We start from the raw sequence: 57,671 nt of genomic DNA, 5'->3' as shown, positions 1-57,671 counted from the left end.
TGTGTTAGAGATTGCCAACACAGAGTTATTAGACAAGGTTGAGCACAAATACTAATTCTTAAGCCTAAACTGCTGACTAACCCAACTAGGGTTAGTCAGATAGGTTTACTACTAAGTTGTTCATTAAGCTCAGGATCTATTAGTTAAAATCCCGCCTCTTGACTTTTTTTTCCAGCCCTTTAAGGTCAATCCAGTTAATCAATTTCATATTAAATTTTAAAGGCCGTTTGATGTCAGATAATAACAATAATTCTCCCAAAACCATTTATTTTATTGCCGGTTTACCTCGCAGTGGTTCGACTTTATTAACTAATATTTTGGCGCAAAATCCACACATTTATACCACTCCCACTTCGGGCATAATTGACATGTTAGTCAACGTTAGAAACCACTGGGATCAAAACCAAGCCTTTAAAGCCATGGATCGGGCCCTCAGTGAAAAAATCAAAAAACAAGTTCTGAGTGATATGCTGCAAAGCTACTTCACTCATGCACCACAACCTATTTGTATTGATAAAAATCGCTTTTGGTGTGAGTTTTTAGAAATGGCAGGGGAGTTAGTTGGAGGCCGTGAAAATGTTAAGGTGATAGTCACAGTACGTGATTTACGCGATGTATTGGCCTCTTTTGAACAACTTTACCGAAGCACCTCTGGGTTAGGTCAGCTGCCACAAGAAAACGCTATGGCGATGAAATTTAAAACCGCTCGAGGACGAGTAGAAGTTTTTGCAGACGACACTCAACCTGTAGGCCGGGCCTTCAATGCCATACGCGATGCCATCACCAGAGGGTGGCGTAATAATATGCATTTTGTAGAATACGATGATCTAACTGCCAAGCCTGCTCAAACCTTGTCTGGCATTTATCAATTTTTAGGCCAAAAAGACTACCAACATAACTTCAATCATGTTGAGCAAGTCACCCATGAAGATGACTCAGTTTACGGCTTTAAAGATTTGCATATTATTCGCAATAAAGTTGCCCCTCAGGCCCCTAAGTGGAAAACCATATACGATGCTCATGTATTTAACTCTCCTGCCTGGCAAAGCATTGAAAGCATGGCGCAATTTTGGAAGGCCTATCAATAGGCTATACAAATTTATCTTAAATTAACCAGTACAAAGCTCTACCAGTCTAACGCCGTTCTAATGAATGGCTTTATTTTTACCAGCTTAGCTTCCCACATTCTCACACTTAAATGATTCCTGTTTTAAATAGCTAGATTTTGACTTTGCAACTACCTAAAAAGCTAAAGATGCTTTAGAGGTAACCAAACAATCAGTTTGCTCTGCACATTCAAAATTATTTTAAGGCTTTTGCTAGCAAGGAAAGTAGCTAGGTAGCAATAGCGAGTGTCGAAATATTTTACAAATCAATAGCTACGAAAATAAAAACCATGCTAAAAAACAAACAACCCCCCAAAGATAAAAATATAAACCATTGATAAATAACAACAAAGAACAAATCACTTAATTTAAGGAATGATTTTTGCTAAAAATTGGCGAGAAAAATGACTATCAAAAGTTTGGGTAAATATATTATGAGATTTGCTCTTCATAGCCAGGCTAAAAAATAGTCACTAATAGATCTTATTTAAAGGATAAAGATGATGTTAGATCAAAGTTCAATTTCAACAAAAAGCAAAAAAACAGATTTTAAAAAACGACCTACAGCCCAAATGATAGCGTTGGCATTATCACTTTCTGGCTATGGAATGGTATCGAACCGAGCACAGGCAATTGCCGTTGCGCCAACTAACCCAAGCCTTAGTTGCGATATTACCAACTTTGTGGCCGTGACAGACAATGTAGATAACAACATGGGCTGCACGGTAACCTCAGGTGGCTACCTTTTTATAGAACAAAACGGACATTTGACTAACACAGTCTACAATTGGTTAACTAATGATAATTATCTTTCGGTATATGCAAATGCACGTTTGGGTAATGCAAACCTAACTAACAATGGTACCTTAACTAATAATGGCAGCTTAGATCTAAGCTCCTATGGCAACACAACCGCTAGCGTAATAAACAACGGTACCTTTGATAATTTTGGCGAACTTGATATCTATACTGCAAATCAAGGAACAACCCAATTTACTAACAATGGCACACTCACCAACAATGGCAGCTTTACTAGTGAAACCTATGATTTAGGTGATACTAATACAATTACTAATAATGGCTCCTTAATCAATGAATCTAATGCCAGACTTTATAATACAGCATCATATAACGGAGAAAGTACGCTAATAAACAACAGCACTTTAACTAACAACGGTTCCTTAGTGAACGAAAGTGAATTTGGCGGTACTTCAACCCTTAATAACTCTGGCACCTTAACCAACAATGGAAGCTTGAGTAATCAAAGTAACCTATACGCGTCTAGCGCATTAATTAATTCTGGTACCTTTACTAATAATGGTGATTTGTATAATAGGGCCCATAATAATGCTTCGAGTACCATAGAGAACCAAACCTTTGGCACCTTTAATAACAATGGGGCTTTAATTAACGATCAAGGTTCGATTAACAATTATGGGACCTTTACCAATGGCCTAACTGGCAGTACATATAATCCCTATTCACCCACTGGTGGCTCATTACTTGAAGAGCCAGGCTTGATGATAAATACCGGAGATGTGCAAAACAAAGGCTCCTTTACTAATAACGGCATTTTGTTTAACGGCTTTGGCTATGGGGTTGGCAGTTCGCCTTATAGTGCAACTGGCTATACAGGCACTTTCACAAATACCAGCAATCTTACAAACTATGGTGTTTTGGGTAACTTTACCACCCTAACTAATACTGGAACCATCAATAATAATGGAATGTTTGGTAATCTTGGCAATATATTTAACGACTCTGGTACGTTTAACAATACCAGTGGCGTCTACCTTTTAGCCGAAAGTACTTTTAACAACACAAACGGCGGCGTTTTTCGACAAACAGCTGGCGATACTGTGGTGAATGGTCAAATAACAGGCTCTGGTGTTATAGATATTCAAGGAGGAACGCTAAGTGGCTCAGGCAGTATTGAAGGCTCGCAAATCATTATAGGGGCAGACGCGCAAGTCAATCCTGGGAATTCTCCAGGCACCTTACTTATGATAGGCGATACGACTTTGTCGGGTAGCTTAAATACTGAAATTGTGAGCTCTGTAAGCTACGACATATTGGATATTCAAGGTGAACTTATCTTAACCGAAAGCACGCAGTTTAACTTCGATTTTGATTCTAATTACATGGCGACTGATGGTGATGCCTTTACCTTCATAAATGCCTTTAATTTTGTATTTGATGGCTTTGATTTGAATGATATGAGCCACTTTATGGTAACAGGCTTAGATGCTGGCTTTAATTGGTCGATTTCCTTTTTTGATGACGTAGTTCAAGGTGATTATTTCTCGCTATTGATCAGTGAAGTTAATTCAAACTCACCATCTAACCCAACTAATGTGTCGGCACCGGCTACCTTAGGCATGTTTTTATTGAGTCTGCCTATGCTTGCTTGGTTAAAACGCCGCAGCAAAAAAGTGGTAAAACACTAGCCTAAAAAGGGTTCAAACCACTGGTTAAGGGGTTTGAACCATCATCAAGGTTAAAAAAAGGGCTAACAATTGACTTTGTTAGCCCTTTTTTACTGACCAAATTTAAGCCTAAATTTAGCCTTTATTTTTATTTGCTTGTCTAACACGGTGTTTTTTCACCGAGCGGCGCATACGACTAATTTTCACATGGTCTAACTTGCCAGGATCAACTTTAATTAAGGTTTGGGTTTCGGGAGGCAATTGCACACTTTTTCTTAGGGCATTTAAGTCAGGTAAACCTAATTCTACCCAGCCGCCTTGTGGCAAACGTTTTTGCAACTCTAGCTCACCATAACGCACACGGATCAGGCGGCTCACTTGCAAGCCTTGAGATTCCCATAAACGGCGCACTTCACGATTTCGCCCTTCAGACAAACTCACGTTATACCAACTATTTAGGCTTTCACCATCCCCTGGTTTTTTCACAATTTCAGTAAATTTAGCTTCGCCATCTTCTAGCTTTACGCCATCGGTAAGGCGTTTAAGCATCATGTCTTCAACTTCACCAAATACTCGCACTGAGTATTCACGCTCTACTTCATGTTTAGGGTGCATTAAGCGGTTAGCTAGCTCACCATCGTTAGTAAATAACAATAAACCACTGGTATTAATATCTAATCGGCCTACTGCTATCCAGCGGCCATTTTTAATTGCGGGTAAGCGATCAAATACTGTGGGGCGGCCTTCTGGATCTTTGCGGCTGCATAATTCACCTTCTGGTTTGTTGTACATCAACACCCGACATACAGCTTTGTCATTGTTAGTACTTAAGGGATTGCCATCTACTCTAATTTTATCACTGGGCTCTACTCTGTCACCTAAAGTGGCGAGCTTGCCATTTACCGATATACGTCCGGCTTCAATCCACTTTTCCATTTCGCGGCGTGAGCCTACTCCGGCGTTAGCCAGTACTTTTTGTAATTTGTCACTCATTAATGTAATTGCTCTGGTTCATCTGCTGTTTGGCTATCAATACTAGTCAATTCAGCAGTTTTTGCTTCAAGGTTTTCCTCATTTGGCTCTTGAGCCTGCTCTGTGAGGATACTAAGTTGATCGTTATGTTCTTGGTTAGTGATAAAGTCTTCACTAATAGGTAGGTCACTTAAACTAGTTAACGAAAAGTAATCTAAAAAGGTTTTAGTGGTGGCATACAGGGCAGGCCTGCCTGGCACTTCTTTGTGCCCTATGACCTTAATCCACCCCCGCTCAGATAAGGTTTTCATTATATGGCTACTAACAGAAACGCCACGTACATCTTCTATCTCACCACGAGTAATGGGTTGTCGATAAGCAATAAGCGACAAGGTTTCAAGCAGTGCGCGAGAATACCTTGGGGCTTGCTCTTGCCATAACTTACTTAACCAGGGGCTTAAGCTGTCCATAGATTGAAACCTGAAACCACTCGCCACTTCTACTAACTGAATCCCCCTTGGTTGATAATCTAATTGAATATCATTTAGGGTTTCTTTGAGCATAGCTTTACTGACTGTTAAGCCTTCTAACACAGTTTGCATAAGTTGCTCTTGGCTAAGGGGTTGGTCGGCCACAAAAATTGCAGCCTCGACCAATTGTTTCAATTGTTGGCGAGATATTTTTGCCATTAGTTCGCTCCTTGCGATAAGCGCACATGCATGTTGGCGTAAGGCTGACCTTGCACCAATTCAATCAAATTTTCTTTAGCCAGTTCTAAAATGGCTAAAAAGGTTACAACTACTCCAGCTTTACCTTCACTGGCATGAAATAACTGGTCAAAGCCAGTAAAATCATCGGCTTGTAACTGTTGCAAAATAAGGCTCATGCGTTCGCGGGTCGACAGGGTTTCTTTTTCAATGTGGTGATGTTCAAAGGTTTTGGCGCGCTGTAATACGTGCTGAAAGCTTAAGACTAAGTCTTGCAGGCTCACCTTGGGCAAAGTTCGAATGGGCGCCACAGTGTCAGGTGTTTGGGCCTGAGCTAAAAACACATCTCTTTCGCACCTAGGAATATTGTCTAGTTCTTGGGCTGCATGTTTTATTAGTTCGTATTCTTTTAAACGACGAATAAGTTCGGCTCTTGGATCGTCTTCTTCATCTTCTGTATCTTGGCGTTTAGGCAATAATAGTCGCGACTTAACTTCAGCTAAAATAGCGGCCATTAACAAATATTCGGCAGCCAATTCTAATTTGAGATCTTTCATCAACTCTACATATTCCATGTATTGTTGGGTCACTTGATAAACAGGCAAATTCACTATGTCGAATTTTTGCTTGCGAATAAGGTATAAAAGTAAATCTAGCGGCCCTTCAAACGCTTCTAAAATCAGTTCTAGTGCATCTGGTGGAATATATAAATCTTCAGGTTTTTCTATTAACGCTTCACCATTAACAAAAGCTAAAGGTAAGGGTTGCTGCACTGGCTCTGAGCCAGAGTTTGCGTGAGAAAAAGAAGATTTAACCGACATAGCTAACGCTTAAAACTTTAAACAAAAGGGCTAGTGTCGCCACTGCCTTCACGAATGATAGTATTTTCACCTTCAGACATATCTATCACAGTGGTTGGTTGTTCGCCTAAAAATCCACCATGAATAATCAACCCCACTTGTTTTTCTAACTCATCGCGAATGTCATCAGGATTAGATTCAGCCACCAGCGCATTTGGCAAAATAAGGGTGGTAGACATTAACGGCTCACCTAATTCCTCTAACAAAGCTAGTGCAATTTTATTATCGGGAACTCGTATTCCTATGGTTCGACGCTTAGGATTTTGTAGGCGTTTGGGCACTTCTTTAGTGGCCTTTAAAATAAAGGTATAGGGCCCTGGTGTGTTGTTTTTAATCATACGAAAAGCAGTGTTGTCGACTCTGGCATACTCAGACAATTCCGACATATCGCGGCACATAAGCGTAAAGTTATGATCTTTACCGATTTGACGAATTCGACAAATTTGCTCAAGTGCGTTTTTGTCGTTCATATGACAACCAATAGAGTAGCCAGAATCTGTGGGGTAAACCACTACTTCGCCTTTATGAATTAATTCACAAGCCTGTTTAATTAATCGCGCTTGTGGATTATCTGGATGTATATAAAAAAACTGACTCATGTTGCACTCCTATTCTACTATCGCAGCAGTATTGCTTAGTTGCTTAAGTGTAAATTAACTGGCTAAATTCCAATCATGCCATATTGGCACAAGCTCGCTCGGAAGCGAAAGGTTTTTACCTAATTCAGTCCAGCGATTAGGAAAATGAAAATCTGAACCGCTCGACCCTTGCAAATTATGTTCTAAGGCTAAGGTAGACAATAATGTTTTACGTTCTGGGCTTAGGTGGGAATGAATCACTTCCATGCCATCACCTTTAGCCGCGGCAAACTCAGCCACCAAGCGCTTTAACCACTTAGTTGTCATATCATAATGACCAGGATGAGCTAATACAGCTTTCCCTCCTGCGTCATGGATCCATTTAACCGCTTCTTCTATGCTAATCCATTGAGGCTTAACATGGGCTTTTTTGCCTTTGCCTAAATACTTTTTAAATACCGCATTAAAGTCTTTTGCCACTTGGCGCTGCACTAATACCCTAGCAAAATGCGCGCGAGTAACCTGCCCAACTCCGGCTAGCGCTTTTGCTTCGGCAAATACGTTTTCTATTCCAACTTTGGCTAATTTGTCTGACATAGCTTGGGCGCGTCTGTCACGCTCTTGGCTTTGTTGGGTCAATCGCGCTAAAAATTCTGGATTAGTGTGTTCTACATTTAAGCCTAAAATATGAATATCAAAATTATGCCAAGAGGTTGAGATTTCGACACCCGCCACAATTTGCATTTGGCGTTTTTGGGCGCTTTGATAATCTAGTGCTTGTTGAATGCCATCTACAGTATCGTGATCGGTTATAGCCAACACATCAACTTGCATATTGTGCGCGCGGTCAATTAACTCCTTTGGAGAAAGGTGACCATCTGAGAAGTGCGTGTGACTGTGTAAATCGATTTTCATTCAACAACTAATATTTCTAAAGTATATGTAATTCTTTTCTAGCGTTAATTGTATATTGACAAAACAATCGAATTGTTTTCTTCTATATAGCATTAATTGCTCGTATTTAGGCCATTATACCTGAATGCAGTTAAATAACAGAATTAAACCAAACACACTGGAATAAAAGATGACAAACCTACACTTACACAACATTTGGTGGTGGCACAACCTGAAATAACGGGCTGTGAGTGTTTGTGTTGTTGCACATAAATTTCCAAAAAAGCCCGTATTCATGCGGGCTTTTTTACGCCTGCTCAAAAACTAACTGTGATTAGAGACATAAAAAAATGAGTTTAGCCCAATTAACCGAGCAGTTTGGCAAAGTCGAAACCTTAATAGTAGAAGCCGATTATGTGCCCGACCCTTTGCACGCTTACCAATATTTGTGCCACGGCAAAGCCAACAATTTATTGTTAGAGTCGGCCGAAATAGACAGTAAAGACAACTTAAAAAGTCTGCTATTAGTGGATGCGGCCATTAAGTTAGAATGCCATGGACAAACTGTTACTTGCCAAGCACTAACCGAAAACGGCCACGCAGTTTTACCTATGTTTGATGCCTTTTGTCCCGAAGGAGTAGACCATCAATATGATGCGCAAAGTGGTACAGTCAGTTTAACTTTTCCAGCAAGCGACCCCAACTTAGATGAAGATAGCCGTTTAAAAGCCCCGGCAGTGTTTGATGCGTTAAGGTTAATTACCCAAAAAATTACCGCCATTCGACAGCATCCACATGCAGTGTTTTTAGGGGGGGCTTTTGCTTACGACTTATTAGCCAGCTTTGAATCTTTGCCTGATGTAAGCGACAGCGAAAACACCTGCCCTGACTTTGTGTTTTATTTAGCCGAAACCTTAGTCGTCATCGACCATCAAACCCAAACTAGTCAGGTTATAGGTAGTGTGTTTAGTGGTAAAAATGTTGGCAATAATTATTTTGCTTTAAGCCAAAGACTAGAACAAATAAAACATAAATTAAGCACAATTAAACCTATAGCACAATCGGCTAAAACCCCACTTAGTGCTAAAGATGTGCAAGTCAACAAATCAGATCAAGCCTACAAACAAGATGTACAACAGTTAAAAGAGCACATATTAAGCGGTGACATTTTCCAAGTTGTCCCCTCACGTACTTTTAGTTTGCCTTGCCAGCATCCCCACGATGCTTACCGAGCGTTAAAACAGCAAAACCCTAGCCCTTATATGTTTTTCTTACAAGATCAGGACTTTTGCATGTTTGGGGCTTCACCCGAATCGGCGCTTAAATACACCAAACACAGTAACCAAGTAGAAATTTACCCCATAGCCGGCACTCGCCCCCGAGGCAAACGCCCAGATGGCAGCATAGATTTAGACTTAGACTGTCGCTTAGAGCTTAATTTGCAAGAAGATCAAAAGGAGCGTGCTGAGCACATCATGCTAGTTGATTTGGCGCGCAATGATGTCGCCAAAGTTTGCCAACCTGGTAGTCGTTATGTCACCGATTTATTAAAAGTAGATAGATATTCACATGTCATGCACTTAGTCTCGCGAGTGGTTGGGCAATTAAGGGATGATCTTGATGCCTTACATGCTTATCAAGCCTGTATGAACATGGGCACTTTAGTAGGCGCACCCAAAGTGAGTGCAGCCACTCTGATCCGTCAGGTTGAACAACAAAGACGTGGTAGTTATGGGGGAGCTGTAGGGTATTTAAATAGCCAAGGTGATATGGATAGCTGCATTGTTATACGTTCGGCTTTTGTTAAAAACTACCGGGCTTATGTGCAAGCTGGCGCCGGAGTGGTATTTGACTCAGATCCTCAAGCCGAAGCCGATGAAACCCGAGGCAAAGCCCAAGCGGTCATCAATGCCATTATTAGTAGCTCTGTAGCGCAAGGAGACCAATCATGAGGCTTGCTACTGGCCACAGCCAGCCATCTGTCTGTGTATTTTTACTGGATAATTTTGACTCTTTTACCTACAACCTAGTGGATGAATTACGTACTTTAGGCTTAGAGTTAGTGGTGTATCGCAATAGTGTGGCAGCCGAGACCATCCTAGAAAAGATGCAACTTAAAGCACAAAAAACCGATAAAAACGGCCAAGCAGTACAAGTATTATTGATGCTTTCGCCAGGCCCAGGGAATCCTTCACAGGCAGGGTCAATGCTCACTCTATTAGAGCTAGTCAAAGGCCAATTTCCAGTTTTAGGTATTTGTTTAGGCCATCAGGCAATAGTGGAATCTTATGGAGGACAAATCATTCGTGCTAATCAGGTCATGCATGGCAAGTCTTCGTTAATTAATCATTGTAAAGACAAAATGTTTGCTAACTTGCCCCACCCTTTGCCTGTTGCTCGTTATCATTCGTTGATGGCCAGTGCTATGCCAGAACAACTGGAAGTGCTAGCTGAGGTTGATCAGATCCCTATGGCGGTTGCGCATCTAGAACACAAGATGCTGGGGTTTCAATTTCACCCAGAATCTATTTTAACTGCAAATGGCAGCCAACTATTAATGCAGAGCATTGAATTTTTAACTCAAGATAAGGCCTAACATTATGACCCATTCCATTCTAGAACAGCTTTATCACGGCACAGACTTAACTCAAGATCAGGCCAAGGAAGTATTTTCAAAAATTGTGACTGGCCAAGTTGAAGACATTGAGCTTGCCGCTTTATTAACCGCATTAAAAATTAAAGGTGAACAACCAGCCGAAATCGCTGGCGCAGCTGCGGCCTTAATTGCCAATGCTGAGGCTTTCCCTCGCCCCGATTATGAATTTGCCGATATAGTGGGTACAGGGGGCGACGGTCATAACACCATCAACATTTCTTCTGCATCGGCAATAGTTGCAGCCAGTTGTGGGCTAAAAGTAGCCAAACATGGCAACCGCAGTGTCTCCAGTCAATCTGGCTCAGCAGATTTATTTAAGGCCTTTGGGTTAGACCTAAATATGGCCCCCAAAACCGCAAAACAATGTTTAGACCAAGCCAATTTGTGCTTTTTGTTTGCCCCCATTTATCATGCGGGTATTCGACATGCCATGCAGGTTCGTACCCAATTAAAAACCCGCACTATCTTTAACTTGCTAGGGCCTTTAGTGAACCCTGCCCGCCCTTCGCATATAGTGATTGGCGTCTATGCTCCATCTCTGCTGCTGCCTTTTGCCCAAACTTTGCAACGCCTTGGCTATCAAAAAGCCTTAGTGGTGCATGGCAGTGGTTTAGATGAGTTTGCTTTACACGGCGAAACCCAAGTGGTGACAGTAGATGGCGACCAGCTAACTCAAGAAACCCTATCACCTGCAGACTTTGGCCTTGAAAATTATCCTTTAGATGCCATTAAAGGGGGGCTGCCCGAAGAAAACAAAGGTTTAATCGAGGCCGTGTTAACAAGGCAAGGTCAAGCAGCACATCAAGCAGCCGTTGCCATGAATACTGGCGCGTTACTTAAATTATGTGGCAAAGTGAATAGTTACCAAGCGGGGGCTGAAATGGCATTAAATGCCATGTCCGAGCAAAAACCCTTGGCCACTATTTTACAAGCTGCTGCCATTAGTCAAAATTCATAAAGGACGCCTATACCCTTATGCCAAATGTTTTAGAAAAAATCGTCCTAGATAAACAGCAAGAAATTGCGCAACGTAAAAAAAGTTTTCCCTTAGCTGATTTTAAACACCAATTAAGCCTATCTGAGCGCAGTTTTTATGAGGCGCTAGCTCAGCCTCAAGCGGGCTTTATTTTAGAGTGTAAAAAAGCGTCTCCATCAAAAGGCTTAATTCGAGAAAACTTTGACCTCGACTACATTATTCAAGCTTACCAACCCTATGCTGCCTGTATTTCAGTGTTAACCGACGAAAAATACTTTCAGGGAAAATTCGAATATTTAGAGTATGTACGTAGCCGGGTTACTCAGCCGGTTATTAATAAAGACTTTTTTATCGACCCCTATCAAATTTATTTGGCCCGTTATTACCAAGCCGACGCCGTACTGTTAATGTTGTCGGTATTAGATGATGAAAGCTATCGCGAATTAGCTGCGCTTGCCGAACAATTTCAACTTGATGTGTTAACCGAAGTCAGTAACGAAGAAGAAGTGATTAGAGCTTGCCAGCTTAAAGCCAAAATTATAGGCATAAATAATCGTAATTTACGTGACTTAAGTACCGACTTAGCAACCACAGAGCGTTTAGTCCCATTAATCAAACAACAGGCTAAACACCCCCATGTGATCATTTCTGAATCGGGTATTTATACCCATCAAGATGTACGCAGACTGGCGCCTTTAGTCCAAGGATTTTTAGTGGGTAGCTCGTTAATGGCCGAAGATGATATTACCCTAGCGGCCAAACAATTAGTCTACGGTAAAGTTAAAATATGTGGCACCACTACCCTAACAGGTGCGCAGCAGGTGAAAGACAGCCCTGCTAGTTTTGCCGGCTTAATTTTTGCGCAAAAATCTAAACGCTTTGTCACTTTAGAACAAGCCAAACAAATCATGACTGCGGTACCTTTTAATTATGTTGGCATATTTGTAGATGCGCCTATTGAGCAGGTCATTGACTATGCTTACCAGCTAGGATTAGCGTCAGTGCAATTGCACTCAAAGGTCGACCAAGCTTATATCGATGCACTTAGAGAAAAACTACCTAACACTTGCCAAATTTGGTTGGCTAAAGGGGTGCAACAAGCCTTACCTAGTTTAAACGAAGCGAATGTGGATTATTTTTTATTAGACTGCCAAGTTGGAAAAGAGTCTGGAGGCACAGGACAAAGTTTTAACTGGCAATTATTGGATGAGATTAAAGATAAATCTAACTTAATTTTAGCCGGCGGCATAGATCCAGATAACGTTAAGCAGGCCGCCGCTCAAAATATGGCAATGTTAGATTTAAATTCTGGGCTTGAAAGTGCGCCGGGTATAAAACAACAAGCAAAGATCAATCAGGCGTTTGCCAAGCTTAGAGAGTATTAAAGCCACTCGCAGCCTACAATTTTTTGGAGTAACAGATGAACAATCTAGACAGTAAATTTGGTGACTTTGGTGGTATGTATGTACCCGAGCTACTGATCCCAGCCCTCGACCAGCTAGAGCAGGCCTTTATCGACGCGCAACAAGATCCTGAGTTTCAAGCTGAGTTTATGAGCCTATTGCACGACTATGCAGGGCGTCCAACTGCAATGACCTTGACCCGTAATTTAGTCAGTAATCCTAAAGTAAAACTCTACCTAAAACGTGAAGATTTGCTACATGGTGGCGCGCATAAAACCAATCAGGTATTAGGCCAAGCTTTGTTAACTAAGCGCATGGGTAAAACCGAAGTGATAGCCGAAACCGGGGCGGGTCAACATGGTGTTGCCACCGCACTTGCCTGTGCATTATTAGGTTTAAAGGCCCGTATTTACATGGGCGCTAAAGATGTAGAGCGCCAAGCCCCTAACGTATTTAGAATGCGTTTAATGGGAGCAGAAGTGATCCCTGTTAATGCTGGCTCTGGCACCTTAAAAGATGCGGTTAACGAAGCCATGCGTGATTGGTCTGCGAGTTACGACAAAGCCCATTATTTATTAGGAACGGCGGCAGGGCCTCACCCTTTCCCTACTATAGTACGCGAGTTTCATCGCATGATAGGTGAAGAAACCCGCGCACAGATATTAGAAAAAGAAGGGCGCTTACCAGATGCAGTGGTAGCCTGTGTCGGCGGTGGCTCAAACGCCATTGGCATGTTTGCTGACTTTATTGACGAGCCAAGTGTCAAGCTAGTTGGGGTTGAGCCCGCTGGCAAAGGCGTACACACAGCTGAGCATGGTGCCGCTATAGGTAAAGGCACCAAAGGCATATTGCATGGCGCTTACAGTTACATTATGCAAGATGAAGACGGCCAAATTGAAGAGTCCTACTCTGTGTCTGCCGGTTTAGATTACCCTGCTGTGGGTCCACAACACGCTTATTTACATGAATTAGGTCGTGCTGAATATGTCTCTATTACCGACGAAGAAGCCCTCAATGCCTTTCAAATATTGTCGCGTAAAGAAGGCATTATTCCAGCCTTAGAGTCCTCTCACGCTTTAGCCCATGGACTAAATATGGCTGATGAGGCAGAAGACGACACAATAATAGTGGTGAATTTATCGGGTCGTGGAGATAAAGATTTAGCTCACGTACATAGCATTCTAGGAGACAAATAATGACAACAACTCATGCCGATCGCTATAGCGCTATGTTTGAACAACTCGCGGCCAAAAAACAAGGGGCCTTTGTACCTTTTGTGATGGTGGGCGATCCAGATATCAACACCTCAGTAGACATTATTAAGGCCTTAGTGGCCGGTGGTGCCGATGCGCTGGAATTAGGTTTTCCTTATTCAGATCCTATTGCCGATGGCCCAACCATTCAAAAAGCCAGTATTCGCGCGTTAAGCAATAAAATAAAAACCGATCATTGTTTTGAGATCATACGCCAAGTACGCGAAGCCCACCCTAGTGTGCCAATTGGCTTGCTGTTATACAGCAACCTAGTGCTAAAACGTGGTTTACAAAGCTTTTATCAAGATGCCGCACAAGCCGGAGTCGATTCTATTCTTATAGCTGATGTGCCATTACGTGAAGCCGATCGTTTTATTGCCATAGCAGAGCAAACAGGCATCAAACAAATCTTAATTGCCCCACCTAATGCCAGTGATGAAACCTTGGCACAAATTGGCAAAAAGTCGCAAGGTTATACTTATTTACTGGGTCGTGCAGGAGTAACAGGTGCCGAAACTGCAGTGACTATCCCAGCCAGTGCATTAATTGATAAACTGACCCAATACAAAGTAGCGCCGCCTTTACTTGGCTTTGGCATTTCTACACCAGAGCAGGTTAAAGAAGCCATTCAAGCTGGTGCAGCAGGAGCGATTTCAGGCTCGGCCACGGTTAACATCATAGCCGAAAACCTAGATCAACCTAAGGTGATGTTAGACAAGCTACAAGCCTTTGTTGGTAAAATGAAAGCGGCTACCCAAAAGTAAGCAATAAGCATTTAAGGATCCCATATGTGGTATAGCATTTACTGCGAAGACATAGAAAACAGTTTGCCTCTACGCAAACAAACTCGCGCGGCTCACCTAGAGCGGATACAAACTTTGGTTGATCAAGGTCGAATATTAGTAGCCGGCCCTAACCCGGCTATCGATAGTCCAGAGCCAAGCGAAGCTGGCTTTACAGGCTCGCTCATTATCGCCGAGTTTGACAGCTTAGCGGCCGCTCAACAGTGGGCCGAGCAAGACCCCTACACTTTGGCAGGGGTATTTAAACAAGTTACAGTTAAACCCTATATTAAAGTTCTGCCTTAAATGAGTTATACCCCTGATCTCGACAGTTTAATGCCAGCCATAGAAATGAGCGCCATGCGCGCTCAAGGCGCGGGCGGTCAAAACGTCAATAAGGTTTCGAGTGCCATTCATTTGCGTTTTGATGTGCAATCTGCCGCTATCCCAGAGTACGTAAAACAAAAATTACTCTCGGGTAAAGACAAAAGAGTGACCCAAGAAGGCATTTTGATTATTAAAGCGCAAAGCCATCGAACTCAAGAAAAAAATAAACAAGATGCCTTAGAAAGATTAAGCGACATTCTTATAGAAACAGGCAAGTTACAAAAAGCACGCCGTGCGACCAAACCCACCAGAAGCTCTCAAATTAAACGCCTAGACAGTAAAGTAAAATCAGGCCGCACTAAAGCACTACGTAAAAAAGTAGATTTTTAACCCCATTAAGGCTTAGCTAACTTTTTATTTTTACTCTACCCCAGCTGCAACTGTACAGATTTTGCACAAGCTGCCGATAACCTCCCTGAGGTGAATTAAGTGAGCTTGAGGTGATAAATGCAATGGTTTAAAAGTTTTGCCCAAATTAAACCCATAACGTTAGTTTGGACTGTTTTTTTTGTCTACGGTTTTAGCGCCTGTATACAAAGCAATGCAGTGAGCTCAACCGAAGAGCCAAGTGCCCTATTAAGCATAACTGACGATGTGTCCGACAACACTTTAAAAGTAGTGAATGCGGCTTTTTATGAAAAGTTTGTTTTAGGAGACTGGCACTACAAAGGGGCCAAAAGCCAAGGCGGAGAGGTTAATGCTTATATTAAGATCCCCGCACCACTTGAAATGGCAACAGAAGTGCAAAAAGCCTATTTAGAGCAAATTATGTGTCCATCTTCTTTGCATAAAAACATGTGGAAACAGCTTAGTCACACGCCATTAAGCATTCACATTTATACCAACAAACCCAAAGATAGCTTTTATGTGTATTGTGAAAATCCTTACACTAATAGTTAAAATTAAAAAAGGCGCTAAGTTAGCGCCTGTTCTTAAACTTTACCCCTTAACAGATCCATCTTTTAATTGATTATTTTTATAACTAACCGCAAAAAATAAACTGTACATGACTGGCACCGCGATAAGGGTCAAAATAGTGGCAAATGCTAACCCGCCCATAATAGTGACAGACATATCGGCAAAAAATGGGTCGGTTAATAAAGGTGCCATACCTAATATTGTCGTGATGGCAGCTAAAGCCACTGGTCGTAAACGACTGGTACTAGCTGAGACTATGGCTAGGCTTTTGGCTTGCCCTTCCTGTATTTGTAAATCTATCTCTTCAATTAACACTATGGCGTTTTTGATCAGCATGCCAAATAGGCTTAAAAATCCTAACAAAGACATAAAGCCAAATGGCATATCGGTCAAAAGTAAGCCTGTTACTACTCCTACTACCGCCATAGGTACAGTTAACCAAATAATTAAAGGTTGTCGAACTTTACCAAATAATAAAACTGACACTAAAAACATCACTAAAAAGCCCAAGGGTAAACCGCTGCCTAAGGCTTTTTGAGCATCTTCTGAGGCTTCGAACTCCCCTCCCCACTCTAACTTGTAGCCATCTGGCAGTTGAATTGCTTCAAGCTTTGGACGTAACCTAGTAAAAGCAGTACCTGCTGTTTCTTCAGGTCCTGGCTCAGCATAAACCGTTATAGTGCGCATTCTATTGCGACGATGGATCTGGGTTTCTTCATTAACCAACTCCACACCTTTGGAAATTTGATTAAAAGGAACATATTTACGTTCAGAAGAACTCCACACCTGACTATTTTCTAGGGCTTTTATTTCGGAATCGGGTGATATGGCCATTTTGGCTTTGATGGCATAACTATAATCGCCATCAACTAAACTGCCTAAGGTAAGTCCATTGCTAGCATATTGAATCGTCTGACTAAAATCTGTTCTAGAAACGCCCGCTATACCTGCACTAAAGTCATCATAATGGGTATTTAAAACTAGCCCTTTACCACGCCAGTTATGTCGAATATCGGTAATTTTGCCATCGTTTAACATGACCTCTTGGGCTTGATCCGCTAATTTTCTGAGGGTATCAATATTGCTACCAGAAAATCGTGCTGCCAATTTTGCGCCGCCACCTGGGCCAAACTGCATACGCTCGAAGTAAAAATTAGCATTTAAATCAAGTGCGCCAATTTGACCTTTTAACTTCTCAATCAGAACTGGAATTTGCTCTCTGCTGTGGGTTTTAATTAAAAATAATCCATAGCTTTCATTTGGTTGTTGCGGGGCATAGGTTAGAGTAAACCTGTCTGCACCTTGACCAATATAACTGGTCACAGCAGCCACTTCTTGCTGTTGTAAAATCAGTTGCTCGGCACGACTTGCGACTTTTGCTGTGGCTCTTATGTCTTGTCCTTGTACACCCCAATAGTGCAGCATAAACATAGGGGCATTAGAAGGTGGAAAAAAGCCTTGTTTAACTAAGCCAAAACTAGCATAAGCTAAAATAGTGATAGCAAACAGCCCAGCTAATGTTAACCATCTAAACCTTAAGGCAAATTGTAAACTGGCTAAATAGCCTCGATAAAAACGATTATGCGAAGACTGCTCGGTGTCTTGTTCGCCCACTTTATAAAAATATTTACCAAATAATGGCACCACAGTGACAGCTAATAGCCAACTTAACAGCAACGACACTAACACCACGGCAAATAGCGAAAACAAAAACTCGCCTGTTGCATCATCAGACAGACCTATGCCAGAAAATGCGGCAATACCAATCACTGTGGCGCCTAATAATGGCCACTGCGTGCGTTTAACTATAAAACTGGCGGCCTGAGTGGCAGACTTGCCCTGCTTCATACGCAGCATCATGCCTTCGGCAACGACTATGGCATTATCTACTAACATGCCCATGGCAATTACCATTGCCCCTAATGAAATGCGTTCTAGTTGTAGGCCAATTAACCACATGATCAGCACTGTACCTAAGACGGTTATCAATAATACCGACCCCACTACTATGCCACTGCGCCACCCCATAAATATGCAAAGGGTTAATGTGACTACAAACACCGACAAAATAAGGTTATCTATAAAACCTTGTACAGATTGATCTACTAAATTAGCTTGATCATAAATGGGGGTTAACGTAATACCTGCAGGTAACTCAGTTAAGAGCTCTGCTACTTTGGCATTCACTAATTTACCCACGTTAACTATATTCACATCGTTGATGGCAGACACCGCTAAGGTAATGGCATCTTTACCTTGGTATCTAACTAATACTTGCTGGATATCTACAGGTTCGAATTTTAGCTCAGCGATATCTCTAATTTTAATTGCCCGGGTAGTGCCAGGAACCACTAAGGTGAGATTATATAATTCTTCAATTCGGTCACTGGCATTATCTATATTGAGCCGAACTTTGCGTCCATCTATTTGCACTCGTCCACCATTAAAAGGCTGCAAGTTTTCGGCTAATAAATTAGTTAGATCTGGAAATGAAATGCCCAAGCCTGACAGCTGATAAGGATTAATATAAGCCACCAGCTGTTCTTGCAACACCCCTGTTACTTGTACTTTGGCCACCCCTTCAGTAACTAATAGTTCACGCCTTATGATGCGTGCAAATTCGCGCAGTTCTTGAGGACTAAAATCTTCTGCCGTTAAGGCATAATACATGCCATACACATCTCCAAAGTCGTCATAAACTGTGGGTTGTTGCGCGCCTATAGGCAAACTTTTAGCGGCATCAGCTAGACGCTTTCTTAGCTCATCCCATACCTGAGGAAGTTTATCTGAATCAATCTGTGGTTTTACTTCAACAGTTATTTCAGATACCCCAGGTTTTGAGATAGATTCGAGTCGATAGAGTTGTGGCATTTGCTGTAGGGCAATTTCTAGCGGTTCAGTTATCTCACGTTCAACTTTTTGTGCCGCCGCTCCTGGATATTGAGTGACAACCTGAACCTGTTTAATGGTAAAAGCAGGGTCTTCTAATCGACCAATATTTTGTAGCCCTAACAATCCACCAATTAATAACACTATGACCAGCAACCAAACATTAACCGGCTTACTGATTGAGTAGCGCGCGATATCCATTTTAGCGCTCCACCTGATAAGCTTGAACTAGCATGCCTGCACGCATTTTGTTTGCCCCAGCAGCAACCACTTGATCCCCTAGCACTAAGTTTCCTAAAACTAAGGCATAATTGTCTTGAATATGCTCAACCTTGACATCTACAGCTTCAACTTGGCTATTGCGCGGATTAAATCGCCAAACATGAAACCCTTGTTGATTATTGCCAACCAAAGCAGTAAAAGGCACTAAAAGCCCAGCTTTTTTAGTGTCAGAACCTACAGCCACTTTAACTATCGCTCTAGCGCCTGGGGTTAAATTGCCAGAAGTTGACTCGGCCGCAAACACCACTTTATAGGTTTGGGTAATAGGATCGGGTTGAGTGTCATGCTCTATATATTTGAGCTCAAATTGTTTATTAGGCGCACTAATGATTACCGCACTGGCAGAAATAGGTGAGCCGGTTTTATGGCCACTTACAATACGTTCAGACACATTGATAATAAAATAATAACGTGAAATATCTTGCACTCGAGCGATAATTTGCCCTGCGGTAACATAACTATTATTGTCGACCAGTCGTTCAGAAATTTGCGCATCAAATGGCGAATGCAAAATGGTGTAACTTAAATCTTGTTCAGCTCTTTGTAAGGCAATTTCAGCCAACTCGTAAGCGGTTTTAGCGCTGTCCATTTCACTTTGTGATACCAAGTTTTTTTCATAGGTGGCTAAAATTCTGTCTAAATTTCGTTTTGCCTGTAAAAGCCTGGCTTTGGCTTCTTGAACTGATTGATTAAAAGGCGTGGGATCTAACTTAGCTAAAACATCACCCTGCTTAACTAAAGTGCCAGTTTGCAAATTATTACTAAGCAATCTGCCTTTTACTTCAAAGCTCACATCCACGGTTTTTACCGCCGATACCTGAGCAGGAAAAGTATAAATAGTGGAATTTGGAGAATCTGTCACTTCCACTAATTTCACTGCTTGTACCTTAGACGGCATAACTTGCTGCTCTGACTCTTGTGTACAAGCGCTCAAACTGATCAGCCCAGCCAATAAAAACAAAGTTAGGACAGTATTGTCAGGTATTTTTGCTAGCTTGTTTAACATTGTATTATTCATGTTTTTTAGATTGCGCCTTAGGTGTTGACTGTAAATTGGTTAACTTTAATTGAATTCAGATTGCTGACTACCAGCCTTGGGCAGCACAGACTCTCAGCATTTGTTACTTAGTAAAGGTGGCACCATCCTTTTATTTTCGCCAAATGATGAAGTAAGCACACTTACCTTTTCATTTGCGATTAAGAGCAATTCAAAATTCCGGCTTGTGTAAAGACAAAATTTGATTGCATAACACCACCAAAAGTAAACTACACGGTATAGTTTATTTGATTTAATTGAAAAGTAAACTGATCAGTGTAAAATAATTTTACTGATTGACAGAGACTCAGCATGACAAAACCAAAACAAACTCGAAGTGATATAAAGCGAGCGGCAATTTTACAAGGCGCGCAACTCGCCTTTAAACAATTTGGGGTGGGCGACACCAGCATGGATAAAATTGCTGAGATTGCCAAAGTTTCAAAACGTACTGTTTATAATCACTTTGAAAGCAAAGAAATTTTGGTTACCCATATCATTAAGGATATTTGGTCTAAAACCGTGGTGGGTTACGAAGTTGTTTTTACTGACACTAAACCGCTAAAACAACAATTGATTGAACTAGTCTTAAACGAAATTAGAGTCAGCCAAAATCAAGATTTTTTTGAGTTAGTGCGAGTAGCAATCAATTACACCTTTTTTAGTCCAGATGAATTTAGAACACACATGCACGAATTTTTTGAGCAAGATACCGCCCTTATTCGCTGGTTAAAAGACGCCAATGCAGCAGGTAAATTTAACGATTTAGATCCGTTAAAAGCTAACGAACAAATTGTATCTTTAATTAAAGGCCAAGCTTTTTGGCCACAAATATTACGTTTTGAACCACCACTATCCGATCAACAGTGCACTGAATTAGCCACAGAAACCGCAGACTTAGTGCTTTCTCGTTATCAAGCTTAACTTTTTAGTTGCTAGATTTTAGATTCAGCTAGAATTCAGCCGCAAATTGATAATCTTAGTCTGTGGTTTTTAAAGACTTAAAAATCACCAACAATCGCCCGATAGCAGCATCATCATTTGCTTTTAAGTCAATTGATGAATGAGGTAGACTAGGACTTTATATCGCACCTTATATGAGCAACACCTTGAAATCTAAAGCTTTGATGACATTTTGTATATTGAGTGTTTGCGCGCTTTTATGCTGCGCCAAGCCAAGCTTTGCGCAAAATGCACCTCAAGCTCCAAAATCAAAGTCTGAGGCAGCCAAAAAAGCCCAACAAAAGGTTAATGGCCGAGTGTTAAAAGTGGATCAAAACCGCAGTAAATATAGGGTGAAAGTGCTGCAAAAGTCTGGCCGTGTAATTTCGGTTGATGTGGATAAAAAATCAGGAAAAGTCAGTCAAAAAAAGAAAAAGGACTAGGACATTAATCATGCGCATTTTAATTGTTGAAGACGATAGCCGCTTACTTACTCAGCTAGATATACTGTTACAAAACAACGGCTATAGTGTGGATTTAGCCGATGATGGGCAAAAAGCGTTGTTTTTATTAAAAGAGCACAATTATGATTTAGCCATAATAGATATTGGTTTACCCAAAATGGATGGCTTTGAAGTGATCCAAAAAGCCCGTAAACATGAAGTAACCTGCCCGATTATTATTTTAACCGCCCGCGATAGATGGCAAGAAAAAGTCGAAGGGTTAGATGCGGGAGCCGACGACTACCTAAGCAAACCTTTTCACAATGAAGAATTATTGGCTCGCATCAATGCACTGATCCGCCGTGCCGCCGGTAAAGCTCACCCAACCATAGAAAAAGGCCCTATTCGCCTAGACACGCTAAGTGAAGAGGTCACTGTTGATGGCCAATATATCGACCTCACTGCTTACGAATATAAAGTATTAGAATACTTGTTACTCAATCCGCAGAAAATTGTTTCAAAAACCGAACTAACCGAGCACATTTACGACCAAGACTTTGATTTAGACAGTAATGTGATTGAAGTATTTGTAGGTAGACTACGCAAAAAAATCGACCCTGAAGGCAAGCTAAACCCTATAGAAACCTTAAGAGGCCGTGGTTATAGAATTAATCGTGCTCTTTAACCCAAACCACTTAGGCCAAAACTAGTGGGTAAATTATCCCTAAGAATTCGCGCTTTTGCCGCGGCCTTGCTTACCCTTATTATTTTTATTCCTCTTACTGCTGTCACCCTAGAGCAAGCCTTTAATAGCAGTTTAAGTCAGTCTATGTTGCAACAACTTAGGGTGCAAAGTTTAAGTTTAATTTCTGAATTCGAATTATCTGAAGATGGCTTAGAGGCCGAGATGCCAGAACTCCTCTACAATGATCAATTTAATATGCCTGATTCTGGCCTTTATGCTTTTATTCAAAACAAACAAGCTATTTTATGGCAATCCTTATCGGCATTAAATTGGCAAGCAAACCTGCACTTTTCAACCCCAGACATTGGCCAAGAGGCCTTTATTGAAGACTTTCCCTTAGAGCAGTCATATTTTTTATATGCCTATACTGCAGAATTTGAAGCCCCTCAAGGTTTTCAAGCTGTCAGCTTTGTTATTCTGCAAGACAAACAAGTATTTAACCAAGAAAAACAAAAATTTGCCGCTACTCTTTGGAAGTGGCTAGGGCTGATTGCAGTACTGTTATTAGTATTGTTATTAGTGAGTTTAAACGCCGCATTATGGCCATTGAGTCGCTTAAATCAACAAATTCGCTTAGCCGAAAGCGGTCAAATAGAACGAATTGAGCAGAGTTTTCCACCTGAATTAGAAAAACTTAAAGGCAGTATTAATCACCTTCTGGATACCGAACAGCAGCAACGTAGCCGCTATAAAAATAGTCTAAGTGATTTAGCACATAGTTTAAAAACTCCGCTGTCGGTATTAGCTGGAACAGCTGGATTACCCGAACAAGCTAAAGCCCCTATTAGCCAAATAGATCAACAAATTCAACGTCAACTCAAACGTGCTGTAGCGGGAGCCAATAGTGGCTTTGAGCAAAAGGTTTTAATACAACCCTTAGTGGAACAGCTGGTCAATGCCATGCAAAAAGTCCATGCAGATAAACACTTAAGCATTGAGGCTTATTTTGACAAACAGCAGCAGACTTTTAACGGCGATAAAACCGATCTTATGGAAATCTTAGGCAATCTGTTAGATAACGCCTGCAAAGCGGCCAGAACTGAAGTTAGCTTAAAGGTAAAGTCTGACTCCCTTAACTTAAAGTTAATAGTCGAAGATGATGGGCCGGGGATCCCCAAAGACAAACGTCAGCAGTTATTAGCTCGAGGCGTGCGCTTAGATAGCTACCAAGAAGGTCAAGGTATTGGCATGGCGGTGGTAGCCGATCTGGTATCGGCCTACTTAGGCCAGTTAGATATTTCGCAAAGTGAATTAGGTGGGGCAAAAGTGCTGTTGAGCTTTCCCTTGGCTAAATTAACTACAAGTTAACTTTGTGTATTTACTCAATTAATTGCTAAATCCACTAACAAATCACCTTATTGCAATTTAGCTTTCCACATTAAAAACCTAACTCCATGAAATATATATACTTTTTATTCTGGCACAGCACCTGCTTATCTTTGCATCATTAGTTAAAAGTACATTACACTAACCCTAAATTATTATAAAAACTGAGGTTCGCCATGCCAGTTACCCTAGAAGATAGACCGATACAACAAGTTCGCGAAGAAGTTATAGACACCTTAATTTACAACTACAGTCATGGGGTAATTAGTAGCGAGGCATTTGAACGACGTTTAGATGCGGCAATGGCCAGCCAAAATCATAAAGAGATCCAGCAATTAGTTGCGGATCTTGAACCCAACCAAGAACCTCAAATAAATTCTGCAAAAGAGCGTCAGTTTAATGTTAATTATGGGTCTTCTAATAGTGCGCAAGCCCCGCAAGAAACCGACACTATAATTAATGTGTTAGGCGGTTCAAATCGTAGTGGACAATGGGTAGTACCAAAAGAAATACGCGTGCTAACAGTGTTAGGTGGGGCCGACATTGATTTTACCGACGCCATATTTACCACCCCTAATGTCACCATTAAAGTATTATGCCTATTAGGTGGCAACGACATTTATGTGCCAGAAAACGTAAATGTCGTTTCAAAAGCTTTTTGTGTATTAGGTGGGCTAGATAACTCAACACCTTCTATCGCTTCACGCCAAGCCCCTACTATTACCATTGAAGGATTAGTGCTGTTTGGTGGCATAGACATAAAAATTAAGCGCACTATTAAGGAAAAATTTGTCGCTTTTGCCAATCAAATGAAAGCCATGTTTAATGATAAGAGTTAAAATTCGATTAGCTAATTAATCTTTACCACTAACAGTGCTAAAGATATCAGCACTAGCATTTTCTGATCTGTGGTAAAGCAGGCCTTGGTCAAACAAATCAAAGTGTGTGTATTGGCTGCTGGCAACTTGTTTGATTGGCTGGTTAGCACTGGTTTGTATGTATAATTGATATTTTCCATCGCTAAACACTTGCCACGCCCAAGTTTCAGCAAGCTTTTTAATCGCAAAATGGCGCCCTAGCATAAGCCCCTTTGCAGCCTCGGCATTATTTGTTACTGGGCCGAGTGGGGTCACTGCGGGTTGAGCCCCATAAAACAATTCTGCTCGTTGATTTTGCCAAAGGCTATCTTCTGGGTTTTCAGCATATTGTATAAATGCCCAGTTAGTATTTTCGTAACTCACGCTATGCTGGTCAATATCATAATAATTAACTTGCCATTGATTATTTTGTTTAGTGCTGTAGCTGATCTGCTTGGCATTTTTCCAAGACATTGCGCGAATTTCTACTTGTGGGATCTTTAATAACTCAGCTTTACCGCTTGTACTGTTGACTAAATAAATTTGATTTAACCCCATCACCGCAAGGTATTCGCCAGTGGGAGACCAGGCCATCGCTAGTATATGTCGACTATCCTGAAAGCTGGTGAGTTTGCTTGGTTGGCCATTTGTTAAATCAGTTATCCATATTTCTTCTTTGCCTGTACTTAACCCTACATAAGCCACTTTGCGAGCTTTGGCTGAATACACCGCCAATCTATCGTCCACTGAGGTATTGACTAAGGTGTTTTCTGTTTGTTTGGCAAAGTCGTAATACAACACATTTTGATTGCTATAACGAGAAACAAATAAGTAGTCTTGGCCATTAACATGCCTAAGTGGTGAGCGTAATTGCTGGCTACCAGAGTATATCAACTGTTGGTCTTTGCCGTTTAAATCATAACTTACCAATTGATAAGCAGGATGTTCGCCCATTAACACCACTCGAGTGCCAGTATGATCCCAAATACCGCAGCAAATATAGGCATCTTGCTTAAACAGCAAGGTTAGTTCATCGGTGTCTAAATCTAAGGCGTAATAACCTTCCCACTGTTGCTTGTCTGGTGACGAAATCAATAACTTATTATCAGTTGGGTGCAGGTCAAATTGACTGTTGCCACCTAAAACTAATTCAGGCTGATTGAGCCGGCGTTTTGCCCCAGTAGTTAAATCCATCGCAAATAAGGAATAAGGGGAATTATCGCGCTCGGCGTAAACGACCATTTTGTCATCATGGGTAAAACTAATGCGGCCATAACTACCAGCTGGGCAATTATGAATAAGCTTAGGCTCACCAAGGGTTAGACCATTGATATCACGAATATAGTATTGGCAAATATTTTGACTGGCGGCCAAATACACTATCTGGCTACCATCACTATTATAGGCAGCTGGCCCATACCCTAAATTTGGGCTATTTTTGTGCTGTATTTGTACTCGTTTTTCGTCTGTTAACGATTTAACCCACAATTGAATGCTTTGTTGATTAAATACCATATAAGTCATGTATTTTTTATCGAGCGAAATTTGCGGCCAGGCATCATTGCCAGCAGAGCGGGTTAATGCTTTAACTTGTGTGAGTAATAGACTTGAGGGTGCATGCTGCCAAACCGCTAGGCCGATCGTAATTAAGGCGATAAAAACGCCCCAGCCTAACCATTTGTTTTGAGGTGGATTTCTAACTTTTGGTGCATGACTTTGTGGATTGGGTTTAGTGCTTTCTGAAGGTTTTACTATTATCTCTTGCTCAATGTCATCTAGTGGTTCATGCCATTCACTCACATCAGCAATAAATTTATAGCCTTTTTTGGGATAAGTAGCGATAAAACGCGGTTGCCTCGCATCATCAGCAAAATGTTTGCGTAATTTGGTCACCACCTTAGTGACAGCATTGTCGGTAATAAAACGCCCCTGCCAGACGTCGTTAATTAACTGATCGCGACTGACGATTTGATTGGGGTTTTGGCAAAAATACGCAAGCAACTCCACAACCAAAGGCTCTAACTGAATATCTTGCTCTTTATTACTTAATCTTTGTTGTTTTTCACAAAATACAAAGGTGGCTATTTTCCAACGCATCTTAAACTCTGACACCTGCTAAGTAGCGGAAAATTATCACATTTATCTAACTTGGTCAGCAAAAGTCACAACTCTTCACAGTTTAATCACTGGTTTTATTAGGTTTTCTTTTAACTTTGCTAACTGTAATCAAAACGCTACCAAAGGACAGATAAAATGAAATTTATAACTTTTATAGGCAGCATCTTGTTGCTCTACAGCCACGCTTTACAAGCCAGTGAGTCTAAACTGTTTGATACTCCAACAGAGCTGTTAGTAGAAAAAAACATTGATAAAACCAATATTATTCACTTATTAACAACGCCAATATTGCATAATCAAATAAAAACCCTGGCTGCTCAAGTAGCCATGCAAAACACCAAAAAGCTAACCACCCAGCAAGCTGTTTCGTTTTATTCCATATTGCAGCAAGATAAAAAGCTACAAAGCCGAATAGACTCTTTGACTTACCCTAGCAATTATTATCACTATGTTTTATTCACTCATGCTCAGCAATTGGCTAAACATCAGCCCCCGTCCAAAGAGCTTGTTGAAAGATTATTTGCTAAAGAGCTTGTCACCTTATCAGATGAAGATTTGTATAAAGTTAGCGCCACAATGGGTTGGTCGTTGCCTATGGGTCAGGACTACATGCAACAGCTGTTTAAAGGTTACCAACAGCATACCAAATTGAATCTAGATCAAGCCATTCAGTTGGTGTCAAATTATCAACTGTACAGAGTGTATGCTGCGGTATTGCCGGCTGTGGTACCGCTGATAAAACAACAAGAAGATAAACGTTACATAGTAGAAACCGATATCTTAATTAACACCCCAGATGGCGCACAGATCTCGGCACTAGTAGTAAGAAAACGCGGTGATTCAAAACCTCGACCCAGTGCCTTGCAATTTACTATTTATGCTGATCAAAAATGGGAAATAAAACAGGCCATGCATGCCGCTGCGCATGGCTATATAGGCATTTCTGCAAACACGCGAGGCAAAGCCAAAAGTCCAGATAAAATTGTACCATGGGAGCATGACGGCAAAGACGCTAACGCCGTCATCGATTGGGTAGCTAAACAGCCCTTTAGTGACGAACGAGTGGTGATGTATGGTGGCAGCTACAATGGTTTTACCCAGTGGGCCGCAGCTAAATATGCCCATCCTGCGCTAAAAACCATAGTGCCCTACGAAGCGGCCCATCCCTTTGTTGGCTTGCCGGTGGAAAACAATATCTTTATCACTCCTAATTACCAGTGGGCGTTTCATGTGACAAACAACAAAACCATGGATCACTCGGTATACAGCGACTGGCGACATTGGCATAGCACTTATGAAGAACTTTTTAGCAGTGGTCGCGCATTTAACCAGATAGATAAAATTGAAGGCACACCTAATCCTTGGTTTCAAAAGTGGCTCAGCCACCCTAGTTACGACAGCTATTATCAAGCTATGCTGCCCTATAAGCACGAATACGCATCTATCACTATTCCGGTGCTGTCAATTACAGGCTATTTTGACGCTTCTATCTCGGCGGCCTATTTTTTTCAGCAGCACACTTTATTTAACAAAAACGCCGATCACACTTTTTTAATCGGCCCCTACAATCACCGCACCGCACAAGGGATTCCTGATAGCTACCATAGCAACTACAAGTTAGACCCTGTGGCATTACAAAAAGATACGCAAGAGCTGACCTTTGAGTGGTTTGATCACCTGTTATTTGGCAAAGCTAAACCGGCCTTGTTAAAAGATAAAATCAATTATCAGCTGATGGACAGTAATAGCTGGCAACATGCAAAGTCGTTAAGCGAGCTAAACAACTCTTCAACAACCTTTAGTTTAGGCAGTAAAGTAGGAGACGATGGGTATTATCGCCTTACTCCTAAAACGCAAAATGCCCATGAGTTTATTCTACAAACTATTGATTTAGTCGACAGAACAACCCAGCACAACGTCCGAGATTGGCAAGTTATTCAAGATAAACTAAACGAGTCCAATGGGCTGGTATTTATCAGTCAACCTTTTGTTCAAGATCAGCAACTAGCTGGATTTATTACTGGGTACTTTAATTTGGCGATTAATAAAAAAGATGTGGATATTGGTTTTAAGCTTTTTGAAGTAAAATCAGATGGCAGCACCTTTGCACTTAACCGCTATATTAGCCGTGCCAGCTACGCCAACGACATGAGTCAACGCCAGTTACTTACCCCTAATCAAAAAACCTCAGTGCCTATTATCAATAGTACTTTGATGGCCAAGTTAATTAACAAAGGTAGCCGTCTGGCCTTAGTATTGAATGTTAATAAAAACACTGGCGCACAGGTGAATATGGGCACAGGAAAAGATGTCAGTACTGAAACCATCGCCGACGCAGGCGAGCCACTTAAAATAAAATGGTTTAGTGACAGCAAAATAAAAATACCACTAAAAAATTGGTCCCAAACCAATTAACATTTTTAAATTATTATTAAATAAGCATTCGTTTATTAAATAGGCCTAGTTAATTAACAATATAACTAGGCCAAGTACTCAAAACATTTCAAATAAAAACTCATTGATTTTGCGTATTGTCTGCCTGGGCATTTTCAGCTTGCTCTATAGCTAACTGAGGCTCATCATCTTCACTGGCTAGTAATAATGCCATCCAATGGGTGTCTGGGCTTGACTCTAAGGCTATTTTTACAATCATGGTTAATGGCACTGACAATAACATGCCAACAGTGCCTAACAACCAACCCCAAAAGATTAAAGATAAAAATACCACTAGGGTAGACAAGCCTAATCCTTTGCCCATATACCTAGGCTCCACCACATTGCCCATCACTGTATTAGAGATCACAAAGCCCAGTGCAGTTAATCCAGCCGTTGTTGGGCCTAATTGGACAAAAGCCAATAACACCGCAGGGATAGCCGCAATAATCGAGCCTATGTTAGGAATATAATTAAGTAAAAACGACAACACTGCCCATAACAAAAAGTGATCTACGCCTAGTACATATAGCCACACCCCTATTATCAAGCCAGTACCCAAGCTAACTAAGGTTTTGATCACCAGATAGTTTTTAACTGACAACAAAAACTTATCAATTTGTTTCATTTTCATACTGGGATCATCTAACGCAATATGAATTTTTTTAGGAACTGATTCGGCCTCAAACAACATAAACACCACTATTAATATAATCAGCAGAAAGTTGGTTAACACCCCACCTAAACTGCTCAACAAATTTGTGGCCATATTCATGGCGGCGCCAGGATCGAGATAAGACAGCAGCTGTTGTTTATCCACACTAATATTAAAAGTATCCAATTGACCTATCACCCATGCAAACTCTTGCACTAACTGGGCACGATATTTAGGCATATTTTGGCTAAACTCGTTCATGGATTGGCCAACTAAGCCCGCCATAATCAAGCCAAATATAACCATCATTAAAATCACCAGTACCACTGCTAAAGCCCGCGGCAATTTATATTTATTGGCCCAATTAATAATGGGGCTGCAAGCCATGGCAATAAATACCGAAAGTAAAAAAGGCACTAAAATGGCGCTGGCAGCTTTTACTCCTGCCAAGATCACCACTATGCTTGCCATAATAAGCAAAAGTTTGACTGAACCTTGAAGTTGAATTTGCATATTGGAATTCTTATTAGTTTGCTAATTGAAAATCTTGAGAGCAAACTAGCAGATATATATAGTATTTTGTAGCTGTGATTAAAAAGAATAACAACAGGAAGAGTATGAAGTTAAATCCCGCCACTATTAGAATTAAAAATTTACGCTTACGTACCTATATAGGTATTAATGATGACGAGATTGCTAACATGCAAGACGTAGTGATAAACGTAAAGATTCACTATCCAGCCGATCAAGCCACAGACACAGACGCCATGGATGATGCTCTTAATTACAAAACCATTACCAAACGCATCATTAAGTTAGTAGAAAATAATCGATTTTCACTGTTAGAAAAACTGACCGCCGATGTATTGGCCATTGCTGCTGAACATCCTTGGGTCACTTATGCTGAGGCCGAAGTAGACAAACCCCATGCTCTACGTTTTGCAGATTCAGTGTCTTTGTGTTTGTCTTGTAATAAAGATAACGCGCTCACAGGTTAAATGAGATTATTATGAAAATATTGCTCACTGGTGGTTCTGGGTTAATTGGTTCAAATTTGATCCCAATTTTACGTCCATGTGACATCGCTGTTTTTACCCGTAACGTGGCCATGGCCGAGCAAATTCTTGGGCATAAAATTCATTTTTTATCCACCTTAGAGCATTTAGAAAACCTAGATGAATACGATGTAGTTATAAACTTGGCTGGAGAGCCCATTGCCGATAAAAAATGGACTCCAGAACAAAAACAAAAAATTCAACAAAGCCGCTGGTCTATTACCGAAAAAGTGGTGTCGTTAATTAATGCTGGAGATGCCCCACCTAAAGTATTAATTAGCGGTTCGGCTGTGGGGTATTATGGTCGTCAGTCTGATCAAATTATTGATGAAAGTTTTACCGAGGTTAACGAGGAATTTAGTCACAGATTATGCAAACAATGGGAATACATTGCCTTAGGTGCGCAATCTAAACAAACTCGAGTATGTATCATACGAACCGGCATAGTGATTTCTAAACGAGGAGGCGCTCTGCATAAAATGCTGCCTCCATTTAAAATGGGGTTAGGCGGCCCACTAGGTGATGGACAACAATATATGTCCTGGATCCATTTAGAAGATATGTTACGTGGCATTACCCATTTAATTGCAAATAAAGAATGCTCAGGTATATATAATTTCACCGCCCCAAACCCAGTGACAAACCTAGAGTTTAGCCGTGAGTTGGCGGGCGCATTAAATCGCCCCTGCTTTATGCGTATGCCAGAGTTTTTGTTGCGTGCCCTGTATGGTGAAATGGCAGATTTATTTTTGTACGGACAAAGAGTCATACCCAAACGCTTAGAAGAAAGCGGGTATCAGTTTATTTTCCCTGATCTTGGCCGGGTTTTTGATTGCTTACGTAAAAAATAACCGCAACAACGAATTGACTAATATGTAGTAGATAAGGGCATAGTTTAACTATGCCCTTAATCGTTTTCTACACCATCTGGCGCAACAAGAAACTGGTATTTAGCGATAGTAAACGCCAACATCCTAATGCTCCTAACAACCCTACTACCAAAGCGCCGGCTAAAGGTGCGATTAACCAATATTGCCAATGAATACTGGCAGGCATTTCAAATATTTGACTCTGCAGTAAATACAAACTGAGCTCATTTGCCACTGCCGCCATGGCGCCTGCCACTATACCTATAATCACAAACTCAAAGATAACACTTAAGCGGATCATGCGGCCTTTAGCGCCTAAGGTACGCAATATAGCGAGTTCTTGTTGACGTTCATCCATACTCGCTTGCACTTGTGCTATCAATACCAAAGCCCCTGCAGCTAACACTAAGACTAAAATAAACTCAATGGCCATAGACACTTGCGAAATAATGCTACGAATTTGCTCGATACGCGCGTCAACATCTATTAGGGTGACATTAGCAAAAGGCTGCATTAATTGAGTAATCTCGCTTTTGCGACCTTTGGCTAAGTTAAAACTAGAAATATAAGTAGGCACATAACTCTGCATAGCCCTTGGTTCTATAACAAAGAAAAAGTTAGGCTGCATGGATTGCCAGTTCACATCCCGAATACTGGTCACTGTGACATTTACGATTTCACTGCCAATATTAAAAGTTAATTGGTCACCCATAGCCAACTTTAAGCGCTCGGCTATGCCCTTTTCAATCGACACTTGGTAAGGCTTTTGGCTTTCACTAGCTGTACTTTCAAGATCAAACCACTGCCCTTCTAGGATTGAATTACCAGGCTGTAAACTGGTACTCCAAGTTAGGTTGGCCTCTCTGCCTAAACCACTTCTTCCCTGATTTTGCTCTTCAGGATCTTCTTTACTCACAGCGGTACGCACTTTTTCGTCATTTATCGCAACAAAACGCCCTCTTACCACAGGATAAAAACGATCTATAGCAACCTTATTCTCCTGAAAATGTTGCTGTAGCTTAGGTTGTTGCTCTTGACTGATATTTACTAAAAAGTAGTTAGGTGTACCTTGGGGTAACTGCGCTTGCCACTGCGCCACCATATCGTTGCGCATCACTAACACCACCAGCAATAACATAATAGTGATGGCAAAACTGATTAGCTGTACGCTGTTGTCCATGGCACGACGATGAATTCTGGCCCAGGCTAGCTGCCAAGGCCCCATTTTACCTTGTCCTAACTTACGCCCTAACCAAATTAGGCCAAAAGTCACCACCAATAAGCCCAGCACCAACACTATGCCTGAGAAAAATAAAATCGCGCTTACTTTAAGATTTTGACTGTAGGCCCACATCAGTAAAAAAATTGCGCCTCCCGAGGCCACAAATTGAATTACTCTAGAGCTTAAATTTGCGCCTAAATCACGACGTAACACCCGTAAAGGCGAGACTGAAAACAATTTTAATAATGGATATAGAGAAAATAATACGGCACAAATAGTACCGGTAAAGATGGCAATAAGTAGTGGCCGCCAATGCCAAACATTGAGTGAGACTTCAACTTTTTCGGCAATGGCAGTAGCTACCAAATGCTGAATAACAAAACCTAATACACTTCCAACCAAGATTCCTAACGCGGTAATAAAAAGTATTTGTAATAAATATACCTGTTGCACCATAGCTTTAGGTGCCCCTAAGGTTTTCATAATAGCGACAGGATCATAGTGCCTTTGACTATACCTTTGCGCTGCTACCGCAATAGACACAGCCGCTAACACTATGGCCAGTAGACTAGCGAGTAAAAAGTATTTTCCGGCCCTGCCTACCGCGCGACCAATGCCAGACTCTTCATCTTCAATAGAGTCCCAGTCATGAATTTCTCTGTCTAACTGCGGTTTAAGCCAAGCATAGTACTCTTCTAGTGCACTGTGCTCACCAGTAAAAAAGTAACTATAAGAAATTCGACTACCTGGACCTTCAACCTTAGTTGCGGCCAAATCGGCTTTTGAAATTAATACCTTTGGATCGCCACCAAATACATTAAAGCCAGCGTCTGGGACTTCACTTAGCACTTTGCTAACCACAAAACTGGCATCACCTAATTCAATTTTATCGCCTATTTCAATGGCTAAGGTTTGAAATAATTGCGACTCAATCCAAGCTTCTCCTGAACTAGGTAAGAGTTCGGTTGGCTGGCCTTGAGCAAAGGGTTGCTCAGCCACTTTCACCTTGCCCTTAAGCGGGTAACCTTGGCCAGCAGCACGTAGATCAACTAAGTCCATTTGCTGATTAGCAAAAGCCATAGAGCGCGCATAGGTTTGATGCGCAGTATTTAAGCCTAACTCTTGGGCTTTGAGGATCCATGCTTGATCAACCGGGCGATTAGCATCTAACACTCTATCAGCAGCGATAAACTCTGCGCTTTTCTCGGTCAGAGCGGTTTTTAACCTTTCGCTAAATAAAGACAAAGACAATACAGAAGCCACAGACAATATTATGGCCAGTAAAATAATAGTTAACTCACCGCGCTTAGTTTCGTGTTTAAACAAACGCCAAGCTAAATTGATAGTTTGTTTGGTCATTTTACTTCACCACGTGCAAAGCAGCTGCATCAGCCTGTTTTTCGGCAAAAATTTCACTTAGCTCACCAGCTTGCATGTGCAATTGCCTGTCACATTTATTGGCTAGTTCTGAATCATGGGTCACTAATACTAAGGTTGTGTGCGAATGCTGATTTAATTCAAACAATAATTTTTCAATTTTTTCGCTATTTGCCGCATCTAAATTGCCTGTGGGCTCATCGGCAAACAGTATTTTGGGCTCTGAAATAAAAGCTCTAGCAATGGCAACTCTTTGTTGTTCACCACCCGATAACTGATTGGGATAATGGCTGGCTCTGTGCTCTAAGCCCACTTTTTGCAAAATTTCTAAGGCTCGTTTTTTAGCATCTTGATGCCCTGCTATTTCTGCAGGCAGCATAATGTTTTCTAAGGCAGTTAAACTTTGAACCAACATAAAACTCTGAAAGATAAAGCCCACTTTTGCTCCACGTAGCTGAGCCCTTTGCTCTTCATCCATGTTTTGCATGGCTTCGCCATCAAGCCAAATTTCACCCTCGCTAACTTCATCTAAGCCAGCCAATAGACTTAACAAGGTGGATTTACCTGAACCCGACGCCCCAACTATGGCGACAGATTCACCGGCCTTGACTTCGAAACTAATAGGCCTGAGGATCTGTAATTGACCTTGCGACGTAGTAACTGTTTTACTTATAGCTGCTGTTTTAATCATAGTTTTTGGAGTCATAGTGCCTTTTCTTAAACCTAAATCGTTTATTAATCAATTATCTATCTTAGTGTTTATTATACCCATTTTGCTGATTTCAGATCACGCTTGGGGCAAAGATACAAAATTACTCATACTAGGCGATAGCCTAAGCGCGGCTTATGGGCTAAAGCAAGAGCAAGGTTGGGTTAGTTTGTTACAAGATGCGTGGAAAACCAAACCTATCACTATAGTTAACGCTGCCATAAGTGGTGAAACCACTGACGGAGCCTTAGCTAGACTACCACGCTTACTTGAACAACATCAGCCAACCCACATTTTTATTGAGCTAGGTGGCAACGATGGGCTTCAAGGCCATCCTGTTAGTAAAATGCGAAATAATTTAGAAAAAATGATTCAAATGGCCAAGGAACAGGGAGTAAGTGTGTTATTGCAGCAAATGCAAATCCCGACTAATTATGGCAAACGCTACACCCAAATGTTTAGCCAAACTTACCTCAGTTTAGCCGAACAATATCAACTCGTTTTATTACCTTTTTTCTTAGAAAACATTGCCTTAGATAAAGAGTTAATGCAAAGAGATGGCATTCACCCCAATGCACAAGCACAAATTATTATTGCAAAAGATATGCAAAAAAGACTGTCTCCTTGGCTATTCCCGCTAGCAGAATAATAATTTACAACTAGTATTGTAGGTTAGGGTTTCATCATTAGTGAGGAGGTAAAGATGGAAATAGGCTCAGCTGGCGCCGGTACATTAACTCAATCAGCTCCATCGCAAGCTCAGGTTAATCCACCAGAAAATGTTGTGTCTCAACGTGCAACATTATCATCACCAGAAGTTCAGGAAAGGCCACAAGTGTCTCCACCTGCTAATCAGAGAGTAGGTTCGATAATAGACATTAGGGTTTAAAAGGGTTAAAAAAACCGAGTCATTGACTCGGTTTTTTCTGTTAAGGTCTTAAGTACTGCATTGGTTTGCTATTTTGCAACTGCAGGTACCTGTCTCGTAATTTGGTTTGTCTAGATACTCTATCTATCAACTCCCCTTTAATTATCACCTGTTCAGCCGTTTCTGTGACTTCTAATGGGTCTCCTGACCAAACCACAAGATCGGCTTGTTTGCCTGGCTCTATACTGCCTAAGGTGTTATCTACCGCATAAATTTTGGCAACATTTATGGTCAACGCAGCTAATCCTTGCTCCCAACTCATACCATTTGCCACAGCATTACCCGCATGTTGGCGAGCCAATCGAATATTATGTGACTCCATGCCTATACTAACTTGTACCCCTGCCTTAGCTAAACGACTGGCATTTACTAAAGTGGCACCAAGTTGATCAAAGCTAGCGGGTAAGTTGGCTTCAGGATCTAATATGACTGCAATATTATGCTCTGCCAAGGCTTTGGCGACTCGCCAGCCTTCGGTGGCATGAGTGATCACTATATTTAGTTTGGGATGCCTTTGCTTAAGCCCAATAACTTGACGAATATCAGCAGTTCTGCGGGCATCAACTAACAAAGGGATCTCGCCATTAACAAGCGGTATTAAAGCCTTAATATCGGCACGGCTAAGCTCCCCATGCCAGGCTTGGGTGGGCGCTAACGATTTGCCAATGGCAAAGGTCGCTTCTGCTAATGCTGACTCTAAACTTACCCACAAAATACTACGCGAGCCACCATTGTGATCTGCCCCGCTATTATTTACTTGAGTACTAATAAAACCCCGTGCTTTGTGCACAACTTGCGGCGAATCGGCCAGTGAAATAATGGCTCCTTGGCCATTAAAGAGCTGACCGGTTCGGCTCATAGAAGTGGCAGCAGAAGTTACCCCTTCAATACGAGCAATGGCCATCAAGCTTGAATCTGCATTAATGGCATAAGACACATCAAAGGCAGCGCCAACTTTAGACATGCTAGTTAAACTGCTGTTGCTGTCGTTAGTGCCTGCTGAAAAGCCCACATCAACTAAGCCTAATGAAGTGCTTGCTCCTATTAAGCCTGGGGTTAGCAACTTACCTTTGGCGTCTATTACCTCATAACCTTGTAGGTCTGATTGGCCTTGTTTTACTACCGTAATTTTTCCATCTTCTATCAGCACAGTGCCATTTTCTATTGTGCCCTGCGCACTCATGGTATGCACTTTAGCGCCAACTATGGCCAGTTTTTTTGCAGTACTTTGGGCAGAAAAACACAAAGCGCTAATTAAGCTAATGATGACTAAAGTTTTCATTTGCTGTCTCCTTCACCTGGTTGGCCTAATTCAAAGTCACTCACCGGCCAGGTTTGCGGTTGTGTTCTGTCATAAACTAATGCCCCATCTAGGTATACATGTTCGGCTTGTGCATAAGTTGAAAACGGGTCGCTACTCCAAATAACCAAGTCAGCGTTTTTACCTGCTTCTAACGAGCCAGTCTGCTCAAAAATACCTAGTGATTTAGCCGGATTAGCCGACAACCATTGCCATGCCTCGGCTTGACTAATATCAATACCAGCTCGTTTACCATTAGCCCAGGCTTTTGCTGCTTCTTGATTTAAGCGCTGTATGCCCAAATCACTATCCGAATGCACTATGGCACAGGCCTTAGCTTGGTGAACCATTGGCACATTTTCTTGAATACCATCATAGGCCTCAAGTTTAAAACCCCACCAATCGGCCCACATAGCCGAACAAACGCCTTCTTGGGCTAGCTGATCGGCAATTTTATAAGACTCCACTGCATGGTGAAATGCGGTGATTTTGTAATTAAACTCTTTCATTACATCTAACATAGTGCCCATGTCATCGGCTCGGTAACAATGCATATGCACTAAAATTTCACCTTTAAGGGCCAGTGCCAAGGTTTCTAGTTTGAGATCTCGTTTAGGAACAGCAGGATCTTTCCCCGCTTCATGATCAGCATAATATTTATCCCACTTAGCTTGGTAATTTTGCGCATCGGCCCAGGCTTGACGATAACCAGCTACGTTACCCATACGAGTAGACGGCCCACCTTTGCTGCCATACACACGTTTAGGGTTTTCACCACACGCCATTTTCATACCATAAGGGGCATCTGGAAATTTCATATCTTGTACTGTATTGCCTGGCATATTCTTAACTGTTACACCACGACCACCCACTAAGTTTGCTGAGCCAGGTAAAATCTGCATAACAGTAACTCCACCTGCTAATGCTCTTTGAAACCCTGGGTCTTGTGGCCAAATAGAATGTTCGGCCCACACTTGTGCAGTAACCGGCTTAGTGGCTTCGTTACCGTCAGAATGCGCTTTGCCTCCAGGTGCCGGATACACTCCCAAGTGACTATGTACATCAATAATGCCTGGTGTTACCCATTTTCCCTTTGCATCAATAACTTGTACTTCACCTTCTGGGCTAATGTCTGACCCTATTGCCACCACTTTTCCGTCTTTTAGCAACACACTGCTATCTGTAAATTGTCCACCTATACCGTCTAAAATAGTGGCGTTAGTAATTAAAGTGGGCACACTCTCTAAAGGTTTGTAGGTACTTGGAAAAGGGTTTTGGTTGACCTCAAAAGCCGGCTCATTGTTGGCTTTTTTATCTGTGTCAGAGCACCCCACCATAGCCAATAAGCCTGCCATAGCAGCAAGTTTTATTGACTGAGACGAATCGATGATTCTTTTCATATTTGTCCTTAATTTAACTAAAGATTTTTATGGGTAACTAAATTTAAGTAGGCCTAATCCTAGTCACTAATTCTAGTGATTACTAGGATTGGATTTGCTGTAAAATTTGGTCTGCACATTTTAATCGGCGTATCTGGCTAAAAAGCTGCTCTGCTTCAGCATATTGACGACTAAGGTAACCTAACCATTGTTTTACCCTGTTTGGGTAATACTTACCTTTTTCACCAAATAATTCGTATCCCGAATATTGCACAAGCAAGTCTTTTACTTGTGACCAAGGCATCACATGGTCTTGACGTTTTATAACTTGCGCTAAATTAGGCATGGCTAAGGCACCTCGACCTAGCATAATATTTTCGCAAGCAGATTGTTGTTGGCAATTTAGCGCATCTTCACGGCTCCAAATCTCGCCATTGGCAACAATAGGTATATCTACTTGTTGTTTTATTCTTGCTATCCAATCCCAATAAGCTGGCGGTTTATATCCGTCAACTTTAGTTCTTGCGTGTATGACTAATGAGTCGGCCCCAGCGTCTGCAATAGCTTGTGCGTTTTCTATGGCTAAAGACGCATCATCAAAACCTAAGCGCATTTTGGCACTCACCAACTGCTCTTTTGGCACGGCTTGGCGCACTTCTTTCACAATCTTATGAATAGTTTCAGGCTCTTTTAATAACACTGCCCCACCTTTACTTTTATTGACGGTTTTAGCAGGGCAACCAAAATTTAAATCGACTCCATGCGAGCCTAGCTCGACGGCTCTGTTAGCATTCTCTGCTAACCAGCTTGCATGTTGTCCTAACAACTGAACTTTAACTGGGGTGCCGCTTGGAGTCAGTCCCCCTTGCTTTAATTCTGGGCAAATTCGGTAAAACACCCGCTTGGGCATAAGTTGATCAACAATTCGTACGAACTCGGTCACACATAAATCAAAGCCACCTACTTGGGTTAACATATCGCGCATAAGGTGATCGACTACGCCTTCCATAGGCGCTAAGGTAATCTGCATAAATAAGGAAAGATTCTTTGATTATAAAAGTCGTGAACTCTAACAAAAAGCCGGTTTAAGTGGCAGCTATTATTCAGGTTTTAATCGCTTACCTTGCTTTTTCCTGTTGGCGCATAAAGTTAAGATTTGTTGCTTTTGGCTATCACTGGCCTGCCCCCAAATTAAAATTTCATCAAGGGTTCTAAAGCACCCCGCACAGAGGTCTTGGTTATCTAAACAACAATGACGAATACAGGGAGAAGCTATCAAGGGTTTTGCTACTTGAGTCATAGAGTTACCAAAATAAGGGAAAATCCCCTGTTAGACCAACACTCATGCTAGTATAAGGCAAGACAGACTCTTAAATAAGCCCTGCCTTAACTATCTAGTCACCTGAATGCGAAGAATGGTATGAACAACTACAGTATACAATCATATGGAAATTTGATTGTAGTTGATCTAAAAGGACAGTGGTCGGTACAAGACGATCTGGTTTATATTTCTTCCTTGGGCGAAGAAATTGCAAAACAAAAAAATCACCCTTGGGCGATCTTAGTTGATATGCGTGGTTGGCAGGGTCAACCTCCTGCCGCTCAAGCAAGTTTCAAAATTAGCTTAGATAGACGTAACCAAAAAGCTGAATATTGGATAGTTGACCACCCCGCTCAAGCAGACTATTTATTGCCTTACTTTAACCACACCTCAGTTCGCCCACAAAAATTTATAGAATTAAACCAAGCAAAAATTGTGATTGCACAAGCAGGCCATAACCTAACCCAAGTGCCGCTTTTTGTAACACCTGATAATTAATTTAAGGCAATAAAAAAGCCGCTTAATTGCTTAAGCGGCTTTGATATATGGCGTCCCCAAGGGGATTCGAACCCCTGTTACCGCCGTGAAAGGGCGGTGTCCTAGGCCTCTAGACGATGGGGACAAAAAATCTTACTTGCAAAGCACGCTTTGCAGATTTTTTGTAAGGCGAGTCGAGCCTGCGAGAGGAGCGACATAACTAAGTGCAAAATCTAAAGAGATAAACATCTTAGTCACTCTTACAAAAACAATCTTTCATCAAACTATATATCAACTGGCCTAGGTGGTAGTTAATAATCCTTGTTTTAACACTTAAGTTAAATCATTTAACTTAATTTATATGGCGTCCCCAAGGGGATTCGAACCCCTGTTACCGCCGTGAAAGGGCGGTGTCCTAGGCCTCTAGACGATGGGGACAACAATTTTGCTCATCAAAGCTACGCTTTGATAAATTGTTGTAAGGAGAAGTGAGCCAGCGAACTGAGCGACATTATCTTCTTCCATACAACAGAATAAGTTGTCTTATCTTTTTATCTACTGGCCTAGGTGGTAGTAGACAATCCTTGATATTGGTGGAGCCAGGCGGGATCGAACCGCCGACCTCTTGCATGCCATGCAAGCGCTCTCCCAGCTGAGCTATGGCCCCATACTTATTTTAAGCCTTAGGCTTTTCTTTAATAAGTAGGCGTCGTTCCGTGACAGCGGGGCGCATTCTAGGCATCTGCTCTTTTCATGTCAACGCTTTTTTTACGAATTTTCTCTAATTGCTATATATTTCAGCGCTTTGGTTATACGTTGTTCAATTTGCTCAGGTTTTAACAAGGCTAAAGTCACATCTAAAGAAGGGGAATTACCTGCACCAGTCACTGCAACACGTAACGGCATGCCCACTTTACCCATGCCTACTTCTAATTCTTCTGCCGTGGCATTAATAGCTTGATGAATAGACTCAGGATCCCATTGTGATAACTCGGCCAATTTTGATTGCACAAGTTGTAGAGCCTCTTTGGCAACAGGACGTAAATGCTTTTTCGCCGCTTTCTCATCAAAGCTTTCGTACTCTTGATAAAAATAAGCTGAAATTTCAGCTAACTCTTTTAGCGTTTTGACTCTGTCGGCTTGTACACTAATCACCTCTTCTAGGGCTGGGCCTTGGCTTAGATCTATTCCTTGCTGCTCAAAATGCCATTTAGCATGCTTGGCAACTTCAGCTGCTGGAAGAGTTTTAATATAATGCTGGTTTAGCCAGATTAGCTTATCGGTATTAAATGCCGAAGCAGATTGCCCAATAGCGTCTAAAGAAAACAGCTCTATCATTTCGTCCACAGAAAATACTTCTTGATCGCCATGCGACCAACCTAAGCGCACTAAATAGTTTAATAATGCCTGAGGAAGATATCCGTCGTCTCTAAACTCCATTACCCCTACAGCGTTAGTACGTTTAGATAATTTTTTACCATCATCACCTAAAATCATAGATACATGCGCATATTCAGGAATAGGCGCACCTAACGCTTTTAGTATATTAATTTGGCGAGGCGTATTATTGATATGGTCTTCACCACGAACCACATGGCTAATGCCCATATCCCAATCGTCTACTACAACGCAAAAATTATAAGTAGGGGTGCCATCTGAACGACGAATGATTAAATCGTCTAATTCACTGTTAGCTATTTCAATATCACCACGTATATGATCTTTTATCACCACACTGCCTTCGAGCGGGTTTTTAAAACGAATAGCATAAGGCTGATCTGTAGGGTGATCGGTACGTTCACGCCAAGTACCTGGATAACGTGGTTTCTCACCATTAGCTTTTTGGGTTTCTCGTATGGCGTCTAACTCGGCGGCCGGCATAAAACATTTGTACGCTTTGCCTTCTGCTAAAAGCTGATCAATTAATTGATTATAGCGATCAAATCTTTGGGTTTGATAAAATGGACCTTCATCCCAATCTAAACCTAACCATTGCATGCCTTCTAAAATGGCATCTATTGCAGCTTGAGTTGAACGCTCAATATCTGTGTCTTCTATTCTTAAAACAAACTTACCACCTTGGTTTTTAGCATATAACCAAGAATAAAGTGCTGTTCGAGCACCACCTACATGTAAATAGCCTGTTGGGCTGGGGGCGAATCGTGTTACTACCGTCATGAAATTCAAAACCTATAATAAAATTGGCGCCATTTTATCAGGCTCTGGGGAAGATGAAAAAGACAATTAGAACTTTGAGCCTAATTAACGCTAGTGTTGGATAAAATTCCAACGCATTTAGCCTATTTATATTAATTTAATGTTAACAACTCAATTAATTGCTGGGTTTTTAGTCATTCAGACAATAATTTTAAATTTAATGTTGACAGTCAAAAGCCCTTACCTATAATAGCGCTCCACTTACCGGCACCAACCAGTAAGTTAAAAAATTTGGTCGCTTAGCTCAGTTGGGAGAGCATCGCCCTTACAAGGCGAGGGTCACTGGTTCAAGCCCAGTAGCGACCACCACATTTAGTTTTTAAGATAGCTATTTTAAAAACACCCAAGATACGGTCGCTTAGCTCAGTTGGGAGAGCATCGCCCTTACAAGGCGAGGGTCACTGGTTCAAGCCCAGTAGCGACCACCACATTAAAGCCCAGAGTATTAATTTACTTGGGGCTTTTTTATTGGTTTTTGAAAACTTAAGGTAGTCATAAACACGTCCGTGATGAACCGCACCTGGTTACCACGTAACAAATCCGCCTTCCCTGGCGGATTGTTCAAGCTAGCGGAGCCGTGCTCCTAAAGAATCAGCTTGAACCCACCAAATTAAAGCTCGGAGTATTGGTTTACTTCGGGCTTTTTTATTGGTTTTTGAAAACTTAAGGTAGTCATTAACACGTCCGTGATGAACCGCACCTGGTTACCACGTAACAAACCCGCCTTCCCTGACGGATTGTTCAAGCTGGCGGAGCCGTGCTCCTAAAGAATCAGCTTGAACCCACCACATTAAAGCTCGGAGTATTGGTTTACTTCGGGCTTTTTTATTGGTTTTTGAAAACTTAAGGTAGTCATAAATACGTCCGTGATGATCCGCTCCCAAATCCGCCTTCCCTGGCGGATTGTTCAAGCTGGCGGAGCCGTGCTCCTAAAGAATCAGCTTGAACCCACCACATTAAAGCCAGGAGTATTAATTTACTTTGGGCTTTTTTATTGGTTTTTGAAAACTTAAGGTAGTCATAAACACGTCCGTGATGATCCGCTCCCAAATCCGCCTTCCCTGGCGGATTGTTCAAGCTGGCGGAGCCGTGCTCCTAAAGAATCAGCTTGAACCCACCCCATTAAAACCCGGAGTATTGATTTACTTCGGGCTTTTTTATTGGTTTTTGAAAACTTAAGGTAGAAATAAACACGTCCGTGGTGATCCGCTCCCAAATCCGCCTTCCCTGGCGGATTGTTCAAGCTGGCGGAGCCGTGCTCCTAAAGAATCAGTTTGAACCCACCACATATCAAACCCGCATCGGTAACGCTGCGGGTTTTTTATTGGGTTTAAAGCACACCTGCGGCTTTGTATAACTGCAGGTGAACATTGACTAATGCGTCGATATCTCTTTGATAACCACCACCTATTACAGCCGCTACAGGTAGCCCTTTTTGTTGGCAAAGGTCGAATACCAAGCGATCTCGCTGATAAATGCCCTTGGTACTCACGAGTAAATGCCCTAAATCATCATCCACATGAATATCCACACCTGCATCATAAATTACCGCGTCTGGCCTGAAGGTATTGATGGCTAAATGAAGGCTTGCATCTACTGTGTCTAAATATTCCGCATCTTTTGTGCCTTTGGATAGGTTGAAGTCCAAGTCTGAATGCTGTTTGTAATAAGGGAAGTTCTTTTCGCCATGGATAGAGACGGTATACACATTAGGGTTGTTTTCGGCCAACTTGGCTGTGCCATCACCTTGATGCACATCACAATCAAAAATCAGGACTTTATCAATAGTTGGGTCTTGTAGCATCGCAAGTGCTGCCAGATACAAATCGTTAAACAAACAAAAACCCGAGCCGTAATTAGCAAAAGCATGATGATAACCACCAGTTAGGTTTAACGCTTTACCCTGCTCTAGCGCCAATTGCGCAGTTAATACTGTGCCACCCACAGCAGTTAATGAACGTTGAATAAGTTGGGGCGACCAAGGAAAACCAATTCGTCGCATGGCCTTAGGATCTAAAGTACCTTCAACAAGTTGTTGCACATAAACCGGGCTAAACACCTCTTTAAGTTCAGACACCATTACTGGCTTAGGTTGATAAAAGCAGTCCTCGGATACTCCTTTGGCTTCTAACTTGTTGCGTATTCCTTGATATTTTTGAATAGGAAAACGGTGATGACCAGGCAAATCGAGTTGGCTATAAATGGGGTGAAAAACCAAAGGGATCATGTAATTTTACAACTCAGTTATCAGAAAAAATTGCAGAAAAAAAACCATTCTACTTGATAAAACGTTAAAGTATCGGCTGAAATATTCGCTATTGTTCATCAAATTTAGGAAACACTAAATGAAATCCCTACTTAAAATATCCTCTCTAGTTTGCACTTCGGCGCTGCTAATTTATAGCCAGAATAGCCATGCTCAACAACTGGCTTACACAGATCAAGCCCAATTGCATGACATCCAAAAACAGATTTCTGCCCAACGTATCGAGCAAGATATTCGCACTTTAGTAGGCTTTGGCACTCGCCACACCTTATCTGATACTAAATCGAATACCCGTGGCATAGGCGCGGCCAGACGTTGGATAAAAGCCGAGTTTGACAAAATTTCTGCTGAGTGTGGTGGTTGCTTAACGGTTTACTTTCAATCAAAAGTGATAGAGGGAGAAAAACGCATACCTAACGCAACCGAAGTGGTGAGTGTCATTGCCGTACAAACAGGCTCAAGCGATCCAGATAGATATGTGATGATGTCGGGAGATATAGATTCTCGCATCTCAGATGTAATGAACTTTACCGACGATTCACCAGGAGCCAACGACAATGCTTCGGGCGTAGCTGGCACCTTAGAAGCAGCCAGAGTCTTATCTAAATATAAATTTAATGGCAGCATAGTTTACGCCGCATTAGCCGGCGAAGAGCAAGGTTTATTTGGTGGCAAGATTTTAGCTGAACAAGCACAAAAACAAGGTTGGCGTTTAAAAGCCGTACTAAACAACGACATGATAGGCAATATTGCTGGCATTAATGGCGTAATCAATAACACCACAGCACGCATTTTTGCAGAAGGCACCCGTCAAACCGAAACCGATGCTGAAGCACGTACTCGCCGCTTTACCGGTGGTGAAGTAGACTCACCTAGTCGTAACCTAGCACGTTACATAGATCTAATGGCCGACCGCTACATTCCTAACCTCGACACTATGGTGATTTATCGCCTAGACAGATTTGGCCGTGGTGGTCATCATCGCCCATTTAATGACCTAGGCTATCCTGGCGTACGTATTATGGAAACTAACGAACACTACGAACGCCAGCATCAAGACTTACGTACCGAAAACGGCATTACCTATGGCGATACTATAGAAGGTGTAAACTTTGAATATGCCGCCAAACTTACAGCTTTAAATGCCGTATCTTTGGCCGGCATGGCTTGGGCGCCCTCGCCTCCTGCTGGTGTGACTATTAAAGGTGCAGTACGCCCTAGTACTACCTTAAGTTGGAAGGCGCTAGATAAACAACAAAACAGTCAATTAGCCGGGTATAAAATCTATTGGCGTTATACCGACGCCCCACAATGGCAATTTAGCAAGTTTGTGGGTGATGTAAATGAATACACTTTGGAGAATGTGGTGATTGATAACTATTTCTTTGGGGTAGCCAGTGTAAGTAAAGACGGCTTTGAAAGCCCTGTGGTATTCCCTGGTGCCGCTGGTGCTTTTGGAGAATAACCTATTGGCATAGTAACAATAATGGTCGTTCCGGCAGGTTATTAGCTGGAACGGCATTTAATTAAGGTTAGCTTATGTGCCGCAAGCAACCATTAACAGCCCTAACTTAGCGGTATTAAAATTGCAGCTAACTTGCTAAGTACCAGATAAGTAATATTCTAATTGCTACATCATTTATAAATGGACTCAGCAATGAATGTAACACTACAAGAATCTGCTTTATTAGCCGATATCATTTCAGCTTTAGCCATTGTCATTTCTTTAATTTTTGTTGGCCTTCAAATTAAAGACAACACCAAGGCGACACAAGCATCGACATTTCATGAAATAGCTTCTTTAGATATCCAGTTATTATTGAATTTTGCTAGCTCTCAAGAATCAGCAAGAGTCAGTACTTTATTTAGAGAAAACCCTAATGAATTATCTGATGAGGATAAAAATTACGGCTTTATATGTTTGCTGCAGAAGTGCGACATATTGAAAATTTGTTTTTACAAAAACAAAGTAAAATGTTGAGCGAAAGAAGTTGGCGCTCCAGAAAATCTCTAGTTGATGGCTTGATACTTTCTCCAGGCTTTGGAGTTTTAATAGCTGGCCACAATAAAAAATATTTTGATGGCTCTTTTATTGAATATGCAGAAAAAATTAGAGCTGAAAAACAAACTAATTCACAGCCCTAAAGTCTGTTGGTCTGATTTTTTGCGGTATGAATGGTTACTCTTTTTGGCTGTTGAAAAAGATTAACTGGCTCGAAAGGATTCGAGACAAAACTGGCAGGACGCCAGTGAGCGTAAGCGAATGCTTTTAGAACAATAGACCAACGGCTGCTGCCCGCTAGAAATTCCAGTTCAAATTAATACTAACTAATCTCTTCAAAGAGCGAAAAACGGATCTTCAATTATTAAACATTGATGAGCGACTCAACTGAGTTAATAACCGTTAAAAATATTGAGTTTGAAAATGTGGTTCAACCAATAGAAGCCATTTGGCTATCCTAGGCTGAGGCATAACAGACCATCCGTGGTTGTTTGAGATTCTAGAACCGCAGAGTCGAACGATGGCTTTACTCCCTTATAAAATCACGTCATCGCATAGGCTTAAGACCTACTTTAGCCTCACCAGCTAACTTACGCTATAAATAGGGCCAGCTCTGCACGGTCTCGCCCTATTTATATGCTTTCCAGAAAGTTGCCATACCTTCTATACTCTTCCAAGCAGGGGCGCTAAAAACGTGATCATCATAAACTTTTTGCCACTTAGCAGCTTGGGGCTCTACCTTGTTACGAATAATATGTAAGTCTTTAAACCCATAAACCGCATCGTCTTCGTGAGTTACTTGCTCTACATGATTGAAATTGTGCTGATGATGGGGTTGTCCTAAAAAGTCATAAATACCTGCTAGAGTTTCATCTGGTGCATGGGTCAGCGCATCGTATTCAACAAAATGCATATTGTCGCGCCAACCACGGGTGATCGCGTCTCGAATAGCATTAAAAGCCCGCCCTACCGGTTGTGAATCATCGGCAAATACTTCCACTCTTCCTCTAGCGGTTTTAAACTTCATAGCCATGCTGTTTTCTTGAGGTAACTGCCCTAAGCCCGATGTATTGCGGTAAAGCTGCTCGAAGGATGCCAACACATCACGTAGGTCTCTTACAGTAACAATAACTTTAACCTTGTCACGCCCCCCGACTAAGGCAGCGGCCATTTCCAAAAACTCACACCAAAAACGGTTCTTATCAATACAAATTGGCTGGGGTGCGTGAGCAAAATAGCTTTGCAACATATCCTGCATAACGCGTTGCTTGATTTGTTCACTAAGCCCTCTATCCATGGCTTTGAAAGCCTCATTTTGGTCCCAGTGATTGCGCACGTTTACCAGCATATCTATGATCCCTGAAGTCGGTGTGGTGTAACAATCAGGGTTTTGCGCCAATATATTAGTTAACAAGGTTGAGCCACTGCGGGGTAAGCCAGCAATAAAATAAATAGTTTTAGGGGCACTGTTTACAGACATTAGGTTTTCCTGCTTTAAGGGGATTAAGTCGACGATAGTTAGAGCCAACCGATAAAAACTAACTTGGCTAATATAAGCAAGGCGCATGAAGACGCCCTGATATTTCAGAAGCTTACGTTTAAGTTAGATTTGGACACTCGGCTTTGTGCTGCGATGGCGCCCCCACCCCAACAATGCCAAAGACAAGCCAAACAGGGCTAAAGTGCCGGGCGCCGACACCACACCTGTGTTAGGAGTTGTGACGGAATTCGAAAAAATGTTTAAAGACAGAAAACTGAAGTCTTGCAAGGCAGAGTTGTCAGTATAGGACACCGACCAGTCATAAGCTGAGTCTAAACCTGTGACACTAAATTTACTCAAATCAAACCAGCTAAGAAAATCATTGCCCAATCCAAAATCAAAGTCGAAGGCCGTAAGAAAATCAAAAGAGTCGCCGTCATTTTCAACATAACTGCCATCAAAGAAGAAATTGAAAAGGGTAGTATCGGCCAAAGTGACGTCCCCCTTCACCTCTAATACATCATAAATACTGCTACTGGTAATTTCGGTTTGCAAGGTTCCAAAGAAATCTACATCACCGTTTAGAACTAAGGTACCCGGAGAATTTCCCGGATTGACTGTGGCGTTTTGGCCAATTGTAATTTGGTTTGCTGCAATAGTGCCTGATCCGCTTAAGCTGCCGTCCTGAATATCAACTCTCCCCCCATCAATACTACCGTTAACAATAGTGCTGCCAGCGTTTTGAGTAAAGCTCGCGGAACTCGTATTGCTTAAACTATTAAACTCACTAATTTCAAAGGTGCCACTATTGGTTATTGCCCCACCATTATCAATTCGGCCATCGTTTATTAGAGTGCCACTGTTGGCCAACATAGTGCTAGCGCCGTGGTTGGTCAGAGTACCTGTGTTGGTCAGAGTACCTGTGTTGGTCAGAGTACCGGTGTTGGTCAGTGTGCTATCAATTCTGTTATTAAGAGCACCCTCGTTGTTCAGAGTACCAGTGTTGGTCAGTGTACTAACACCACCGAAGTTGACCTTGTTACCATAATATGAATAGAAGGAGTTACCGTATGCCGCTATAGTTTTCGGGTCAATTCGGGCTTCGCTGTTAGTTAGGGTCCCCTTGTTGATCAGAGTACCTGTATTGATAAAATCGGCCGCATGGGTATTAAGCAGTAAACCATAGTTATTCAGAGTGGAGCTGTTATAAAAACTTCCACTGTTCTTCAAAAAACTGCTATTGGACAGTGTGCCTACATTGGTTCCCACACTATAGTTGCCAACTCTACCATTGTTGGTAAAGTTGCCACTGTTGTACAGACGGCTATCGGAGTAACCATTGCCAATATTGTATATATTGCCATTGTTGACAAAGTTTCCAGAGTTGTCCAATGTGCCAGAGTGACCAAAAAATGTTCCATTGTTGTTCAGATCACCATAGCTAAATAGGCTGCCATAAGTGCTGTTCGTCCAACGAACGTAATTGTTCAGCTCTCCAAAGTTAAATAAGCTGCCACCATCATAGATACCCATATGACGAAGGATGTTAAGGGTGTTAAAGTTGTAAAGTTCGCCTGTTGTTTTTAAAGCAGTCCTATAAAAACCATCATAATAGGTATTTCTAATGGTTAAAAAATTGCGCGTACAAGAAACATCATTAGCCATTCCAACGACAACATCATTAGCAATTCCAACTAATATTTTGTCTGTACTATCACAGTCTAAAGCGACGCTCGGCGGTGCTTTAAACGAAGCATAGCCATGGGCCCGATGGCTAAACGCACCATATCCGACCAATGACAACGTGAGTGTCATAAGTTGGGTTACAGGGCGCTTTTTGAATTGAAGGGGTCTTTCTGTACTACTCTTTTTATTTGGGGACCTAGACATCATTTACTTCCTAAGAGATTGCTCTATTCTTACGGTTTTCCCTCCCAAAAAATTCTATTTAGGCTAGGCACGTTTTCTCAACTTCACTCAAGAAGCGCAAAATTTGTCTCTGTTAAAATTCATGCACTAAACGAGCTCTTTACTCATACATCCATTACAGTTCTATCAAACATTTAAAGTCATTTGATACTGTGCATAGTGGTGTACACACACTACATTAATATTAATAGGTTATAAAGTTATAATTTTATAAAATTAAGAGTTATAAAAAACTAACGACTCACTTTCGTAATTCGAATCAATTTGGTTCAAAATAATTTCGCTTAAATTTCAACCCACAAAACATGTAGAGTTTTATTTAATTTGCTTTCTAGCGTATTTAGCCTAGTGAATGAATTTCGTATAATTGACCGCCCTACCCCGTAGTTTCAGATCGTATAGGTAAAGAATTCTGACGGTCTCGTTCTATTAATTCCAACCTTCGTCTTGCGACGGTCCGCTTATGGCACAAACTGCTATTTGACTCCCTTCAAAGCCCAAGCTAATGGCTTCTACCTCTGGAATGAGCGATTATCGGTCATACGATTGAATTAATTACGACTGGTAAGCATAACCTTTTAGGAGCCGTTGATTAATCTTAGCTAAATTCAAAAAATGCCTGATAGCTGACCAAAAAATTTTGTTGGTTTTAAGCCTAGCTGATAATCTAAACATTTCCGGCTATTCGTGGTAGTTGTCTAATAATCCAAAAAGCAATTTTTGGTCACTCTAATTTTATCCTTTAACCAACCCAATTTTAGCGCAGAGAGCTTGCTATAAATTAAATTCAAAGTTGATGAGCATGAATTAATTTAACTGAAAGGCTCAAATGACATAAACAAAATACCAAGGCTTAGGCCTAGGTATTTTGTAATAGTTGTAGTTACGATTTTTTGCGGCGCGAAAAGCCTAAACCAGCAAGCCCAAGACCGAGAAGAGCAACTGTGGCAGGTTCTGGTATGGCAGAAATTCTATCGCCAGATACAACAATATTATCTAGAAAAATCCCTTGCCTTGTGACAGAACTGTCCGTACCAAGTCCAAATCTAATATTTACCAAGCCGTTATCAAATGTTTGTAAACTAGCCACGGAACTGCCACTCACAGTCCCCCACCATACACCAGTCGCCCCAAAAAAAGGAGGTACATGCCCCGACCCCCCAGTATGTGGAGTGCCAGATATAATAGGCAAACTCACACCTCCAGTAGCCAGCCAACCAAAATTATCAAAGCCAGATTCAACTTCTGCAGCGAAATCGAACGCAATTTGTGTATTTTGATAACCAGTAAGATCTAAAGATAAGTTATAGAAATCTTGCGCGTTATTTGAATAATTGGTCGAGAAATGTCCAATTCCAAAGGTTCCGTTACCAAGATTGGCAACGTTTGAAACTCCAAAATTTTGTGAAGTCCTAGTTATCCATTCGTTAGCACCAAGGCCTGTCTCGAAGTCTTGACTGAAAATTACGGTTGCAAACGACTGAGCTGAATAGACTCCGAAAGTTAGGACCATTAGAGTTATTGCTATTTTCATAGATATTTACCTTAGTTTGATTTAGATTCAAAAAAATCAAAGCGAATCTCATGCCAAAAAATTAAAATGCATTAATAACAAGCGGTTAAAAAATGAACGAGGTTTCAAAAGACGCAAATTGTATATAAAGCTGACACTTAAAGTGCACCTTTGTTATTATATAAGTGATTACACATAGGGCGTGTGGTGCAAAACGCCTGAAATTGGATTGGCTCAAATAGTGCAAAAAAACTGACAGTTTAATTTGGTGTAGATTTATATCTTGGTGCGACGACCTCAACCATCCGCTAAGTGTAAAAGAGCATGTTCAATAGTGACTTGCTCAAGGTCTGCAGCCTGCAAGCTAGAACCGTTCATTGGTTGATTCGGCTATGACTGCAATTAGCACAAACATCCAATACAACCTCAATGCTGTGATCGTCTGCTTACATCAGAGAGCTTCAATAGTGTAAAAAATCCTGACGATCCGCAAATGGCACTAAGCAGAGATTCCCAATCGAGTTGGGAATGACGTTTTTTGCCACCTAACTGTTAAGAAAACCCAAACTGCATAAACACAAAAAGCGATACAGCATTGGCATTACACCAACCCTATATCGCTTTTAATAAAAGTAAAAAGCTTAAGCGCGTACTTGCCCTTCACCCATTACTAAGTATTTTTCAGTAGTCAGTGACTCTAAGCCCATTGGGCCGTAGGCGTGTAACTTAGTGGTAGCGATACCTATTTCAGCACCTAAACCTAACTCGCTGCCATCAGAAAAACGTGATGAGGCGTTCACCATGACTACCGAGGCATCCACAGAGCGTTGGAAACGTCTGGCGGTGACTTCGTTTTTAGTGCAAATCACTTCTGTGTGATGACTACCAAAACGGTCGATGTGCTCCATTGCCCCATCTATGCCATCTACTACACGTACGGCAATTTCTAAGTCTAAGTATTCTTGACCAAAGTCTTCTACCGCTAGTTTATTTGCGTTTTCAAAGTATTGATGGGCGCCGTCACAGGCATTTACTGTTACTTGTTTTTCTTTAAGCTTGCTGGCTACTTTAGGTAAAAACTCGGCGGCAATAGCTTTATCAACTAACAAGCCTTCAATAGCGTTACACACACCTGTGCGTTGAGTTTTACCGTTAACTAACAAGTTCATCGCCACTTCTAGGTCGGCATCTTTGTCGATATACAAGTGACACACACCTTTGTAGTGCTGAATAACCGGCACTTTACTGTTATCGGTAACAAAGTTAATTAGGCCTTCGCCACCGCGTGGGATGATCACGTCTATGCTGTCGCGTTGTTGCATTAATTCAAGCATTAGGTCGCGGCTAGGATCAGGCACTACTGTGATCAGTTCAGCTGGTAATTCAAAGCTAACTAATACGTCTTGCAATATTTTTGCAATGGCTAGGCTAGAGGTTAGCGCTTCTTTACCACCACGCAATATCACTGCATTACCTGATTTGAAACATAAGGCGCCTGCATCTGCGGTAACATTAGGGCGCGCTTCGTAAATCATACAAACTACCCCTAGTGGTACACGCATCTTACGAATTTGTAAGCCATTTGGACGTTCGCTAACAATACGCTCTGCACCCACTGGATCATCTAACTGGGCAATCACTTCGATGCCTGCTGCCATACTCTCAATGCGCTCTTGGTTTAAAGTTAAACGGTCGATCATAGAGGCATTTAATTGGTTTGCCTTGGCTTGAGATAAGTCTTGCTCATTGGCGCTTAGTATCGCCTGTTGATTATCACGCAAAGCCTTGGCCATAGCGTTTAATACTTGATTTTTTTTAGCTTCATCTAAAATCGCTAAAGTTTTGGCAGCTTTTACTGCACCTTGAGTTAATGCTTTAATCATTTTTAATGGTCCTCTAACATAGCGATGTTTTTGTCTGAAATAATGGGGCCGGTTTGCTGCTGAAATTCGTTGGCAAACTCTTTGTCGTCTTGACTGGTTATAAAATTAAGTAAGCAGCTACTGTAATTTGATGTTGCCTTTGCTAACTCTGTGCCATCGTGCTTACGCACTAAAATGGTGTCACCTACTGCAAACTCACCTTTTACATCAATCAGGTCATCGCTAGTTAACTGATCATTTTGGGCTGTTGCATCTAACTTTCCAGCAAAATCGTCTTCTACTATCACTTCGCCCTGCGCGGTAGACGTATGGGTCATCCAATGCAAGTGTTCGTGCATAGGTTGAGCGTGTGAGGAAAACAAGGTACCTGGATTTTTACCTTGTAATAGCATGTTGAAAGACAACTCAGTAAAGCCATTCACTATGTAGGTATCAATACCATGTGAGGTGGCTTTTTCGGCGGCTTCTACTTTGGTTTGCATACCGCCTGTGCCTACTGAACTGGTTGCGCCGTCGGCCATGGCATAGGTTTCTTCAGTAATTTCATGCACTTCTGGTAATAGCACGGCATCGTCATGCTTGTGCGGGTTTTTGTTGTACAAACCATCAATATCTGAACATATAATCAAAGCGTCGGCATCTGCCGCAGCGGCCACTATGGCAGATAAATTATCATTATCGCCAACCTTGATTTTATGGTCGGTAACTATAGTGTCGTTTTCGTTCACTATGGGTAATACCCCATGTTCTAGTAAACTATTGATAGTATTTTTAACACTCACATAACGTTCACGATCACGTAAATCACAACGTGTAAGCAATATTTGCGCACTGGCAAAATCAAACAACTTATCCCAAGTGGCCATCATTTCCGTTTGACCTGCTGCAGCCATGGCTTTTTTTAAGGCAATGTTTTGTTCAATTTCATCAGGAAACAAATGTGAGCCCGCCGCAACAGAGCCAGACGACACTAATACCACTTCTATACCCTGGCTTCGGCAATTAACAATAAATTGCGCAATGCTAAGTAAATAATGGCTACTACAGCCCTTTCCGTGAGGCGCGATCAATGCGCTACCGACTTTTAAGACGATACGATTCCAGTTAACTTTTTTCATTTAATTAATACTAACCCTGCGCTAATAAGCGCTTTTGTTATTTTGACACTGATATTGAATATGAGGCTGTTATGAACTAACAGCCAAATTTAACAGAACTAGTTAGCTGACTTGACCTGCTTAGAGGTGAAGTTGCTAGTTAGTTTGTTAGATGCAACAGCTGAGTGTTGCGAAGATTGGTGTGATGCTGAAAAAGTGCCGGTAACCTTTTGCAGAATTACCATGAAAAGCCCTAATCCCATTAACAATTTAAAACACAGATATTGAACGATTGATAACACTGGCCCCTGTTTAACTTCATTAGATTGAGAAGTTTCAGACGCGTCTAAAGAATACATTTTTCACCCGTTTATTTAGTTGGTTAAAATTAGAAGATAAGCTAATGATTCGTATACTAACTATTTTTTGGTTAAATATCCAGCCAAAACCCACAAACAATTGCTATATAAGCTATTCCATTAAATTGTATTGAACATTTTTGCTTTAATTTTTGCTTGAAATTTATTAGATAAAAATTGAACTCTAATGGCTTTAGCCTTACATTAGCGCCTTATCGCACTTAGCCCTATTGCTAGGCTAAGCTGCCATTTTGTAGAGGTGTGTAATGGAAAAATATGAAGAGTTATTAGTCTCGTTGAGAAAAGTCATTCGTGCGATTGATCTTTACTCAAAAAAACTATCTAAAGAAAGTGGCTTAACCAGCCCACAGTTAATTGTTTTACAAGAAATATCTGTTCACGATGGCTGTATGGTAAAAGATATTGCTTCGAGTATTAACTTAAGCTCGGCCACTGTAACCAGTATTTTAGATAGACTAGAAGCGCGTTCATATGTGATCAGAGAGCGCTCGGCTACTGATAGACGTAAAGTGGGTTTGCACCTTACTGAAGAAGGTAAAGCAGCGATAAAAGATGCCCCTAGACCACTTCAAGCGCATTTTATTGATCGCTTTGAAAAATTACAGGACTGGGAGCAAACTCAACTGGTGTCTACCATGCAGCGCATTGCCAATATGATGGATGCCGAAGACCTAGACGCCGCGCCTATGTTAGAAGTAGGTGCCATTCAAAGATTCACTACCCCACAGTAGTGAGTCTTAGTTTAGGCAACATACCGCTTAGGTCTGTGATTTACGCACCGGCCTCTATTATCCTAAGCCAGTTTTTCCATACTCCTAATTCGGCCAAAGCTAATTTAATACACACTAAAATAGGAACAGATAACAGCACCCCTGTTAGGCCCCATAACCAACCACAGGTTAATAACCACACCATTACCACTAATGGATTAAGTTGCATGTTTCTTCCCAGTACCATTGGCGTAATAAATTGAGATTCAAGTAAATTTAAACTTAAATAAGCAGAAATGGGCAATAATACTGCAGGTGTCACACCATATTGCACCACGCCGGCCAAAGACAAAATCAACACTCCAATAATTGAGCCTAAGTAAGGAATAAAGTTTAATACCCCTACTATTACCCCCCACAATAATGCATCTTCTAAACCAATCACATACAAGAGCGCAGCGGTAGACAAACCTAAACCTAAGTTAATGCTACTAACAGTAGAGATGTAACGCGATAACTGTTGTTGTGTTACGTTGATCAACCTCATGGCGCGTTGGCGTTCATGTTTTGTTGGCAGCTCGCGTACAAAGGCTTGAAATAGATCAGGGCCAAAAATCAATAAAAACAACACAAAAATGCAGCCACTTAAAAATTGCGCTAACACTAAAGGTGCTGCGCCTATTGCCTCAATTAAAAATTCCATGCTGCCTTGTTTAATCCGCTCATTCACCACTTTCGCTGGAGAGTCACTGGGAGCTGGCGGCTCTTCTTCATCATCGGTAAACCAACCAAACAAAGTAAAGCCCTTTTTAGGTTTGCTGGCTAATCGTTCTGCTTGTTGCTGCTCTTCAAACGCTTCGCTTATTGTTTCTACTTTTTCAGTGAGATGCACAGACAATTTTGGCACTAATTTAGCCCACTTTTGCGCAGGTTCAATTAGCTCTAACCCAATCAAAGTAAAAGGTGTTGCCAAAATACTTAATAAAACAATGGAAGACAGGGTTCTAGGAATATACACGCGCTTGCAAGCTGCCACTAAAGGGCTAAGCAGCAGGGCAACTAACACGGCAAGCAATAAAGGTATGATCAAGGACTGAGCAAAGTATAGGGTATACAGCACAGCTAAAAATAATAACCATTTAATACTAGGAATATCAGTAAGGCGCCTGCTTTTTGATTGTTCACTTGGGGTGAGAGTCTGACTTTGATTACTGCTCTGAGTTTCCATGCACTTCCTAACAACGAGTTGTGCCCGATATTTTTATTGGGCTAGGCTAAAATTAGATCATCTACCACAGTCATATTACTTTTAAACACCACTGCATTTACTTTATATGACTAACTTAGCTGCGATGCTGGCATATAAATTATGCATTTAACTAACAAATTGTGCCATGGCCTTAGCGTCATCTGCAATACGCTTGGCAATCAACACTAATTAACTATTAAGCCAAGTAAAAATACCTACCTTTCAAATGAACTAGATAGCTAACCAAACTAAATGTGCCAGATAAAGCAAAGGTCCTAGTTTAAAGTAGGTCTAAGTACTATAAAATAAACCCACTGTTACTTTTTTAAAGTGTTTGTTACATTATGTAGATTGACTAATAAGAATTCTAAACTTTGAAAAGACTTGTTCTATTAACCATATTTTTTAGCCACTTTGGTTTGGCCAAAGACAGTGTTGTCATGGGCGTATTGATATTCCCACCTTTTGTTATGCTTGATGAAAAAACCTCAGAGTGTAAAGGTGATGTCATTGACCGGACCAGAGAAATTTTGGCTGATTATATAAAAACCTTAGAGATTTTATGTGCTCCACCCAGTCGCATGTATAGTTTAATGGATAACCATAAAATTGACTTTACTATACACACTAAACACACGCCGTCTTTACCGTCGGACACCCTCTA

General features: G+C 41.4%; 50 protein-coding genes and 5 tRNA genes (2 of these 55 running past the window's edge). 29 read left to right on the top strand and 26 right to left on the bottom strand.

All coding sequences use genetic code 11. From position 1 onward, the window contains the following. From ACVCDT_RS09730 to ACVCDT_RS09720, 3 genes are all read left to right on the top strand, one after another. A protein-coding gene (locus ACVCDT_RS09730) for a DUF4097 family beta strand repeat-containing protein (RefSeq protein ID WP_447132575.1) crosses the window boundary here: on the top strand, positions 1-55 show its end. 617 nt of this gene lie to the left of the window's left edge; 55 of the gene's 672 nt are visible here — the last part of the coding sequence; the start codon falls outside the window, past its left edge; it ends in the stop codon at positions 53-55. A 175-nt stretch (positions 56-230) separates the two neighbouring features. Beyond that, positions 231-1,088 carry a sulfotransferase family protein gene (locus ACVCDT_RS09725; protein ID WP_447132574.1) on the top strand — a complete coding sequence of 286 codons (858 nt, stop codon included), beginning with the start codon at positions 231-233 and terminating at the stop codon, positions 1,086-1,088. 518 nt (positions 1,089-1,606) lie between these two features. Further along, complete coding sequence (locus tag ACVCDT_RS09720; protein WP_447132573.1) at positions 1,607-3,553, top strand: beta strand repeat-containing protein; 1,947 nt, start codon at positions 1,607-1,609, stop codon at positions 3,551-3,553. 114 nt (positions 3,554-3,667) lie between these two features. Here ACVCDT_RS09720 and rluB read toward each other — a convergent pair whose 3' ends face one another. The 5 genes from rluB to ACVCDT_RS09695 are packed head-to-tail and all read right to left on the bottom strand — an operon-like array spanning position 3,668 to position 7,564. Next, on the bottom strand, positions 3,668-4,525 hold the full coding sequence (gene rluB, locus ACVCDT_RS09715) for a 23S rRNA pseudouridine(2605) synthase RluB (protein WP_447132572.1): 858 nt from the start codon (positions 4,523-4,525) through the stop codon (positions 3,668-3,670). Continuing rightward, positions 4,525-5,193: an SMC-Scp complex subunit ScpB gene (scpB, locus tag ACVCDT_RS09710; RefSeq protein WP_447132571.1), complete on the bottom strand. Its 669-nt coding sequence runs from the start codon at positions 5,191-5,193 to the stop codon at positions 4,525-4,527. The genes rluB and scpB overlap by 1 nt, the downstream gene beginning before the upstream one ends. Continuing rightward, on the bottom strand, positions 5,193-6,032 hold the full coding sequence (locus ACVCDT_RS09705; protein ID WP_447132570.1) for a segregation and condensation protein A: 840 nt from the start codon (positions 6,030-6,032) through the stop codon (positions 5,193-5,195). Before ACVCDT_RS09705 ends, scpB begins: the two co-directional genes overlap by 1 nt. Before the next feature lie 17 nt (positions 6,033-6,049). Then, on the bottom strand, positions 6,050-6,670 hold the full coding sequence (locus tag ACVCDT_RS09700; RefSeq protein WP_447132569.1) for an L-threonylcarbamoyladenylate synthase: 621 nt from the start codon (positions 6,668-6,670) through the stop codon (positions 6,050-6,052). A gap of 54 nt (positions 6,671-6,724) precedes the next feature. Beyond that, entirely contained in the window at positions 6,725-7,564 is an 840-nt protein-coding gene (locus tag ACVCDT_RS09695; RefSeq protein ID WP_447132568.1) for a PHP domain-containing protein, read from the bottom strand. A gap of 329 nt (positions 7,565-7,893) precedes the next feature. On the opposite strand from ACVCDT_RS09695, the gene ACVCDT_RS09690 reads away from it, so the two are divergent. From ACVCDT_RS09690 to ACVCDT_RS09650, 9 genes are all read left to right on the top strand, one after another. Then, the gene (locus ACVCDT_RS09690; RefSeq protein ID WP_447132567.1) at positions 7,894-9,495 is read left to right on the top strand and encodes an anthranilate synthase component 1; all 1,602 of its coding nucleotides are present in this window, start codon (positions 7,894-7,896) and stop codon (positions 9,493-9,495) included. Continuing rightward, positions 9,492-10,139, top strand: a complete 648-nt coding sequence (locus ACVCDT_RS09685; RefSeq protein WP_447132566.1) for an aminodeoxychorismate/anthranilate synthase component II — start codon at positions 9,492-9,494, stop codon at positions 10,137-10,139. Before ACVCDT_RS09690 ends, ACVCDT_RS09685 begins: the two co-directional genes overlap by 4 nt. 4 nt (positions 10,140-10,143) lie before the next feature. Next, positions 10,144-11,157, top strand: a complete 1,014-nt coding sequence (gene trpD / locus ACVCDT_RS09680) for an anthranilate phosphoribosyltransferase (RefSeq protein WP_447132565.1) — start codon at positions 10,144-10,146, stop codon at positions 11,155-11,157. A 17-nt stretch (positions 11,158-11,174) separates the two neighbouring features. Then, a complete protein-coding gene (trpCF, locus tag ACVCDT_RS09675) occupies positions 11,175-12,560 on the top strand; it encodes a bifunctional indole-3-glycerol-phosphate synthase TrpC/phosphoribosylanthranilate isomerase TrpF (RefSeq protein WP_447132564.1) in 1,386 nt (461 codons plus the stop codon). 35 nt (positions 12,561-12,595) lie between these two features. Next, on the top strand, positions 12,596-13,774 hold the full coding sequence (trpB, locus tag ACVCDT_RS09670) for a tryptophan synthase subunit beta (protein WP_447132563.1): 1,179 nt from the start codon (positions 12,596-12,598) through the stop codon (positions 13,772-13,774). Further along, positions 13,774-14,595 carry a tryptophan synthase subunit alpha gene (trpA, locus tag ACVCDT_RS09665; protein WP_447132562.1) on the top strand — a complete coding sequence of 274 codons (822 nt, stop codon included), beginning with the start codon at positions 13,774-13,776 and terminating at the stop codon, positions 14,593-14,595. The genes trpB and trpA overlap by 1 nt, the downstream gene beginning before the upstream one ends. A 24-nt stretch (positions 14,596-14,619) precedes the next feature. Then, positions 14,620-14,919, top strand: a complete 300-nt coding sequence (locus tag ACVCDT_RS09660) for a YciI family protein (RefSeq protein ID WP_447132561.1) — start codon at positions 14,620-14,622, stop codon at positions 14,917-14,919. Then, positions 14,920-15,330 carry an alternative ribosome rescue aminoacyl-tRNA hydrolase ArfB gene (arfB, locus tag ACVCDT_RS09655; RefSeq protein WP_447132560.1) on the top strand — a complete coding sequence of 137 codons (411 nt, stop codon included), beginning with the start codon at positions 14,920-14,922 and terminating at the stop codon, positions 15,328-15,330. 117 nt (positions 15,331-15,447) lie between these two features. Beyond that, positions 15,448-15,900, top strand: a complete 453-nt coding sequence (locus tag ACVCDT_RS09650) for a hypothetical protein (RefSeq protein ID WP_447132559.1) — start codon at positions 15,448-15,450, stop codon at positions 15,898-15,900. Between the two features lie 39 nt (positions 15,901-15,939). Here ACVCDT_RS09650 and ACVCDT_RS09645 read toward each other — a convergent pair whose 3' ends face one another. Together ACVCDT_RS09645 and ACVCDT_RS09640 are read right to left on the bottom strand one after the other, a co-directional pair. Next, on the bottom strand, positions 15,940-19,008 hold the full coding sequence (locus ACVCDT_RS09645) for an efflux RND transporter permease subunit (protein WP_447132558.1): 3,069 nt from the start codon (positions 19,006-19,008) through the stop codon (positions 15,940-15,942). 1 nt (position 19,009) lies between these two features. After that, positions 19,010-20,107 (bottom strand): efflux RND transporter periplasmic adaptor subunit, encoded by a 1,098-nt coding sequence (locus ACVCDT_RS09640; RefSeq protein ID WP_447132557.1) that lies wholly within the window; start codon positions 20,105-20,107, stop codon positions 19,010-19,012. Between the two features lie 330 nt (positions 20,108-20,437). Between ACVCDT_RS09640 and ACVCDT_RS09635 the strand changes: the two genes are divergently transcribed. The 5 genes from ACVCDT_RS09635 to ACVCDT_RS09615 all read left to right on the top strand — a co-directional run bounded on the left by ACVCDT_RS09635 (position 20,438) and on the right by ACVCDT_RS09615 (position 24,420). Beyond that, positions 20,438-21,049, top strand: a complete 612-nt coding sequence (locus ACVCDT_RS09635; RefSeq protein WP_447132556.1) for a TetR/AcrR family transcriptional regulator — start codon at positions 20,438-20,440, stop codon at positions 21,047-21,049. Between the two features lie 185 nt (positions 21,050-21,234). Beyond that, complete coding sequence (locus ACVCDT_RS09630; protein WP_447132555.1) at positions 21,235-21,510, top strand: PepSY domain-containing protein; 276 nt, start codon at positions 21,235-21,237, stop codon at positions 21,508-21,510. A gap of 10 nt (positions 21,511-21,520) precedes the next feature. After that, the gene (locus ACVCDT_RS09625) at positions 21,521-22,195 is read left to right on the top strand and encodes a response regulator transcription factor (protein ID WP_447132554.1); all 675 of its coding nucleotides are present in this window, start codon (positions 21,521-21,523) and stop codon (positions 22,193-22,195) included. 24 nt (positions 22,196-22,219) lie between these two features. Continuing rightward, a complete protein-coding gene (locus ACVCDT_RS09620; protein ID WP_447132553.1) occupies positions 22,220-23,563 on the top strand; it encodes an ATP-binding protein in 1,344 nt (447 codons plus the stop codon). Positions 23,564-23,757: 194 nt separating this feature from the next. Further along, positions 23,758-24,420 carry a DUF1707 domain-containing protein gene (locus ACVCDT_RS09615; protein ID WP_447132552.1) on the top strand — a complete coding sequence of 221 codons (663 nt, stop codon included), beginning with the start codon at positions 23,758-23,760 and terminating at the stop codon, positions 24,418-24,420. A gap of 15 nt (positions 24,421-24,435) precedes the next feature. On the opposite strand, the gene ACVCDT_RS09610 is transcribed toward ACVCDT_RS09615, so the two are convergent. Beyond that, positions 24,436-26,535: a winged helix-turn-helix domain-containing protein gene (locus ACVCDT_RS09610; protein WP_447132551.1), complete on the bottom strand. Its 2,100-nt coding sequence runs from the start codon at positions 26,533-26,535 to the stop codon at positions 24,436-24,438. 156 nt (positions 26,536-26,691) lie between these two features. On the opposite strand from ACVCDT_RS09610, the gene ACVCDT_RS09605 reads away from it, so the two are divergent. Further along, positions 26,692-28,971 carry a CocE/NonD family hydrolase gene (locus tag ACVCDT_RS09605; protein WP_447132550.1) on the top strand — a complete coding sequence of 760 codons (2,280 nt, stop codon included), beginning with the start codon at positions 26,692-26,694 and terminating at the stop codon, positions 28,969-28,971. Positions 28,972-29,071: 100 nt separating this feature from the next. Here ACVCDT_RS09605 and ACVCDT_RS09600 read toward each other — a convergent pair whose 3' ends face one another. Beyond that, the gene (locus tag ACVCDT_RS09600) at positions 29,072-30,157 is read right to left on the bottom strand and encodes an AI-2E family transporter (RefSeq protein ID WP_447132549.1); all 1,086 of its coding nucleotides are present in this window, start codon (positions 30,155-30,157) and stop codon (positions 29,072-29,074) included. Between the two features lie 104 nt (positions 30,158-30,261). On the opposite strand from ACVCDT_RS09600, the gene folX reads away from it, so the two are divergent. Next, on the top strand, positions 30,262-30,642 hold the full coding sequence (folX, locus tag ACVCDT_RS09595) for a dihydroneopterin triphosphate 2'-epimerase (RefSeq protein WP_447132548.1): 381 nt from the start codon (positions 30,262-30,264) through the stop codon (positions 30,640-30,642). Positions 30,643-30,653: 11 nt separating this feature from the next. Beyond that, complete coding sequence (locus ACVCDT_RS09590) at positions 30,654-31,550, top strand: TIGR01777 family oxidoreductase (RefSeq protein ID WP_447132547.1); 897 nt, start codon at positions 30,654-30,656, stop codon at positions 31,548-31,550. A gap of 67 nt (positions 31,551-31,617) precedes the next feature. On the opposite strand, the gene ACVCDT_RS09585 is transcribed toward ACVCDT_RS09590, so the two are convergent. Both ACVCDT_RS09585 and ACVCDT_RS09580 read right to left on the bottom strand, forming a co-directional pair. Beyond that, a complete protein-coding gene (locus ACVCDT_RS09585) occupies positions 31,618-34,149 on the bottom strand; it encodes an ABC transporter permease (protein ID WP_447132546.1) in 2,532 nt (843 codons plus the stop codon). 1 nt (position 34,150) lies between these two features. Then, positions 34,151-34,873 carry an ABC transporter ATP-binding protein gene (locus ACVCDT_RS09580; protein ID WP_447132545.1) on the bottom strand — a complete coding sequence of 241 codons (723 nt, stop codon included), beginning with the start codon at positions 34,871-34,873 and terminating at the stop codon, positions 34,151-34,153. A 1-nt stretch (position 34,874) separates the two neighbouring features. Between ACVCDT_RS09580 and ACVCDT_RS09575 the strand changes: the two genes are divergently transcribed. Both ACVCDT_RS09575 and ACVCDT_RS09570 read left to right on the top strand, forming a co-directional pair. Beyond that, complete coding sequence (locus ACVCDT_RS09575; RefSeq protein ID WP_447132544.1) at positions 34,875-35,525, top strand: arylesterase; 651 nt, start codon at positions 34,875-34,877, stop codon at positions 35,523-35,525. Between the two features lie 54 nt (positions 35,526-35,579). Next, positions 35,580-35,765, top strand: coding sequence for a hypothetical protein (locus ACVCDT_RS09570; protein WP_447132543.1), 186 nt, complete (start codon positions 35,580-35,582; stop codon positions 35,763-35,765). A 40-nt stretch (positions 35,766-35,805) separates the two neighbouring features. Here the strand turns inward: ACVCDT_RS09570 and ACVCDT_RS09565 are convergent, their stop codons facing one another. From ACVCDT_RS09565 to ACVCDT_RS09550, 4 genes are all read right to left on the bottom strand, one after another. After that, on the bottom strand, positions 35,806-37,086 hold the full coding sequence (locus ACVCDT_RS09565) for an amidohydrolase family protein (RefSeq protein ID WP_447132542.1): 1,281 nt from the start codon (positions 37,084-37,086) through the stop codon (positions 35,806-35,808). Further along, positions 37,083-38,504, bottom strand: a complete 1,422-nt coding sequence (locus ACVCDT_RS09560) for an amidohydrolase (protein WP_447132541.1) — start codon at positions 38,502-38,504, stop codon at positions 37,083-37,085. Before ACVCDT_RS09560 ends, ACVCDT_RS09565 begins: the two co-directional genes overlap by 4 nt. 82 nt (positions 38,505-38,586) lie before the next feature. Next, a complete protein-coding gene (locus ACVCDT_RS09555) occupies positions 38,587-39,513 on the bottom strand; it encodes a tRNA-dihydrouridine synthase (RefSeq protein WP_447132540.1) in 927 nt (308 codons plus the stop codon). A 69-nt stretch (positions 39,514-39,582) separates the two neighbouring features. Continuing rightward, the gene (locus ACVCDT_RS09550) at positions 39,583-39,783 is read right to left on the bottom strand and encodes a DUF1289 domain-containing protein (protein WP_447132539.1); all 201 of its coding nucleotides are present in this window, start codon (positions 39,781-39,783) and stop codon (positions 39,583-39,585) included. Between the two features lie 120 nt (positions 39,784-39,903). Here ACVCDT_RS09550 and ACVCDT_RS09545 point away from each other — a divergent pair, with 120 nt between their 5' ends. Further along, a complete protein-coding gene (locus ACVCDT_RS09545; RefSeq protein ID WP_447132538.1) occupies positions 39,904-40,302 on the top strand; it encodes a hypothetical protein in 399 nt (132 codons plus the stop codon). Positions 40,303-40,350: 48 nt separating this feature from the next. Here the strand turns inward: ACVCDT_RS09545 and ACVCDT_RS09540 are convergent. The 4 genes from ACVCDT_RS09540 to gltX all read right to left on the bottom strand — a co-directional run bounded on the left by ACVCDT_RS09540 (position 40,351) and on the right by gltX (position 42,459). Then, positions 40,351-40,426 (bottom strand) — tRNA-Glu (locus ACVCDT_RS09540). A 217-nt stretch (positions 40,427-40,643) separates the two neighbouring features. Then, a tRNA-Glu gene (locus ACVCDT_RS09535) sits at positions 40,644-40,719 on the bottom strand. A gap of 153 nt (positions 40,720-40,872) precedes the next feature. Further along, positions 40,873-40,948, bottom strand: a tRNA-Ala gene (locus ACVCDT_RS09530). 101 nt (positions 40,949-41,049) lie between these two features. Then, a complete protein-coding gene (gene gltX, locus ACVCDT_RS09525; RefSeq protein WP_447132537.1) occupies positions 41,050-42,459 on the bottom strand; it encodes a glutamate--tRNA ligase in 1,410 nt (469 codons plus the stop codon). Between the two features lie 272 nt (positions 42,460-42,731). On the opposite strand from gltX, the gene ACVCDT_RS09520 reads away from it, so the two are divergent. After that, a tRNA-Val gene (locus ACVCDT_RS09520) sits at positions 42,732-42,807 on the top strand. A 43-nt stretch (positions 42,808-42,850) separates the two neighbouring features. Next, positions 42,851-42,926, top strand: a tRNA-Val gene (locus tag ACVCDT_RS09515). Positions 42,927-43,828: 902 nt separating this feature from the next. On the opposite strand, the gene ACVCDT_RS09510 is transcribed toward ACVCDT_RS09515, so the two are convergent. Next, entirely contained in the window at positions 43,829-44,725 is an 897-nt protein-coding gene (locus ACVCDT_RS09510) for a histone deacetylase family protein (protein ID WP_447132536.1), read from the bottom strand. Between the two features lie 118 nt (positions 44,726-44,843). Here ACVCDT_RS09510 and ACVCDT_RS09505 point away from each other — a divergent pair, with 118 nt between their 5' ends. Together ACVCDT_RS09505 and ACVCDT_RS09500 are read left to right on the top strand one after the other, a co-directional pair. Then, a complete protein-coding gene (locus ACVCDT_RS09505; RefSeq protein ID WP_447132535.1) occupies positions 44,844-46,229 on the top strand; it encodes a M28 family metallopeptidase in 1,386 nt (461 codons plus the stop codon). Between the two features lie 192 nt (positions 46,230-46,421). After that, positions 46,422-46,745 (top strand): hypothetical protein, encoded by a 324-nt coding sequence (locus tag ACVCDT_RS09500; protein ID WP_447132534.1) that lies wholly within the window; start codon positions 46,422-46,424, stop codon positions 46,743-46,745. Between the two features lie 649 nt (positions 46,746-47,394). Here the strand turns inward: ACVCDT_RS09500 and ACVCDT_RS09495 are convergent. From ACVCDT_RS09495 to proB, 5 genes are all read right to left on the bottom strand, one after another. Further along, entirely contained in the window at positions 47,395-48,246 is an 852-nt protein-coding gene (locus tag ACVCDT_RS09495; RefSeq protein WP_447132533.1) for a sulfotransferase family protein, read from the bottom strand. A 123-nt stretch (positions 48,247-48,369) separates the two neighbouring features. Further along, positions 48,370-50,139: a hypothetical protein gene (locus tag ACVCDT_RS09490; protein WP_447132532.1), complete on the bottom strand. Its 1,770-nt coding sequence runs from the start codon at positions 50,137-50,139 to the stop codon at positions 48,370-48,372. 919 nt (positions 50,140-51,058) lie between these two features. After that, entirely contained in the window at positions 51,059-51,709 is a 651-nt protein-coding gene (locus ACVCDT_RS09485; protein WP_447132531.1) for a PEP-CTERM sorting domain-containing protein, read from the bottom strand. Positions 51,710-52,329: 620 nt separating this feature from the next. After that, positions 52,330-53,571 (bottom strand): glutamate-5-semialdehyde dehydrogenase, encoded by a 1,242-nt coding sequence (locus tag ACVCDT_RS09480; RefSeq protein WP_447132530.1) that lies wholly within the window; start codon positions 53,569-53,571, stop codon positions 52,330-52,332. 2 nt (positions 53,572-53,573) lie between these two features. After that, positions 53,574-54,689 (bottom strand): glutamate 5-kinase, encoded by a 1,116-nt coding sequence (gene proB, locus ACVCDT_RS09475; RefSeq protein ID WP_447132529.1) that lies wholly within the window; start codon positions 54,687-54,689, stop codon positions 53,574-53,576. Positions 54,690-55,293: 604 nt separating this feature from the next. On the opposite strand from proB, the gene ACVCDT_RS09470 reads away from it, so the two are divergent. Further along, positions 55,294-55,779, top strand: a complete 486-nt coding sequence (locus tag ACVCDT_RS09470; protein ID WP_447132528.1) for a MarR family winged helix-turn-helix transcriptional regulator — start codon at positions 55,294-55,296, stop codon at positions 55,777-55,779. Between the two features lie 40 nt (positions 55,780-55,819). Here ACVCDT_RS09470 and ACVCDT_RS09465 read toward each other — a convergent pair whose 3' ends face one another. Next, positions 55,820-56,986 (bottom strand): AI-2E family transporter, encoded by a 1,167-nt coding sequence (locus ACVCDT_RS09465; RefSeq protein ID WP_447132527.1) that lies wholly within the window; start codon positions 56,984-56,986, stop codon positions 55,820-55,822. A 395-nt stretch (positions 56,987-57,381) separates the two neighbouring features. Here ACVCDT_RS09465 and ACVCDT_RS09460 point away from each other — a divergent pair, with 395 nt between their 5' ends. After that, positions 57,382-57,671, top strand: the 5' portion of a protein-coding gene (locus ACVCDT_RS09460) for a hypothetical protein (protein WP_447132526.1). Its footprint extends 406 nt past the window's final position; 290 of the gene's 696 nt are visible here — the first part of the coding sequence; the start codon lies at positions 57,382-57,384; its stop codon lies off the right edge, out of view.

It is taken from the genome of Paraglaciecola aestuariivivens (genome assembly GCF_052983255.1).
The sequence above is the reverse complement of the archived record's forward strand: the minus strand, read 5'-3'. Positions and strand labels throughout refer to the sequence as shown.

Excerpts from the sequence above, each read along its gene's own strand:
- ACVCDT_RS09490 (WP_447132532.1), bottom strand. The coding sequence starts at position 50,139 with ATGATGTCTAGGTCCCCAAATAAAAAGAGTAGTACAGAAAGACCCCTT.
- scpB (WP_447132571.1), bottom strand. The coding sequence starts at position 5,193 with ATGGCAAAAATATCTCGCCAACAATTGAAACAATTGGTCGAGGCTGCA.
- proB (WP_447132529.1), bottom strand. The coding sequence starts at position 54,689 with ATGAAAAAAGTTAACTGGAATCGTATCGTCTTAAAAGTCGGTAGCGCA.
- ACVCDT_RS09590 (WP_447132547.1), top strand. The coding sequence starts at position 30,654 with ATGAAAATATTGCTCACTGGTGGTTCTGGGTTAATTGGTTCAAATTTG.
- ACVCDT_RS09700 (WP_447132569.1), bottom strand. The coding sequence starts at position 6,670 with ATGAGTCAGTTTTTTTATATACATCCAGATAATCCACAAGCGCGATTA.
- ACVCDT_RS09500 (WP_447132534.1), top strand. The coding sequence starts at position 46,422 with ATGAATGTAACACTACAAGAATCTGCTTTATTAGCCGATATCATTTCA.
- ACVCDT_RS09465 (WP_447132527.1), bottom strand. The coding sequence starts at position 56,986 with ATGGAAACTCAGAGCAGTAATCAAAGTCAGACTCTCACCCCAAGTGAA.
- ACVCDT_RS09625 (WP_447132554.1), top strand. The coding sequence starts at position 21,521 with ATGCGCATTTTAATTGTTGAAGACGATAGCCGCTTACTTACTCAGCTA.
- ACVCDT_RS09615 (WP_447132552.1), top strand. The coding sequence starts at position 23,758 with ATGCCAGTTACCCTAGAAGATAGACCGATACAACAAGTTCGCGAAGAA.
- ACVCDT_RS09635 (WP_447132556.1), top strand. The coding sequence starts at position 20,438 with ATGACAAAACCAAAACAAACTCGAAGTGATATAAAGCGAGCGGCAATT.
- ACVCDT_RS09545 (WP_447132538.1), top strand. The coding sequence starts at position 39,904 with ATGAACAACTACAGTATACAATCATATGGAAATTTGATTGTAGTTGAT.
- ACVCDT_RS09605 (WP_447132550.1), top strand. The coding sequence starts at position 26,692 with ATGAAATTTATAACTTTTATAGGCAGCATCTTGTTGCTCTACAGCCAC.
- trpA (WP_447132562.1), top strand. The coding sequence starts at position 13,774 with ATGACAACAACTCATGCCGATCGCTATAGCGCTATGTTTGAACAACTC.
- ACVCDT_RS09585 (WP_447132546.1), bottom strand. The coding sequence starts at position 34,149 with ATGACCAAACAAACTATCAATTTAGCTTGGCGTTTGTTTAAACACGAA.
- ACVCDT_RS09480 (WP_447132530.1), bottom strand. The coding sequence starts at position 53,571 with ATGATTAAAGCATTAACTCAAGGTGCAGTAAAAGCTGCCAAAACTTTA.
- ACVCDT_RS09725 (WP_447132574.1), top strand. The coding sequence starts at position 231 with ATGTCAGATAATAACAATAATTCTCCCAAAACCATTTATTTTATTGCC.
- ACVCDT_RS09695 (WP_447132568.1), bottom strand. The coding sequence starts at position 7,564 with ATGAAAATCGATTTACACAGTCACACGCACTTCTCAGATGGTCACCTT.
- ACVCDT_RS09650 (WP_447132559.1), top strand. The coding sequence starts at position 15,448 with ATGCAATGGTTTAAAAGTTTTGCCCAAATTAAACCCATAACGTTAGTT.
- ACVCDT_RS09690 (WP_447132567.1), top strand. The coding sequence starts at position 7,894 with ATGAGTTTAGCCCAATTAACCGAGCAGTTTGGCAAAGTCGAAACCTTA.
- ACVCDT_RS09645 (WP_447132558.1), bottom strand. The coding sequence starts at position 19,008 with ATGGATATCGCGCGCTACTCAATCAGTAAGCCGGTTAATGTTTGGTTG.
- ACVCDT_RS09600 (WP_447132549.1), bottom strand. The coding sequence starts at position 30,157 with ATGCAAATTCAACTTCAAGGTTCAGTCAAACTTTTGCTTATTATGGCA.
- ACVCDT_RS09685 (WP_447132566.1), top strand. The coding sequence starts at position 9,492 with ATGAGGCTTGCTACTGGCCACAGCCAGCCATCTGTCTGTGTATTTTTA.
- ACVCDT_RS09565 (WP_447132542.1), bottom strand. The coding sequence starts at position 37,086 with ATGAAAACTTTAGTCATCATTAGCTTAATTAGCGCTTTGTGTTTTTCT.
- ACVCDT_RS09550 (WP_447132539.1), bottom strand. The coding sequence starts at position 39,783 with ATGACTCAAGTAGCAAAACCCTTGATAGCTTCTCCCTGTATTCGTCAT.
- ACVCDT_RS09580 (WP_447132545.1), bottom strand. The coding sequence starts at position 34,873 with ATGACTCCAAAAACTATGATTAAAACAGCAGCTATAAGTAAAACAGTT.
- ACVCDT_RS09570 (WP_447132543.1), top strand. The coding sequence starts at position 35,580 with ATGGAAATAGGCTCAGCTGGCGCCGGTACATTAACTCAATCAGCTCCA.
- ACVCDT_RS09495 (WP_447132533.1), bottom strand. The coding sequence starts at position 48,246 with ATGTCTGTAAACAGTGCCCCTAAAACTATTTATTTTATTGCTGGCTTA.
- ACVCDT_RS09660 (WP_447132561.1), top strand. The coding sequence starts at position 14,620 with ATGTGGTATAGCATTTACTGCGAAGACATAGAAAACAGTTTGCCTCTA.
- ACVCDT_RS09640 (WP_447132557.1), bottom strand. The coding sequence starts at position 20,107 with ATGAATAATACAATGTTAAACAAGCTAGCAAAAATACCTGACAATACT.
- ACVCDT_RS09720 (WP_447132573.1), top strand. The coding sequence starts at position 1,607 with ATGATGTTAGATCAAAGTTCAATTTCAACAAAAAGCAAAAAAACAGAT.
- ACVCDT_RS09510 (WP_447132536.1), bottom strand. The coding sequence starts at position 44,725 with ATGATCCCTTTGGTTTTTCACCCCATTTATAGCCAACTCGATTTGCCT.
- ACVCDT_RS09470 (WP_447132528.1), top strand. The coding sequence starts at position 55,294 with ATGGAAAAATATGAAGAGTTATTAGTCTCGTTGAGAAAAGTCATTCGT.
- trpD (WP_447132565.1), top strand. The coding sequence starts at position 10,144 with ATGACCCATTCCATTCTAGAACAGCTTTATCACGGCACAGACTTAACT.
- folX (WP_447132548.1), top strand. The coding sequence starts at position 30,262 with ATGAAGTTAAATCCCGCCACTATTAGAATTAAAAATTTACGCTTACGT.
- arfB (WP_447132560.1), top strand. The coding sequence starts at position 14,920 with ATGAGTTATACCCCTGATCTCGACAGTTTAATGCCAGCCATAGAAATG.
- ACVCDT_RS09560 (WP_447132541.1), bottom strand. The coding sequence starts at position 38,504 with ATGAAAAGAATCATCGATTCGTCTCAGTCAATAAAACTTGCTGCTATG.
- rluB (WP_447132572.1), bottom strand. The coding sequence starts at position 4,525 with ATGAGTGACAAATTACAAAAAGTACTGGCTAACGCCGGAGTAGGCTCA.
- ACVCDT_RS09555 (WP_447132540.1), bottom strand. The coding sequence starts at position 39,513 with ATGCAGATTACCTTAGCGCCTATGGAAGGCGTAGTCGATCACCTTATG.
- trpCF (WP_447132564.1), top strand. The coding sequence starts at position 11,175 with ATGCCAAATGTTTTAGAAAAAATCGTCCTAGATAAACAGCAAGAAATT.
- ACVCDT_RS09505 (WP_447132535.1), top strand. The coding sequence starts at position 44,844 with ATGAAATCCCTACTTAAAATATCCTCTCTAGTTTGCACTTCGGCGCTG.
- trpB (WP_447132563.1), top strand. The coding sequence starts at position 12,596 with ATGAACAATCTAGACAGTAAATTTGGTGACTTTGGTGGTATGTATGTA.
- gltX (WP_447132537.1), bottom strand. The coding sequence starts at position 42,459 with ATGACGGTAGTAACACGATTCGCCCCCAGCCCAACAGGCTATTTACAT.
- ACVCDT_RS09705 (WP_447132570.1), bottom strand. The coding sequence starts at position 6,032 with ATGTCGGTTAAATCTTCTTTTTCTCACGCAAACTCTGGCTCAGAGCCA.
- ACVCDT_RS09485 (WP_447132531.1), bottom strand. The coding sequence starts at position 51,709 with ATGAAAATAGCAATAACTCTAATGGTCCTAACTTTCGGAGTCTATTCA.
- ACVCDT_RS09610 (WP_447132551.1), bottom strand. The coding sequence starts at position 26,535 with ATGCGTTGGAAAATAGCCACCTTTGTATTTTGTGAAAAACAACAAAGA.